The 55,353-nt window shown below is 62.1% G+C and carries 56 protein-coding genes (1 of these 56 cut by a window edge); 23 read left to right on the plus strand and 33 right to left on the minus strand.

Annotation, left to right across the window (positions count from 1 at the left end):
- The 3 genes from ACOZJV_RS16120 to ACOZJV_RS16130 all read right to left on the minus strand — a co-directional run.
- Nucleotides 1-915 carry the 5' portion of an NADH:flavin oxidoreductase gene (locus tag ACOZJV_RS16120; RefSeq protein ID WP_421548032.1) on the minus strand. 189 nt of this gene lie to the left of the window's left edge, so the window shows 915 of its 1,104 coding nt (coding positions 1-915); it begins with the start codon at nucleotides 913-915; the stop codon falls past the left edge of the window.
- Between the two features lie 218 nt (nucleotides 916-1,133).
- A complete protein-coding gene (locus tag ACOZJV_RS16125) occupies nucleotides 1,134-1,616 on the minus strand; it encodes a glutathione peroxidase (protein ID WP_078469853.1) in 483 nt (160 codons plus the stop codon).
- Nucleotides 1,617-1,751: 135 nt separating this feature from the next.
- The gene (locus ACOZJV_RS16130) at nucleotides 1,752-2,237 is read right to left on the minus strand and encodes an FKBP-type peptidyl-prolyl cis-trans isomerase (protein WP_020297166.1); all 486 of its coding nucleotides are present in this window, start codon (nucleotides 2,235-2,237) and stop codon (nucleotides 1,752-1,754) included.
- 53 nt (nucleotides 2,238-2,290) lie between these two features.
- On the opposite strand from ACOZJV_RS16130, the gene ACOZJV_RS16135 reads away from it, so the two are divergent.
- The 3 genes from ACOZJV_RS16135 (at nucleotide 2,291) to ACOZJV_RS16145 (ending at nucleotide 5,612) form a co-directional block, all read left to right on the plus strand.
- Nucleotides 2,291-2,545 carry a DUF3565 domain-containing protein gene (locus ACOZJV_RS16135; RefSeq protein ID WP_421548033.1) on the plus strand — a complete coding sequence of 85 codons (255 nt, stop codon included), beginning with the start codon at nucleotides 2,291-2,293 and terminating at the stop codon, nucleotides 2,543-2,545.
- Between the two features lie 61 nt (nucleotides 2,546-2,606).
- Entirely contained in the window at nucleotides 2,607-4,706 is a 2,100-nt protein-coding gene (gene pta, locus ACOZJV_RS16140) for a phosphate acetyltransferase (protein WP_078469851.1), read from the plus strand.
- On the plus strand, nucleotides 4,707-5,612 hold the full coding sequence (locus ACOZJV_RS16145; protein WP_078469850.1) for an acyltransferase: 906 nt from the start codon (nucleotides 4,707-4,709) through the stop codon (nucleotides 5,610-5,612).
- A 90-nt stretch (nucleotides 5,613-5,702) separates the two neighbouring features.
- Here ACOZJV_RS16145 and cysN read toward each other — a convergent pair whose 3' ends face one another.
- The 3 genes from cysN to ACOZJV_RS16160 all read right to left on the minus strand — a co-directional run bounded on the left by cysN (nucleotide 5,703) and on the right by ACOZJV_RS16160 (nucleotide 9,446).
- Nucleotides 5,703-7,601: a sulfate adenylyltransferase subunit CysN gene (gene cysN, locus ACOZJV_RS16150; RefSeq protein WP_020297162.1), complete on the minus strand. Its 1,899-nt coding sequence runs from the start codon at nucleotides 7,599-7,601 to the stop codon at nucleotides 5,703-5,705.
- Nucleotides 7,602-7,610: 9 nt separating this feature from the next.
- Nucleotides 7,611-8,528, minus strand: coding sequence for a sulfate adenylyltransferase subunit CysD (gene cysD, locus ACOZJV_RS16155; RefSeq protein WP_020297160.1), 918 nt, complete (start codon nucleotides 8,526-8,528; stop codon nucleotides 7,611-7,613).
- Nucleotides 8,529-8,687: 159 nt separating this feature from the next.
- Nucleotides 8,688-9,446 (minus strand): Nif3-like dinuclear metal center hexameric protein, encoded by a 759-nt coding sequence (locus tag ACOZJV_RS16160; RefSeq protein ID WP_078469849.1) that lies wholly within the window; start codon nucleotides 9,444-9,446, stop codon nucleotides 8,688-8,690.
- 102 nt (nucleotides 9,447-9,548) lie between these two features.
- Here ACOZJV_RS16160 and algW point away from each other — a divergent pair, with 102 nt between their 5' ends.
- From algW to ACOZJV_RS16175, 3 genes are all read left to right on the plus strand, one after another.
- The gene (gene algW, locus ACOZJV_RS16165) at nucleotides 9,549-10,703 is read left to right on the plus strand and encodes a Do family serine endopeptidase AlgW (protein ID WP_020297158.1); all 1,155 of its coding nucleotides are present in this window, start codon (nucleotides 9,549-9,551) and stop codon (nucleotides 10,701-10,703) included.
- Between the two features lie 86 nt (nucleotides 10,704-10,789).
- Nucleotides 10,790-12,895, plus strand: a complete 2,106-nt coding sequence (locus tag ACOZJV_RS16170) for a TonB-dependent siderophore receptor (protein ID WP_421548034.1) — start codon at nucleotides 10,790-10,792, stop codon at nucleotides 12,893-12,895.
- A gap of 12 nt (nucleotides 12,896-12,907) precedes the next feature.
- A complete protein-coding gene (locus ACOZJV_RS16175) occupies nucleotides 12,908-13,636 on the plus strand; it encodes a DUF4198 domain-containing protein (RefSeq protein WP_421548035.1) in 729 nt (242 codons plus the stop codon).
- 57 nt (nucleotides 13,637-13,693) lie between these two features.
- Here the strand turns inward: ACOZJV_RS16175 and hisC are convergent, their stop codons facing one another.
- The 10 genes from hisC to ACOZJV_RS16225 all read right to left on the minus strand — a co-directional run bounded on the left by hisC (nucleotide 13,694) and on the right by ACOZJV_RS16225 (nucleotide 21,745).
- Nucleotides 13,694-14,746, minus strand: a complete 1,053-nt coding sequence (gene hisC / locus ACOZJV_RS16180; protein WP_201129469.1) for a histidinol-phosphate transaminase — start codon at nucleotides 14,744-14,746, stop codon at nucleotides 13,694-13,696.
- A gap of 2 nt (nucleotides 14,747-14,748) precedes the next feature.
- Nucleotides 14,749-16,077: a histidinol dehydrogenase gene (hisD, locus tag ACOZJV_RS16185; RefSeq protein ID WP_020297154.1), complete on the minus strand. Its 1,329-nt coding sequence runs from the start codon at nucleotides 16,075-16,077 to the stop codon at nucleotides 14,749-14,751.
- 125 nt (nucleotides 16,078-16,202) lie between these two features.
- Nucleotides 16,203-16,838 (minus strand): ATP phosphoribosyltransferase, encoded by a 636-nt coding sequence (gene hisG / locus ACOZJV_RS16190; RefSeq protein ID WP_007901570.1) that lies wholly within the window; start codon nucleotides 16,836-16,838, stop codon nucleotides 16,203-16,205.
- A gap of 211 nt (nucleotides 16,839-17,049) precedes the next feature.
- On the minus strand, nucleotides 17,050-18,315 hold the full coding sequence (gene murA / locus ACOZJV_RS16195; protein WP_020297153.1) for a UDP-N-acetylglucosamine 1-carboxyvinyltransferase: 1,266 nt from the start codon (nucleotides 18,313-18,315) through the stop codon (nucleotides 17,050-17,052).
- Between the two features lie 22 nt (nucleotides 18,316-18,337).
- Nucleotides 18,338-18,589 (minus strand): BolA family protein, encoded by a 252-nt coding sequence (locus ACOZJV_RS16200; protein WP_020297152.1) that lies wholly within the window; start codon nucleotides 18,587-18,589, stop codon nucleotides 18,338-18,340.
- A gap of 115 nt (nucleotides 18,590-18,704) precedes the next feature.
- Nucleotides 18,705-19,010 carry an STAS domain-containing protein gene (locus tag ACOZJV_RS16205; protein ID WP_421548036.1) on the minus strand — a complete coding sequence of 102 codons (306 nt, stop codon included), beginning with the start codon at nucleotides 19,008-19,010 and terminating at the stop codon, nucleotides 18,705-18,707.
- Nucleotides 19,007-19,660 (minus strand): MlaC/ttg2D family ABC transporter substrate-binding protein, encoded by a 654-nt coding sequence (locus tag ACOZJV_RS16210; protein ID WP_020297150.1) that lies wholly within the window; start codon nucleotides 19,658-19,660, stop codon nucleotides 19,007-19,009. The genes ACOZJV_RS16205 and ACOZJV_RS16210 overlap by 4 nt, the downstream gene beginning before the upstream one ends.
- Nucleotides 19,661-19,671: 11 nt before the next feature.
- Nucleotides 19,672-20,139: an outer membrane lipid asymmetry maintenance protein MlaD gene (gene mlaD / locus ACOZJV_RS16215; protein WP_020297149.1), complete on the minus strand. Its 468-nt coding sequence runs from the start codon at nucleotides 20,137-20,139 to the stop codon at nucleotides 19,672-19,674.
- Nucleotides 20,139-20,936 carry a lipid asymmetry maintenance ABC transporter permease subunit MlaE gene (mlaE, locus tag ACOZJV_RS16220; protein ID WP_020297148.1) on the minus strand — a complete coding sequence of 266 codons (798 nt, stop codon included), beginning with the start codon at nucleotides 20,934-20,936 and terminating at the stop codon, nucleotides 20,139-20,141. The genes mlaD and mlaE overlap by 1 nt, the downstream gene beginning before the upstream one ends.
- On the minus strand, nucleotides 20,936-21,745 hold the full coding sequence (locus tag ACOZJV_RS16225) for an ATP-binding cassette domain-containing protein (protein WP_020297147.1): 810 nt from the start codon (nucleotides 21,743-21,745) through the stop codon (nucleotides 20,936-20,938). The genes mlaE and ACOZJV_RS16225 overlap by 1 nt, the downstream gene beginning before the upstream one ends.
- Before the next feature lie 267 nt (nucleotides 21,746-22,012).
- Between ACOZJV_RS16225 and ACOZJV_RS16230 the strand changes: the two genes are divergently transcribed.
- The 10 genes from ACOZJV_RS16230 to ACOZJV_RS16275 all read left to right on the plus strand — a co-directional run bounded on the left by ACOZJV_RS16230 (nucleotide 22,013) and on the right by ACOZJV_RS16275 (nucleotide 29,036).
- Nucleotides 22,013-22,987: a KpsF/GutQ family sugar-phosphate isomerase gene (locus tag ACOZJV_RS16230; protein WP_421548037.1), complete on the plus strand. Its 975-nt coding sequence runs from the start codon at nucleotides 22,013-22,015 to the stop codon at nucleotides 22,985-22,987.
- Nucleotides 22,987-23,511: a KdsC family phosphatase gene (locus ACOZJV_RS16235; RefSeq protein WP_020297145.1), complete on the plus strand. Its 525-nt coding sequence runs from the start codon at nucleotides 22,987-22,989 to the stop codon at nucleotides 23,509-23,511. The genes ACOZJV_RS16230 and ACOZJV_RS16235 overlap by 1 nt, the downstream gene beginning before the upstream one ends.
- Before the next feature lie 8 nt (nucleotides 23,512-23,519).
- Nucleotides 23,520-24,092: an LPS export ABC transporter periplasmic protein LptC gene (lptC, locus tag ACOZJV_RS16240; protein ID WP_078469844.1), complete on the plus strand. Its 573-nt coding sequence runs from the start codon at nucleotides 23,520-23,522 to the stop codon at nucleotides 24,090-24,092.
- Nucleotides 24,079-24,624 (plus strand): lipopolysaccharide transport periplasmic protein LptA, encoded by a 546-nt coding sequence (lptA, locus tag ACOZJV_RS16245; protein WP_043229373.1) that lies wholly within the window; start codon nucleotides 24,079-24,081, stop codon nucleotides 24,622-24,624. Before lptC ends, lptA begins: the two co-directional genes overlap by 14 nt.
- Nucleotides 24,624-25,349 carry an LPS export ABC transporter ATP-binding protein gene (gene lptB, locus ACOZJV_RS16250; RefSeq protein ID WP_078469843.1) on the plus strand — a complete coding sequence of 242 codons (726 nt, stop codon included), beginning with the start codon at nucleotides 24,624-24,626 and terminating at the stop codon, nucleotides 25,347-25,349. Before lptA ends, lptB begins: the two co-directional genes overlap by 1 nt.
- Nucleotides 25,350-25,531: 182 nt before the next feature.
- Entirely contained in the window at nucleotides 25,532-27,025 is a 1,494-nt protein-coding gene (locus ACOZJV_RS16255) for an RNA polymerase factor sigma-54 (RefSeq protein WP_421548038.1), read from the plus strand.
- 79 nt (nucleotides 27,026-27,104) lie between these two features.
- A complete protein-coding gene (gene hpf / locus ACOZJV_RS16260) occupies nucleotides 27,105-27,410 on the plus strand; it encodes a ribosome hibernation-promoting factor, HPF/YfiA family (RefSeq protein ID WP_016966642.1) in 306 nt (101 codons plus the stop codon).
- A 12-nt stretch (nucleotides 27,411-27,422) separates the two neighbouring features.
- Nucleotides 27,423-27,887: a PTS IIA-like nitrogen regulatory protein PtsN gene (gene ptsN, locus ACOZJV_RS16265; RefSeq protein WP_020297140.1), complete on the plus strand. Its 465-nt coding sequence runs from the start codon at nucleotides 27,423-27,425 to the stop codon at nucleotides 27,885-27,887.
- A gap of 2 nt (nucleotides 27,888-27,889) precedes the next feature.
- Nucleotides 27,890-28,747, plus strand: coding sequence for an RNase adapter RapZ (gene rapZ / locus ACOZJV_RS16270; RefSeq protein WP_020297139.1), 858 nt, complete (start codon nucleotides 27,890-27,892; stop codon nucleotides 28,745-28,747).
- Nucleotides 28,748-28,763: 16 nt separating this feature from the next.
- Nucleotides 28,764-29,036, plus strand: a complete 273-nt coding sequence (locus ACOZJV_RS16275) for an HPr family phosphocarrier protein (protein WP_201129467.1) — start codon at nucleotides 28,764-28,766, stop codon at nucleotides 29,034-29,036.
- A gap of 64 nt (nucleotides 29,037-29,100) precedes the next feature.
- On the opposite strand, the gene ACOZJV_RS16280 is transcribed toward ACOZJV_RS16275, so the two are convergent.
- The 6 genes from ACOZJV_RS16280 to pmbA form a co-directional block, all read right to left on the minus strand.
- Nucleotides 29,101-29,994, minus strand: coding sequence for a ZIP family metal transporter (locus ACOZJV_RS16280; RefSeq protein WP_201129465.1), 894 nt, complete (start codon nucleotides 29,992-29,994; stop codon nucleotides 29,101-29,103).
- 31 nt (nucleotides 29,995-30,025) lie between these two features.
- Nucleotides 30,026-30,637 carry a superoxide dismutase gene (locus ACOZJV_RS16285; protein ID WP_020297136.1) on the minus strand — a complete coding sequence of 204 codons (612 nt, stop codon included), beginning with the start codon at nucleotides 30,635-30,637 and terminating at the stop codon, nucleotides 30,026-30,028.
- Between the two features lies 1 nt (nucleotide 30,638).
- Complete coding sequence (locus ACOZJV_RS16290) at nucleotides 30,639-31,088, minus strand: hypothetical protein (RefSeq protein WP_020297135.1); 450 nt, start codon at nucleotides 31,086-31,088, stop codon at nucleotides 30,639-30,641.
- Between the two features lie 30 nt (nucleotides 31,089-31,118).
- A complete protein-coding gene (locus ACOZJV_RS16295) occupies nucleotides 31,119-32,495 on the minus strand; it encodes a class II fumarate hydratase (protein ID WP_078469840.1) in 1,377 nt (458 codons plus the stop codon).
- A complete protein-coding gene (locus ACOZJV_RS16300) occupies nucleotides 32,488-32,883 on the minus strand; it encodes a hypothetical protein (protein WP_020297133.1) in 396 nt (131 codons plus the stop codon). The genes ACOZJV_RS16295 and ACOZJV_RS16300 overlap by 8 nt, the downstream gene beginning before the upstream one ends.
- 204 nt (nucleotides 32,884-33,087) lie before the next feature.
- A complete protein-coding gene (gene pmbA, locus ACOZJV_RS16305) occupies nucleotides 33,088-34,434 on the minus strand; it encodes a metalloprotease PmbA (protein WP_421548039.1) in 1,347 nt (448 codons plus the stop codon).
- 108 nt (nucleotides 34,435-34,542) lie between these two features.
- Here pmbA and yjgA point away from each other — a divergent pair, with 108 nt between their 5' ends.
- A complete protein-coding gene (yjgA, locus tag ACOZJV_RS16310) occupies nucleotides 34,543-35,064 on the plus strand; it encodes a ribosome biogenesis factor YjgA (protein ID WP_020297131.1) in 522 nt (173 codons plus the stop codon).
- Between the two features lie 63 nt (nucleotides 35,065-35,127).
- Here yjgA and tldD read toward each other — a convergent pair whose 3' ends face one another.
- From tldD to mreB, 8 genes are all read right to left on the minus strand, one after another.
- A complete protein-coding gene (gene tldD / locus ACOZJV_RS16315; protein WP_020297130.1) occupies nucleotides 35,128-36,570 on the minus strand; it encodes a metalloprotease TldD in 1,443 nt (480 codons plus the stop codon).
- 26 nt (nucleotides 36,571-36,596) lie between these two features.
- On the minus strand, nucleotides 36,597-37,436 hold the full coding sequence (locus tag ACOZJV_RS16320; protein WP_078469838.1) for a carbon-nitrogen hydrolase family protein: 840 nt from the start codon (nucleotides 37,434-37,436) through the stop codon (nucleotides 36,597-36,599).
- Nucleotides 37,437-37,494: 58 nt separating this feature from the next.
- On the minus strand, nucleotides 37,495-41,298 hold the full coding sequence (locus ACOZJV_RS16325) for a YhdP family protein (protein WP_421548040.1): 3,804 nt from the start codon (nucleotides 41,296-41,298) through the stop codon (nucleotides 37,495-37,497).
- Nucleotides 41,299-41,373: 75 nt separating this feature from the next.
- Entirely contained in the window at nucleotides 41,374-42,831 is a 1,458-nt protein-coding gene (gene rng / locus ACOZJV_RS16330; protein WP_020297127.1) for a ribonuclease G, read from the minus strand.
- A 58-nt stretch (nucleotides 42,832-42,889) separates the two neighbouring features.
- Nucleotides 42,890-43,495, minus strand: coding sequence for a Maf family protein (locus ACOZJV_RS16335; RefSeq protein WP_421548041.1), 606 nt, complete (start codon nucleotides 43,493-43,495; stop codon nucleotides 42,890-42,892).
- A 43-nt stretch (nucleotides 43,496-43,538) separates the two neighbouring features.
- Nucleotides 43,539-44,021, minus strand: coding sequence for a rod shape-determining protein MreD (gene mreD / locus ACOZJV_RS16340; protein ID WP_020297125.1), 483 nt, complete (start codon nucleotides 44,019-44,021; stop codon nucleotides 43,539-43,541).
- Nucleotides 44,021-45,079, minus strand: coding sequence for a rod shape-determining protein MreC (gene mreC / locus ACOZJV_RS16345; protein WP_078469835.1), 1,059 nt, complete (start codon nucleotides 45,077-45,079; stop codon nucleotides 44,021-44,023). The genes mreD and mreC overlap by 1 nt, the downstream gene beginning before the upstream one ends.
- Nucleotides 45,080-45,222: 143 nt before the next feature.
- On the minus strand, nucleotides 45,223-46,260 hold the full coding sequence (gene mreB / locus ACOZJV_RS16350) for a rod shape-determining protein MreB (RefSeq protein WP_002555108.1): 1,038 nt from the start codon (nucleotides 46,258-46,260) through the stop codon (nucleotides 45,223-45,225).
- Nucleotides 46,261-46,470: 210 nt separating this feature from the next.
- Between mreB and gatC the strand changes: the two genes are divergently transcribed.
- From gatC to ACOZJV_RS16380, 6 genes are all read left to right on the plus strand, one after another.
- A complete protein-coding gene (gene gatC, locus ACOZJV_RS16355) occupies nucleotides 46,471-46,758 on the plus strand; it encodes an Asp-tRNA(Asn)/Glu-tRNA(Gln) amidotransferase subunit GatC (protein ID WP_020297123.1) in 288 nt (95 codons plus the stop codon).
- A 16-nt stretch (nucleotides 46,759-46,774) separates the two neighbouring features.
- On the plus strand, nucleotides 46,775-48,226 hold the full coding sequence (gene gatA, locus ACOZJV_RS16360; protein ID WP_421548042.1) for an Asp-tRNA(Asn)/Glu-tRNA(Gln) amidotransferase subunit GatA: 1,452 nt from the start codon (nucleotides 46,775-46,777) through the stop codon (nucleotides 48,224-48,226).
- Nucleotides 48,227-48,236: 10 nt separating this feature from the next.
- Complete coding sequence (gatB, locus tag ACOZJV_RS16365) at nucleotides 48,237-49,682, plus strand: Asp-tRNA(Asn)/Glu-tRNA(Gln) amidotransferase subunit GatB (RefSeq protein ID WP_078469833.1); 1,446 nt, start codon at nucleotides 48,237-48,239, stop codon at nucleotides 49,680-49,682.
- A gap of 99 nt (nucleotides 49,683-49,781) precedes the next feature.
- The gene (locus ACOZJV_RS16370) at nucleotides 49,782-50,156 is read left to right on the plus strand and encodes a septal ring lytic transglycosylase RlpA family protein (protein WP_078469832.1); all 375 of its coding nucleotides are present in this window, start codon (nucleotides 49,782-49,784) and stop codon (nucleotides 50,154-50,156) included.
- Between the two features lie 50 nt (nucleotides 50,157-50,206).
- Nucleotides 50,207-51,292, plus strand: coding sequence for a calcium/sodium antiporter (locus ACOZJV_RS16375; protein ID WP_078469831.1), 1,086 nt, complete (start codon nucleotides 50,207-50,209; stop codon nucleotides 51,290-51,292).
- Nucleotides 51,289-51,669: a carboxymuconolactone decarboxylase family protein gene (locus tag ACOZJV_RS16380; RefSeq protein WP_078469830.1), complete on the plus strand. Its 381-nt coding sequence runs from the start codon at nucleotides 51,289-51,291 to the stop codon at nucleotides 51,667-51,669. Before ACOZJV_RS16375 ends, ACOZJV_RS16380 begins: the two co-directional genes overlap by 4 nt.
- 48 nt (nucleotides 51,670-51,717) lie before the next feature.
- Here the strand turns inward: ACOZJV_RS16380 and ACOZJV_RS16385 are convergent, their stop codons facing one another.
- The 3 genes from ACOZJV_RS16385 to ACOZJV_RS16395 form a co-directional block, all read right to left on the minus strand.
- Nucleotides 51,718-52,659 carry an AEC family transporter gene (locus tag ACOZJV_RS16385; RefSeq protein WP_078469829.1) on the minus strand — a complete coding sequence of 314 codons (942 nt, stop codon included), beginning with the start codon at nucleotides 52,657-52,659 and terminating at the stop codon, nucleotides 51,718-51,720.
- Nucleotides 52,660-52,771: 112 nt separating this feature from the next.
- Nucleotides 52,772-54,049 carry an MFS transporter gene (locus ACOZJV_RS16390; RefSeq protein ID WP_020297116.1) on the minus strand — a complete coding sequence of 426 codons (1,278 nt, stop codon included), beginning with the start codon at nucleotides 54,047-54,049 and terminating at the stop codon, nucleotides 52,772-52,774.
- A gap of 21 nt (nucleotides 54,050-54,070) precedes the next feature.
- Nucleotides 54,071-55,216, minus strand: a complete 1,146-nt coding sequence (locus tag ACOZJV_RS16395) for a mandelate racemase/muconate lactonizing enzyme family protein (protein WP_421548043.1) — start codon at nucleotides 55,214-55,216, stop codon at nucleotides 54,071-54,073.
- Nucleotides 55,217-55,353 lie beyond the last annotated feature (137 nt).

Genomic DNA, 55,353 nt, shown 5'->3' on the forward strand with positions numbered 1-55,353 from the left:
GACCATGAATTGCAGGAACTCGCCATCCAGGCCCACGCTGCCCACGGTGATGGTCGGCTTGCCCGTGAGCTTGCGGGTCCAGCCGGCCAGGTTCAGTGGCGAGCCGTCGAACTCCGGCTCCCAGAAGCGCCGCGTCGAGCAGTGAAAGATATCCACACCCGCGTCCACCAACGGTTGCAGGAACTCACCCAGGGCCTCCGGGGTTTGTACCAGGCGAGCGCTGTAGTCCTGCTGCTTCCATTGCGAAAAACGCACAATGATCGGGAAGCCCGGCCCCACTGCGGCCCGCACGGCTTGAATCAACTCAATGGCAAACCGCGAGCGCTTGGCCAGGCTGCCACCGTATTCGTCGGTACGCTGGTTGCTGCCCTCCCAGAAAAACTGGTCCACCAGGTAACCGTGGGCGCCGTGGATCTCTACGCCGTCCATGCCGATGCTCTGGGCATCCTTGGCGGCCTGGGCGAAGGCTGCGATCACCTCCTGGATATCCTGGTGAGTCATGCCGTGGACCACGACCTGGCCGTCCTTGAGTTTTTCCGTCGGGCCATAACCCGGCACGCTGGCATCCGGCTCGGTGCCGATGCGCCGTACGCTGCCCACATGCCACAGCTGCGGGACGATTTTTCCGCCTTCGGCGTGCACCGCGTCCACGACTTTCTTCCAGCCGGCCAGCGCCGCTTCGCCGTAGAAGTGCGGCACGTTGGGGTAACCGTTGGAAGCCTTGTGGTCGACCGTGGTGCCTTCGGTGATGATCAGGCCCACACCGGCCGCCGCACGACGCCGGTAGTACTCGATGACTTTCGAGTTCGGCACGCCGCCCGGGGAGAACGAACGGGTCATGGGCGCCATCACCACGCGGGTCGGCAGCTCCAGGGAGCCGAGCTGAAACGGTTTGAACAGGGCTTGAGCAGACATGCGGCACTCCATGGATAAGCGGATTCAATTCGGCGGGCAGCCGTTGGCCAGAGCCAGGCAGCGGCGAGCTTATGATGGGGATAATATTCTTCGATCAAAGCGCCGCACAGCACTATTGATCAGGGTGATTAAGGTGCAAAAGTGCGAGAGGGGATCGACACACGACGTGTCGTTGCAAGGCAGGAAACCAGCCGGGCAGCGAGGCCCGGCAGTGTCTATCAACTCAAGGCTTTTTCAATCGCCTGAATCACGGTGGGGTCATCCGGTGCGGTGCGCGGCGAGAAACGCGCCAGGACGCGGCCGTCCTTGCCCAGCAGGAACTTCTCGAAATTCCAGGTGATATCTCCCGGAAACTCAGCCCCCTCACCCGCCAGCAGACGGTACAGCTGATGACGTTCCGGACCGTTCACCTCCAGCTTGCTGCTCAGTGGAAAGGTCACGCCATAGTTGAGGCTGCAGAACTCCTGGATTTCCTGCTCGGTGCCTGGTTCCTGGCCGGCAAACTGATTGCACGGCAGGCCCAGCACGCTGAAACCCTGGTCTTTGTATTGCTGGTAGAGGTTTTCCAACGCCGCATACTGTGGTGTCAGACCACACTTGGAGGCGACGTTGACCACCAGCACGACGTGCCCCTTGAAGGGCGCGAGCGGTAGCTCCTGACCATCCAGGGCTTTCAATTTAAGGTCGTGAAAAGCACTCATGACGAACTCCAGATTCCCGTGTTCTTGCAGAAAAACAGCACCCGACAGTCACACTCACTCGCCGGCAACAACCGTCGCGGACTAAAAAGGCGCCCTCGGGCGCCTCTCCAGTCAACTTGAGCTTAGCGCAGAAAATCAGTGGTGATGACCACCTTCGCCATGGACGTGACCATGGGCGATTTCTTCCTGGCTGGCGTCACGGATGTCGACGATTTTCACCTGGAAGTTCAAACGCTGGCCGGCCAACGGGTGGTTGCCGTCAACGGTCACATCGTCGCCGTCCAGATCACGGATGGTCACGATCTGCATCTGGCCGTCCGGAGCGGAAGCGTGGAACTGCATGCCCACTTCCAGCTCGTCTACGCCTTCGAACATGCTGCGGCTCAGGGTGCTGACCAGTTCGGCAGCGTATTCGCCGTAGGCATCTTCAGGTTCTACGGCAACGGTCAGTTCATCACCGACTTTCTTGCCTTCCAGGGCTTTTTCCAGGCCTGGAATGATGTTGCCTGCACCTTGCAGGTAGACCAGCGGCGCGCCGCCGGCTGAGCTGTCGATGACCTCACCAGCGTCGTTGGTCAGGGTATAGTCGATGGAGACAGCCTTGTTGGCGGCGATCAGCATGGGGGCGAGACCTTTTGCATAAGAATGAAGAACGGACAAGTCTAAACAAGGATTTGCCCGAAAGCGAACAGAACCCGGACGGACGGGCTCGAACGAAGCCGCCGACGGTCACTGGTTTTCATCAGGACGAAGAGCAGCACTGGGTCGCCGAGCTTTCCTGCGGCCACACCCAGCATCTGCGCCACCAGCCACCCTGGCAATCACGGGCCTGGGTCACCGACGCCGCGCAACGGCAGAAAAAAATAGGCCAACCCTTTGCCTGCGGCTGGTGTGCTCAGGGCCTGGATAACGATAACCTTAGCGTCTGACTATCAGGTAGGCGGCCAGACATAGACCGCCACCTTTGCCATGCACCCTTCGAGAACCCGCATGCAAACTTTTTTTATCGCACCCACCGATTTTGGTGTGGGTCTGACCTCCATCAGCCTCGGGCTGGTGCGTACGCTGGAACGGGCCGGGCTCAAAGTCGGCTTTTTCAAACCCATTGCCCAGCCCCATCCGGGCGACACCGGCCCTGAGCGCTCCACCGAACTGATAGCCCGCACCCACGGCCTCAAGCCCCCGCAACCCCTGGGCCTGGCCCATGTCGAGCGCATGCTGGGCGACGGCCAGCTGGATGAGCTGCTCGAAGAAATCATCACCCTCTACCAGGAAGCGGCCGTCGGCAAAGACGTGCTGATCGTCGAAGGCATGGTGCCGACCCGCAGCGCCAGCTATGCGGCTCGGGTCAACCTGCACCTGGCGAAAAGCCTGGATGCCGAGGTGATCCTGGTCTCCGCCCCGGAAAACGAAGTGCTCACCGAGCTCTCCGGGCGTGTCGAGTTGCAGGCCCAACTGTTTGGCGGCCCGCGCGACCCGAAAGTGCTGGGGGTGATCCTCAACAAGGTGCGTACCGACGAAAGCATGGAGGCCTTTGCCGCCCGCCTGAAGGAACACTCGCCGCTCTTGCGCAGCGGTGATTTCCGCCTGCTGGGCTGCATTCCGTTCCAACCGGAGCTGAACGCCCCGCGCACCCGTGACGTGGCCGACCTGATGGGCGCCCAGGTACTCAACGCCGGCGACTATGAAACCCGGCGCATGACCAAAATCATCATTTGCGCGCGCACCATGCGCAACACCGTGGAACTGCTCAAGCCCGGCGTGCTGGTGGTGACTCCCGGCGATCGCGACGACATCATCCTCGCGGTGAGCCTGGCCGCCATCAACGGCGTCCCCCTGGCCGGCCTGCTGCTGACCAGCGATACCCTGCCCGACCCACGGATCATGGAGCTGTGCCGCGGCGCCCTCAACGCTGGCCTGCCGGTGCTGTCGGTGAGTTCCGGCTCCTACGACACCGCCAATCAGCTCAACGGGCTGAACAAGGAAATCCCCATCGACGACCGCGAGCGCGCGGAAATCATCACCGACTTCGTCGCCAGCCACCTCGACGCCCGCTGGCTGCACCAACGCTGCGGCACCCCACGGGAAATGCGCCTGTCCCCGGCGGTGTTCCGCTATCAGTTGATCCAGCGTGCCCAGGAAGCCAACAAGCGCATCGTCCTGCCTGAAGGCAGCGAACCCCTAACCGTGCAGGCGGCGGCCATCTGCCAGGCCCGTGGCATTGCGCGTTGCGTGTTGCTGGCCAAGCCGGAAGATGTCCAAGCCGTGGCCCGTGCCCACGGCATCGAACTGCCCGAAGGCCTGGAGATTCTCGACCCGGACCTGATTCGCGAACGCTACGTCGAGCCGATGGTGGCCCTGCGCAAGAGCAAAAGCCTCAACGCACCGATGGCCGAACAGCAACTGGAAGACCCGGTGGTCATCGGCACCATGATGCTGGCCCTGGATGAAGTCGATGGCCTGGTGTCCGGGGTCATTCACTCCACTGCCAACACCATTCGCCCGGCGCTGCAACTGATCAAGACCGCCCCGGGCTGCACCCTGGTGTCCTCGGTGTTCTTCATGCTGTTCCCCGAGCAGGTGCTGGTCTACGGCGACTGCGTGATGAATCCGCACCCAAGCGCCAGCGAACTGGCCGAGATCGCCCTGCAAAGCGCCGACTCGGCGGCGGCCTTCGGGATCACCCCACGGGTGGCGATGATCAGCTACTCCAGCGGCGACTCGGCCAGCGGTGAGGAAGTGGAAAAAGTCCGCGAAGCCACCCTGCTCGCCCACGAAGCCCAAAGCACCCTGCTGATCGACGGTCCGCTGCAATACGATGCCGCGGCCAACGAAGCGGTTGCCCATCAACTGGCGCCCAACAGCCAGGTGGCGGGCAAGGCCACGGTGTTTGTGTTCCCCGACCTGAACACCGGCAACACCACCCACAAGGCGGTGCAGCGCAGTGCCGACTGCGTCAGCCTGGGGCCGATGCTGCAAGGCCTGCGCAAACCGGTAAACGACCTGCCCCGTGGGGCGCAGGTGGACGACATCGTCTACACCATCGCCCTGACCGCGATTCAAGCCGCCAACCGACCTGTGGATATCTAAATGCTGGAATTCCTGCCTGCCGCCGTGCGCGGGGTGATCGCGTCGTTGTTACTGGCGTTGAACACCATCCTGCTGTGCTCGTTCCTGTTCTGCGTGGCGATCTTCAAGCTGCTGCCGTTCGCCCTCACCCAGCGCTTCACCGATTGGCTGATGAGCCATACCCACGAAGCCTGGATCAGCAACAACAATGCCTGGATGAAACTCATCTGCCGCACCCGCTGGCACCTCAGCGGGCTTGAGGGCCTGGACTACCAGCACTCCTACCTGGTCACCAGCAACCACCAGAGCTGGGTCGACATCATGGTCCTGCAATACGTACTCAACCGGCGCATCCGTCCGCTGAAGTTCTTTCTCAAGCAGGAACTGATCTGGGTCCCGGTCATTGGCCTGGCCTGGTGGGCCCTGGGTTTCCCGTTCATGAAGCGCTACACCAAGGCCTACCTGGAAAAGCACCCGGAGAAAAAAGGCCAGGATCTGGAAACCACGCGCAAGACCTGTGCGAAGTTTCGCAACAATCCGGTGGGAATGTTCAATTTTGCCGAGGGCACGCGCTTTACCGAGGGCAAACACGCACAGCAGCAATCGCCCTTCCGCTACTTGCTCAAGCCCAAGGCCGGCGGCATCGCCTTTGTGCTGGATGCCATGGGCGAACAACTGAAGTCGATCGTCAACGTCACCATCCACTATCCCGGCGGTCGTCCGGGTTACTGGGACCTGCTGTGCGGCAGGGTGAAAGAGGTGGTCGTGCATTTCGAAGAACTGCCGATCCCGCCCCAGTTCATTGGCAAGAACTACGAACAGGACGCCGAGTACCGCCAGCAATTCCAGAGCTGGATCAACCAGCTGTGGCTGGACAAGGATGCGTTGCTGGAAAAAATGCACCGCCAATACCCGGCCAGTCACTAATCACCTGCCCACAAAAAAGCCCGCAGTCGAGTGATCGGCTGCGGGCTTTTTCTTGCCGCTTCAAGCGTGAAGCTCGTAGCGGCTACTGCTTCAAATCGCGCCGCGCTGGCGCAACAGATCCAGCACCTGCTTGACGCTTTCTTCCAGCGACAGTGCCTGGGTGTCGATCACCAGGTCGGCATTCAACGGCACATCGTACGGGAAGGACTCACCCGGGATGTTGTCGCCACCGGCAGCGTACAGACCTTGTGGATCACGCTCGGCACACACCGCTGGCGACGCCTGCACGTAGATGGTCAGCAAACGCTCCTTGCCGATCAGCGCCTTGGCCTGCTCACGCCCTTCGGCGTCCGGAGCGACAAAGGCGGCCAGGGTCAGCAGGCCGGCTTCGTTGAACTGACGGGCAACGTGCGCCGCACGACGCCAGTTCTCGGTACGCCCGGCACGGTCCTGCGGCAAGCCCTTGTTCAGGTCATGACGCAGGTTCTGGCCATCCAGGACAAACACCGCACGGCCCATGTCGAACAGCTTGCGTTCAACCGCATAGGCCAGGGTGCTCTTGCCGGCGCCCGACAGGCCGCTGAACAGCACGGTGGCCGGCTGCTGGCCAAAGCGCTGGGCACGTTCTTCGGTCGCTACATGGGCCAGCTTGCCATGGTGCGTGGCGCTGCCATGGGCCAGCGGCTGGGCGACAATCATGCCGGCGCCCACAGTGCCGTTGGTCAAGCGGTCGATGATGATAAAGGCGCCAGTGGTGCGGTTGCTTTCGTAGCCGTCGAGGGCGATCGGCGCGTCGAGGCTGATCTTGACCTTGCCGATCTCGTTCAGCTGCAAGGCACTGGCCGGGCCTTCTTCCAGGGTGTTGACGTCGACCTTGTTGACGATGCTGGCAATCGAGCCCGGCACGTAACTGGTGGCGCGCTTGATGTCGTACTTCTTGCCCGGCAGCATCGGCTCTTCAGCCATCCACACCAGCATGGCTTCAAAGCTGTCGGTCACCGGCGGCACGTTGTCGGCGTGTACCAGCAGGTCGCCACGGGAGATATCGATTTCGTCTTCCATGGTCAGCGTCACCGCCTGACCCGGACCTGCATGCTCCAGCTCACCTTCGAAGGTGACGATGGACTTGACCCGGCTGCTCTTGCCCGACGGCAGCACGACGATCTCGTCGCCCTTGTGCACAATGCCGCTGGCCAGGGTGCCGGCAAAACCACGGAAGTTCAGGTTCGGACGATTCACGTACTGCACCGGGAAGCGCAGGTCGGTGAAGTTGCGATCGCCGGCCACTTCCACGGTTTCGAGGATTTCCATCAGCGACTGGCCGGTGTACCACGGCGAACGCTCGGACTTGTTCACCACGTTGTCGCCCTTGAGGGCCGACATCGGCACGAAATGCATGCTGGTGGGCTGCATCTTCAGGCCTTCGGCGAACTTCAGGTAGTCGGCCTTGATCGACTCGAACACACCTTGGTCAAAGCCCTTGAGGTCCATCTTGTTGATGGCCACAACGATGTGCTTGATGCCCAGCAACGAGGCGATGAAGCTGTGGCGGCGGGTCTGGGTCTGCACGCCGTAGCGAGCATCCACCAGGATGATCGCCAGGTCGCAGGTGGACGCGCCGGTCGCCATGTTGCGGGTGTACTGCTCATGGCCGGGGGTGTCGGCGATGATGAATTTGCGCTTGGCGGTGGAGAAATAACGGTAAGCGACATCAATGGTGATGCCCTGCTCACGCTCGGCCTGCAGGCCGTCGACCAGCAACGCCAGGTCGATGTCGTCACCGGTGGTACCGACTTTCTTCGAGTCGCGGGTAATGGCTTCCAGGTGATCTTCGTAGATCATCTTGGAGTCGTGCAGCAAGCGCCCGATCAACGTGCTCTTGCCGTCGTCGACGTTACCGCAGGTCAGAAAGCGCAGCAGCTCTTTACGTTCGTGCTGGCCCAGGTAAGCGAGGATGTCCTCGCTGATCAAATCAGATTGATGCGACATGACAGCCCCTTAGAAATAACCTTGACGTTTTTTGTCTTCCATCGAGCCTGCGCCATCGTGGTCGATGACCCGGCCCTGGCGCTCGGAAGTTCGCGTCAGGAGCATTTCCTGGATGATGTCCGTCAGGCTTTCCGCCTCGGACTCTACCGCGCCCGTCAACGGGTAGCAGCCAAGGGTACGGAAACGCACTTTCTTTTTGACGATACGGGCTTTGTCTTCATCGGACAGATGTTCGAGGATCCGCTCGTCGTCAATCATGATCAGGGTGCCGTTCTTCTCGATCACTTCGCGTTCGGCGGCGAAGTACAGCGGCACGATCGGAATGCCTTCGAGGTAGATGTACTGCCAGATATCCAGCTCGGTCCAGTTCGACAACGGGAACACGCGGATCGATTCGCCCTTGTTGACCTTGCCGTTGTAGACGTTCCACAACTCGGGGCGCTGGTTCTTCGGGTCCCAGCGGTGCTTGCTGTCGCGGAACGAGTACACGCGCTCTTTGGCACGGGATTTCTCTTCATCGCGACGGGCACCACCGAAGGCGGCATCGAAGCCGTACTTGTCGAGGGCCTGTTTCAGGCCTTCGGTCTTCATGATGTCGGTGTGCTTGGCACTGCCGTGGGTGAAAGGGTTGATGCCCTGCGCCACACCGTCCGGGTTGACGTGGGTGATCAGGTCCAGGCCCAGTTCCTCGACCATCTTGTCGCGGAACCTGTACATCTCCTGGAATTTCCACTGGGTGTCGACGTGCATCACCGGGAACGGCAGTTTGCCGGGGAAGAACGCCTTGCGGGCCAGATGCAACATCACGGCGGAGTCTTTACCGATGGAGTACAGCATCACCGGGTTATCGAACTCGGCGGCCACCTCGCGGATGATGTGGATGCTTTCCGCCTCCAGCTGTTTCAGATGCGTCAGTTTGTCGACCATGGCTACTCACGAAAGCTTTCTTATGGACGGCCATCGGGCCGTGTTCGAGCGGGGCATGCTAGCACAGCGTCATCTTCTAATCAGGCCGCCAGATAGAACGAAACGATATATGAATATATCGCCTCGTTAGGGCTCGACCGAGCCTTTCACCGCCGAGGATCAGATCGGATTCGGGCAGTCGATAAACAGATGCTCCAGGGCAAAACGCCGCGCCAGGTAGTCGCCCAGTGCCTGTACCCCGTAGCGTTCAGTGGCATGGTGGCCGGCGGCGATAAAGCTGATGTCGTTTTCCCGGGCGCTGTGGAAGGTCTGCTCCGAGGCTTCGCCGCTCAGGTACAGGTCGACCCCGGCCAGCACCGCCTGGTCGATGTAACCCTGGCCACCGCCGGTGCACCAGCCCACGCGGCGGATCATCTCGCTGCCTTCGATCAGCAACGGCTCGCGGCCCATGGCTTCCTGCACGCGGCGGGCAAAGTCGCGGGCGGTCATCGGCTCGTTCAAGGAGCCCACCAGACCGACGACTTTCGGGTTTTCCGGGTCCAGCGGGCCTTCGACGGTGATGTCCAGCTGCCGCGCCAGTTGCACGTTGTTGCCGACCTCCGGGTGCAGGTCCAGCGGCAGGTGGTAGGCCAGCAAGCTGATGTCGTGCTTGAGCAGGGTTTTCAACCTACGCTGCTTCATACCGGTGATGCAGGGGTTCTCGCCTTTCCAGAAATAACCGTGGTGCACCAGCACCAGGTCAGCCTTGGCCTCGACCGCGGCGTCGAGCAGCGCCTGGCTTGCAGTGACCCCGCTGACAATGCGCATCACCTGCGGCCGGCCTTCGACCTGCAGGCCGTTGGGGCAATAATCGGCGATCCGCGAACTGCCCAGATATCGGTCCGCTTCTTCTACCAGGGTGCTCAGGGCAACGGCCATAAAAGACTCCTAAATATCCCGTTCAGAGGCGCGCGTGGCCTCGTATAATGCGCGACATTATGGGCCGTGTGCGGTCCTTCGTAACCACCCAGGACTTGCTCAATGCTCAAGGCTCTGCGTTTTTTTGGCTGGCCGCTGCTGGCCGGCGTGCTTATCGCGCTGCTGATTATCCAGCGTTACCCGCAATGGGTCGGGCTGCCCAGCCTGGACGTCAACCTGCAGCAGGCGCCGCAGACCACCAGCACCCAGCAAGGCCCGGTGTCCTATGCCGATGCAGTGGTCATCGCCGCACCGGCGGTGGTCAACCTCTACACCACCAAGGTGATCAACAAAACCGCCCATCCACTATTTGAAGACCCGCAGTTCCGGCGCTTCTTCGGCGACAACCTGCCCAAGCAGCAGCGCATGGAGTCGAGCCTGGGTTCGGGGGTGATCATGAGCCCGGAAGGCTATCTGCTGACCAACAACCATGTAACCACCGGCGCCGAGCAGATTGTGGTGGCACTCAAGGATGGTCGCGAAACCCTGGCCCACGTCATCGGCAGCGATCCGGAAACCGACCTCGCGGTGCTCAAGATCGACCTGAAGAACCTGCCATCGATCACCATCGGCCGCTCGGAAAATATCCGCGTCGGCGACGTCGCGCTGGCCATCGGCAACCCGTTCGGAGTCGGCCAGACGGTGACCATGGGCATCATCAGCGCCACCGGACGCAACCAGTTGGGCCTGAATAACTATGAAGACTTCATCCAGACCGACGCCGCCATCAACCCGGGCAACTCCGGCGGCGCCCTGGTGGACGCCAACGGCAACCTGACCGGCATCAACACCGCAATCTTCTCCAAGTCCGGCGGCTCCCAGGGCATCGGCTTTGCTATCCCGATCAAACTGGCCATGGAGGTGATGAAGTCGATCATCGAGCACGGCCAGGTAATTCGTGGCTGGCTGGGGATCGAGGTGCAGCCATTGACTCAGGAGCTGGCGGAATCCTTTGGCCTGTCCGGACGCCCGGGGATCGTGGTCGCGGGGATCTTCCGCGATGGCCCGGCGCAGAAGGCCGGCATGCAGCTGGGTGACGTCATCCTGAGCATCGATGGCGAGCCGGCAGGCGACGGTCGACGCTCGATGAACCAGGTGGCGCGGATCAAACCCAGCGACAAGGTCAGCATCCTGGTGATGCGCAATGGCAAGGAGCTCAAACTCACCGCCGAAATCGGCCTGCGCCCACCGCCAGCACCGGTTAAAGAACAAGAGTAAGTGCCGACCGGGGGCGACCCCGGTTAAAAGCATGCATCCTCATTGGTCATGTTATATTGTTTCAATATCGCTATTGGAACGATGCCATGACGTCTCGCAAAATCGTCTCCCTGGCAGGCCTGACCCTGGGCCTGCTGGGGGATCCTGTCTTCGCCGAAGAACCGCAAACCGTTGAACTGGACGCCATCAGCGTCACCTCTGAATTTCCCTCGGCCAGCGAACCGCACAAAGGTTATCGCGCCACCTATTCCAGCGGCGCGACCAAGACCGACACCGCGCTCCGCGACATCCCGCAATCCATCAGCGTCATCCCCGCCAGCGTGCTCACGGACCTGGGCAGCAACCATGTCGAGCGCGCCCTGGAATTCGCCGGCGGGGTTTCCAAGCAGAACAACTTCGGCGGCCTGACCCTCTACGAATACAGCGTGCGCGGCTTCACCACTTCAGAGTTCTACAAGGACGGTTTCAGCGCCAACCGCGGTTATCCCAGCACCCCGGACGCGGCCAATATCGAGCGCATTGAAGTGCTCAAGGGCCCTGCCGCCAGCCTTTACGGGCGTGGCGACCCAGGGGGCACGGTGAATATCGTGACCAAGAAACCCCAGCCCGAGGCCTTCGCCACCCTGCAGACCAGCGCCGGCAGTTGGGATCGCTATCGCACCGCCCTCGACCTCAATACCCCGCTCGACGAGCAAGGCAAACTGCTGTCGCGGGTCAATCTGGCGGTGGAGGACAATCACAGCTTTCGCGATCACGTCGACAGCAAGCGGGTTTTCGTCGCGCCCTCCCTCAGCTGGCAACTGGACCCGGACACCCGCCTGACCCTGGAAAGCGAGTTGGTTCGCCACAGCTCCACCTTCGATCGGGGCATCGTCGCCCCCAATAATCGCTGGAGTGGCGTTTCGCGCTCGACCTTTCTTGGCGAACCCAACGACGGCGACATCGACAACCACAACAACCTGCTGCAAGCGGCCCTTGAGCATCAGCTCAATGACGCCTGGTCATTGCGCCTGGCCAGCCACTACAAGCAAGGCCAGCTCTGGGGCTTTGCCTCGGAAAGCCGCCCGTTGAACCCCAACGGCCACAGCGTCAATCGCCGCTATCGCGAGCGCGACACCTCGTGGCACGACAGCATCAGCCAGCTGGAACTGCGCGGCCGTTTCGACCTTGGCAGTTGGCAGCATGAGCTGCTGATCGGCAGCGAGTACGAGGACTACCGCAAGAACGAGCGCGTCACCACCCTCGCCGGCGGCGACTACGCCATCGATATCTACCACCCGGTCTACGGCCAGACGAAACCGGCGGGCCTGCCCTCCGGCACCGATTTCTTCGAGCATGTGCGCAGCCAGGCGCTGAACCTGCAGGATCAGATCATCTTCAGCGAACGCCTGCGTGGCCTGATCGGCGTACGTTTCGAGCATTTCGAGCAGGCCATCGATAACCATGTCAGCGGCAAGACCAGCCGCCAGACCCACGACGCCTTGACCCAACGAGTCGGCCTGCTCTACCAGCTGACCCCGCAACTGGGCCTGTTTGCCAACGCCTCGACCTCCTTCAAGCCGAACAATGGCCTGGACGCGGCCGGCAAGTCATTCACCCCCGAAGAAGGTGTCGGCTATGAGGCCGGACTCAAGAGCGAGCTGTTCGACGAGCGCCTGAGCGCCACCCTCGCCGCGTTCCACATCGAAAAGAAAAACGTCCTGGCGCTGGACCCAGGCACCGACTCCAGCCGCGCCATGGGCCGGGCCCGCAGCCAGGGTGTCGACCTGCAACTGAGCGGGCAACTGACGGACGCGGTACGGGTGATCGGCGCCCTGGCCTACATCGATGCCGAGGTCACCAAGGGCGACCAGGCGATTCCCGCCGGCAGCCGGATCCTGGGCGTGGCCAAGCGCAGCGGCAGCCTGCTGGGGGTGTATGAATTCCAGGATGGCTGGCTGCGCGGCTCCGACGCAGGCGCGGCCTTCACCTACGTCGGTGACCGCTCGGGTGAAGCCGGAGGCCGCTTCGAGTTGCCGGCGTACCACACGGTCGACCTGCTGGCGCACTACAAGGCCAGCGACGAACTGACCCTGGGCCTGAACCTGAACAACCTGTTCGACGAAAAATACTACGAGCGCTCCTACAGCAACTACTGGGTCAACCCCGGCGAGCCGCGCAATTTCACCGTCAGCCTGACACTCAACCTGTAAAAGGAATTCGCCATGCACCCCCTCCCCTCACGCGCCCTCTGCGGACTGCTCGGCTTGCTGTTCGTTGCCCAGGCCTCGGCCCACGGTCTGTGGACCGAACAACGACGCGGCAATATCGAGGTCGTCTACGGCCACGGCGCCGAAGACAACGCCTTCAACGCGCAAAAAATCAGTGGCGCCTGGGCCTTTGATGGCAGCGGCAAAATGATTCCGGTGACGGTCCAGCGCCTGCCCGACCACGGACGCCTGTCGCCACTGAAGCCGCCGGCAATCATGGCAGTGGCGCTGGATAACGGCATGTGGTCGCAGACCGCGGACCAGAAGTGGGTCAACCAGGGACGCCGCACAGTGCCCGGCGCGGTGGCATCGACCCAGACCTTCAAGTACAGCCTGGCGATTTACCAGCCCGGGGCCAAGTTGCCCCAGTTGCAGCAAATCAAGCTATTGATCCGCCCGGAAGTCGACCCTCTGACTGTCGGCCCGGGCAACGCTCTGTCGGTTCGGGTGCTGCTCGACGGCAAGCCCGTGGCCGGGGTCAAGCTGATAGGTGACTATCGCAACGCGCCCAACACCTTGAGCAGCGAAACCGATGCCGAAGGCCGGGCCCGGGTGATTGTGCGCAATGAGGGGTTGAACGTGATTGCGGCGCAGGTGGAAGTCCCGGTGAAAGACAACCCGGATGTGGCGTCACGCGGGTTGTTCAGTTCCCTGACCTTCCTCGGCGAACCCCATCACGAATAAGCCTGCAGCCCGCATCAGCCGCCATTGCGGCGGCTGATGCCTCAGGCCGGCAGCGCTCTACAGCTCGCCCAGGCCGTCGATCAGCGCCTGGTTCTGCTCCGGGGTGCCGATGGTGATACGCAGGAACTGCGCAATGCGTTCCTGTTTGAAGTGACGCACGATCACCCCCTGCTCACGCAGCTTGGCCGCAAGGCCGGCGGCGTCGTGCTGCGGGTGACGGGCAAAGATGAAGTTGGCCGCCGACGGCAGGACTTCAAAGCCCTTGGCCTGCAACTGCGCCACCACGTGCCCGCGACTGTCGATCACCTGCTTGCAGGTCTGCTCGAAGTACTCACGATCCTCGAATGCCGCGGCGGCGCCGACAATCGCCAGGCGATCCAGCGGGTAGGAGTTGAAGCTGTTCTTGATCCGTTCCAGGGCCTCGATCAGGTCCGGATGGCCCACCGCCAGACCGACCCGCAGGCCTGCCAGGGAACGAGACTTGGACAGGGTCTGGGTCACCAGCAGGTTCGGGTAACGGTCCACCAGGCTGATCGCGGTCTGGCCGCCAAAGTCGATATAGGCCTCATCCACCACCACCACTGAGTCCGGGCTGGCCTTGAGGATCTGCTCGATCGCCTCCAGCGCCAACAGGCAACCGGTGGGCGCGTTGGGGTTGGGGAAGATGATCCCGCCATTGGCCCGGGCGTAGTCTGCCGCGCGGATCTGGAATTGCTCATCCAGCGCCACCGCTTCGAACGGGATGCCATACAGCCCGCAATACACCGGGTAGAAGCTGTAGCTGATATCGGGAAACAGCAGCGGCTGCTCGTGTTGGAACAGACCGTGGAAGATATGCGCCAGCACTTCATCGGAACCATTGCCAAGGAACACCTGGCTGGCCTGCACCCCGTAATACTCGGCGACGGCGTGCTTGAGCAGGTCGCTGTTGGGGTCCGGGTACAGGCGCAGGTTGTCGTTCAGCTCGGCGCGCATCGCCGCCAGCGCCTTGGGCGATGGGCCGTAGGGGTTTTCGTTGGTGTTGAGTTTGACCAGCTTGGCCAGTTTCGGCTGTTCGCCCGGCACATAAGGCACCAGATCCTTGACGAACGGACTCCAGAATTTGCTCATGCTCATTGCCCCTGCTCTTGATCGTCGACGATGCGGTACTCGGCGCTGCGGGCGTGGGCGGTCAGCGACTCGCCACGGGCCAGCACGGAAGCGGTCTTGCCCAGTTCGGAAGCGCCCTGCTCGGAGCAGAAGATGATCGACGAACGTTTCTGGAAGTCATAAACCCCCAGCGGCGACGAGAAACGCGCGGTGCCGGAGGTCGGCAACACGTGGTTCGGGCCCGCGCAATAGTCGCCCAGGGCCTCCGAGGTGTGGCGTCCCATGAAGATCGCGCCAGCGTGGCGAATCTGCGGCAGCCAGGCTTGCGGGTCAGCCACCGACAGCTCCAGGTGTTCCGGGGCAATGCGGTTGGCGACGTCGATCGCCTGCTGCATGTCGCGCACCTTGATCAGGGCGCCACGGCCGTTGATCGAGGTGTTGATGATTTCGGCGCGCTCCATGGTCGGCAGCAGCTTGGCGATGCTCGCCGCCACGCGGTCGAGGAACTCGGCATCCGGGCTGACCAGGATCGCCTGGGCGTCCTCATCGTGCTCGGCCTGGGAGAACAGGTCCATGGCGATCCAGTCCGGATCGGTCTGGCCATCGCACACCACCAGGATCTCCGACGGGCCGGCGATCATGTCGATCCCCACCTGGCCAAAGACGTGGCGCTTGGCGGTGGCGACATAGATGTTGCCCGGCCCCACCACCTTGTCCACCCGAGGCACGCTTTCAGTGCCGTAGGCCAGGGCGGCTACCGCCTGGGCGCCACCGATGGTGAAGACCCGGTCGACCCCGGCGATGCAGGCCGCGGCCAGCACCAGCTCATTGAGCTCGCCACGCGGGGTGGGCACCACCATCACCACTTCGGCGACACCGGCGACCTTGGCCGGAATCGCGTTCATCAGCACCGAAGACGGATAGGACGCCTTGCCGCCCGGCACATAGAGCCCGGCACGGTCCAGCGGGGTGACTTTCTGGCCCAGCACCGTGCCGTCGGCCTCGGTGTAGGTCCAGGAATCCTGTTTCTGTTTTTCGTGGTAGCTGCGAACCCGAGCCGCAGCCTTTTCCAGGGCTTCGCGCTGGGCCACGGTGATGCGGGTCAAGGCCAGTTCCAGGCGCTCGCGCGGCAGGATCAGGTCGGCCATGGACGCCACTTGCAGGCCATCGAACTTTTCGGTGAACTCCACCAGCGCCGCATCGCCACGCTCGCGCACGGCCTTGATGATATCCAGCACCCGCTGATTGACCGAGTCGTCAGACACACTTTCCCAGCTCAGCAGATGATCCAGATGATGCGCGAAATCCGGGTCAGCAGCGTTGAGTCGGCGAATTGCAGTCGGTGCGGTCATAGCGAGAGCCTCATAGGAATGGCAAAAACTCAGGCGCCCGAAGCTACCATTCGATCCGCTTGGGCACCTGAGAATTCTGGCTATGAGGCGGATAGACGGGCGCAACTCAAGGTTGCGCGGGTAAATCAGCCGCGGTGTCGCGACTCCACTGCTTTGCGCAGGGTGTCGATCAACGCCTGGATACGGGCGTGTTGCATTTTCATCGATGCCTTGTTGACGATCAGCCGGGAGCTGATGTCAGCAATGAAATCCTGGGGTTCCAGGCCATTGGCGCGCAAGGTGTTGCCGGTGTCGACCACGTCGATGATCTTGTCGGCCAAGCCAATCAGCGGCGCCAGCTCCATGGAGCCGTAGAGCTTGATGATGTCGACCTGGCGGCCCTGCTCGGCGTAGTAACGCTTGGCAACGTTGACGAACTTGGTCGCCACCCGCAGCCGGCCCTTGGGCTCGACATCGCCGACCCGGCCCGCGGTCATCAGCTTGCACAGGGCGATACGCAGGTCCAGGGGCTCATACAGGCCCTGGCCGCCGTATTCCATCAACACATCTTTACCGGCCACGCCCAGGTCTGCGGCACCATGCTCGACGTAAGTCGGCACGTCGGTGGCACGCACGATCAGCAGACGCACATCGGCCTGGGTCGTGGGGATGATCAGCTTGCGGCTCTTGTCCGGATTCTCGGTCGGCACGATACCCGCTTCAGCCAGAAGCGGCAGGGTGTCGTCCAGAATGCGGCCCTTGGACAGTGCGATGGTCAACATGGGAAACGTCAGTCCTTATCAGGCTACTGATGCCCGGTCGCAAACGGCGCCGGACACGCATCGAGGCCATTACAGCCTCGATGAAGCAAATCAGTTAACAGCAAACTGTGGCGAGGGAGCTTGCTCCCGCTGGGTCGCAAAGCGGCCCCAACAGCGGGACTGCTGCGCAGTCCAACGGGAGCAAGCTCCCTCGCCACAATTGCAGCAGAAACTAGCCCGGTACGCGGCGGATCTTGGCGCCGAGCATCTGCAGTTTCTCTTCGATGCACTCGTAACCACGGTCGATGTGGTAGATGCGGTCGATCAGGGTGTCGCCTTCGGCGATCAGGGCCGAAATCACCAGGCTGGCCGAAGCACGCAGGTCGGTGGCCATGACAGGCGCGCCCTTGAGCTTCTCGGTGCCGGTGACGATGGCCGTGTTGCCTTCGACCTGGATCTTGGCGCCCATGCGGTGCAGTTCGTAAACGTGCATGAAGCGGTTTTCGAAGATAGTCTCGATCACCGCGCCAGTGCCTTCGGCAATCGCGTTGAGGGAGATGAACTGCGCCTGCATGTCGGTCGGGAACGCCGGGTACGGAGCGGTGCGCACGTTCACGGCTTTCGGCCGCTTGCCGTGCATGTTCAGTTCGATCCAGTCTTCGCCGCAGGTGATTTCAGCACCGGCTTCGCGCAGTTTTTCCAGCACGGCTTCGAGGATGGTCGGATCGGTGTCCTTGACCTTGACGCGGCCGCCGGTAACGGCTGCAGCCACCAGGTAGGTGCCGGTCTCGATACGGTCCGGCATCACCTTGTAGGTGGCCGGGTGCAGACGCTCGACGCCATCGATGGTGATGGTGTCGGTGCCGGCGCCGCTGATCTTGGCGCCCATGGCGATCAGGAAGTTCGCCAGGTCGATGACTTCAGGTTCGCGAGCGGCGTTTTGCAGCACACTGCGGCCTTTGGCCAGAGCGGCCGCCATCATGATGTTTTCGGTACCGGTCACGCTGACGGTGTCGAAGAAGAAGTGTGCACCGCGCAGGCCGCCCTCAGGGGCCTTGGCCTTGATGTAGCCACCTTCGACGTCAATCACCGCGCCCATGGCTTCCAGGCCACGGATGTGCAGGTCGACCGGACGCGAACCGATGGCGCAACCGCCAGGCAGGGCCACTTCGGCTTCGCCGAAACGGGCAACCATCGGGCCCAGTACCAGGATCGAGGCACGCATGGTTTTCACCAGCTCGTACGGTGCGATCAGGGTCTTGATGGTGCGCGGGTCGATTTCGACGCTGAGCTTCTCGTCGATCACCGGTTCGATGCCCATGCGACCGAACAGCTCGATCATGGTGGTGATGTCGTGCAAGTGCGGCAGGTTGGCCACAGTCACCGGGCCATCGCACAGCAGGGTAGCAGCCAGAATCGGCAGGGCGGAGTTCTTCGCCCCGGAGATGCGGATTTCGCCATCAAGACGAACACCGCCGGTAATAATCAATTTATCCATAAGAATCTCGACGCCCTTGGGCTCAGGTGCGCTCGGCCCAGGCCGCGCTGCTGAAAAATTTCATAGTGACCGCGTGGATGCTGCCATCGGCGATCCATGGGTTCAAATGGGCATAGATGCTCTGCTGACGCTTGACCGGGCTCAAAGCCACCAGTTCGTCACTAATCACGTTCAGCTGAAAGTTGCAGCCTTCGCCCTCAACTTCTACCTGTACTGATAAAAGAGTCTCGGACAGCTTTCCCTCAAGAAAGCTCTTCACTTCGGTGGCCTGCATGCTCAACCTCAATCGGCGCCCTGTGCGCGCGGGTCGCACATCATACAAAAAAGCCCCGCGCCTGCGAACCCCGCATAGCAGGACTCTGACGGGGGGCTTCTATAAAGGTGGGTTATTACGGATGGGTCAGGATTTCGGTGAGGCCGGAGACCTGGGCAATTTCACGCATGTCTTCGGGCAATCCACGAACGCTGACGGCCTTGCCAGCCGCCAGCCCATCACGCATGAACGCCAGCAGCAGCGCCAGACCGACGCTGCTGGACTTGGTCACCGCCGAGCAATCGAGCACCAATGTGGCTTCCTGGCTGGCCTTGATCAGCGACTGGCCCTGCTTGCGCAGGCCCGGGCCGCTGCGGTAATCCAGCACTCCGCTAAGCAGCAATTCGCCAGCATTCCCCTGGCGGACGGCCGACTCGCTCATTGCGCGGCCTTCTGCGCGGCGTCTTCGGTCACTTCCTTGGCCTTGGCCACTTCACCGGCCCAACCGTTGATGGTTTTGTCCAGGTCGTTGCCATTGCGCTGCATGGCATCAGCGAACTGATCACGGAACAGCTTGCCGATATTGATGCCGTTGATGATCACGTTGCGCACTTTCCACTCACCGTTGATTTTCTCAAGGGTGTAGGACACAGGGTAGATCGAGCCGTTGTTGCCCTTGACCTGCATGTCGACGCTGGTGCGGGTACCGCTTTCATCCTTGGCCGGAGAAACGGTAATGCCCTGGTTGTTGTACTCGAGCAACGCATTGCCATAGAACTGCATCAGGCTGCGCTTGAAGTTTTCCTGGAAGCGCGCCATCTGCTCCGGGGTGGCCTTGCGCGAGTACTTCACGGTCATGATGCTGCGCGAAATGCCATCGGCATCCACCACCGGGCCAACGATGCCGTTGAGCGCCTGGTAGAACTCGCTTGGGCTCTGCTTGTACTTCTCTTTGTTGGCCGCCAGATCGGCGAGCAACCGGGTAGTGGTGTCCTGAACCAGTTCGTGCGCGGAAGGCGCAGCCACGGCGTTAGCCATCAACGGCAGTGCCGCGAGTAATACCAACAGGCCACGTCGCAAGGTAGAGATCATGGAAAAACTCCTCATTTGGCGTCTTTGCTAACGGTATTGAGCAGGAATTTACCGATCAGGTCCTCAAGTACCAGCGACGACTGGGTGTCATGGATGGTCCCGCCATCCTTGAGCAAGGCTTCTTCCCCACCGACGCTGATACCGATGTATTTCTCACCCAACAGGCCAGCCGTGAGAATAGATGCAGTGGAGTCAGTCGGCAGGTTATCTACGCGCTTTTCCACTTGCAGCGTCACACGACCGGTGAAACTGTCGCGATCCAGATCGATAGCCGTGACCTTGCCGATGGTCACACCGGCCATGGTCACTTTGGCTCTGACAGTCAAACCGGCGATATTGTCGAAATAGGCATAAAGTTTATAAGTATCGGTGGCTGCGCTCGGGGACAGGCCACTGACCCGCAGCGCCAGCAACAGCAAAGCCAGGATGCCAGCCAGCAAGAAAAGGCCGACACCGATTTCCAGGGTGCGGTTTTGCATCAGAAATCTCCAAACATCAAGGCGGTCAGAATAAAGTCCAGGCCGAGTACAGCCAATGAGGCATACACCACGGTCTTGGTAGTGGCACGACTGATCCCTTCTGAAGTGGGCTCACAGTCATAACCTTGGAATACGGCGATCCATGTCACGACGAACGCAAAGACAATGCTTTTAATAACACCATTGAGCACGTCACCGCTGAACGTCACGCTATTTTGCATGTTCGACCAGTAGGAACCCTCATAGACTCCCAACCAATCGACGGCCACCCACGAACCACCCCAGATCCCGACCACGCTGAAAATGATCGCCAGCAACGGCAGGGAAATGAAGCCGGCCCACAAACGCGGGGCGACGATGTATTTGAGCGGGTCCACGCCAATCATTTCCAGGCTGGACAGCTGCTCGGTGGATTTCATGTTGCCGATTTCCGCCGTCAGCGCCGATCCGGCACGCCCGGCGAACAGCAGCGCAGTCACCACCGGCCCCAGTTCGCGCAACAGCGTCAGGGCGACCATCTGCCCTACTGCCTGCTCCGACCCGTAGCTGGACAGGATATTGAAGCCTTGCAGCGCCAACACCATGCCGATGAATACCCCGGAGACCACAATGATCACCAGCGACATCACGCCCACGGCATGCAGTTGCTTGATCAACAGGCCAAAACTGCCGCCGATGCCGCCGCGCCCCAGCAGGGCGTGAAACAGAAACAGCGTGGAACGCCCTAGAACCGAAACCACATCGATGCCCGAACGACCGAAGAGGCGAACCCTCTCCACTAAAGATATCTTGCGCATCAGCGCTTCCCCAGAAGATCTGCGCGGTAGTCCGGCGCTGGAAAGTGAAAGGGTACCGGACCGTCGGGGTCGCCTTTCATGAACTGGCGGATGCGCGGATTATCGGACCCCATCAGCTCATCGGGCGTGCCCTGCCCCAATACCTGGCCATCGCCGACCACGTAGATGTAATCGGCAATGCTCGCGGTTTCTGCAAGATCGTGTGACACAACGATGCTGGTAATGCCCAGCGCGTCGTTGAGCAGGCGAATCAGGCGCACCAGAACCCCCATGGCGATCGGGTCCTGGCCCACGAACGGCTCGTCATACATGAGGATCTGCGGGTCCAGGGCGATCGCCCGGGCCAATGCCACGCGACGCTTCATGCCGCCGGACAGCTCATCGGGCATCAATTCGATGGCGCCACGCAGCCCGACCGCCTGCAGCTTGAGCAGGACGATGTCGCGGATCATTTCATCCGGCAGCTGGGTATGGACCCGCAGCGGGAAGGCAACGTTCTCGAACACGTCCAGATCGGTAAAAAGCGCGCCACTCTGGAACAGCACGCCCATTTGCTTGCGTGCGTCGAACAGGTCGCTGCGTGAGAGCTCCGGCAGATTCTGGCCGTTGACCCACACTTCACCGGCGCTGGGGCGTAATTGCGCGCCCATCAGGCGCAGCAGGGTGGTCTTTCCGCAACCGGAAGGCCCCATGATCCCGGTGACCTTGCCCCGCGGAATACGAATATCCACGTTATTGAAGATGCTGCGCGTACCGCGCTTGAAGGACAGCCCCTTCAGCTCGACCGCGTAGGCGTTATCGGCACTCATCTAAACTCCTTGCGATGCAGCCTATCACTCGGGCGCTAGGCTCCCTGCCGGGAGTTGATTCACCCGGGGCAGGCCGAACTGGCGGCGAACTATATCATTGCTGATACGGAGCCCCCAAGGCCGAAGCCTCGGCTATTCAGCCACACGACAGGCAAAAAACCAGGCCTTTCCTTAGTTACCCCCAAGAAAGGCTGACGAACTTGCGTGAGGGAATTGATCATTACCGCTATAATCGCCGCCTTTTCATCAGGCTATACGATTTCTGACATGAGCCAATCCAGCGACCTGATTCAATCGGCACAACGCACCATCCGCCTCGAAGTTGAAGCAGTAGAAGCCCTGCTGCCCCTTATCGACGCTGATTTCGTACGCGCTTGCGAGATGATTCTGGCCAGCAAAGGCCGCGTGGTCGTGGTCGGCATGGGCAAATCCGGGCATATCGGCAACAAGATTGCCGCGACCCTGGCCAGCACCGGCACCACGGCGTTTTTTGTCCACCCGGCCGAAGCCAGCCACGGCGACATGGGCATGATTACCCGGGACGACGTGATCCTGGCCCTGTCCAATTCGGGCTCGACCAATGAAATCGTGACCCTGTTGCCGCTGATCAAGCGCCTGGGCATCCAGCTCATCAGCCTCACCGGCAACCCGGACTCACCGCTGGCCAAGGCCGCCGAGGTCAATCTCAACGTCCACGTCGAACACGAAGCCTGCCCGCTGAACCTGGCGCCGACCTCGTCCACCACGGCCGCCCTGGTCATGGGCGACGCCCTGGCCGTGGCACTGCTGGAAGCCCGCGGCTTTACCGCTGAAGACTTCGCGTTTTCCCATCCGGGCGGTGCCCTGGGTCGTCGCCTGCTGCTGAAAGTCGAGAACGTGATGCACGCCGGCAGCGAACTGCCCCTGGTGCAACGCGGCACCCTGCTCAAGGACGCGCTCATGGAAATGACCCGCAAGGGCCTGGGCATGACCGCGATCATCGAGACCGATGGGCGCCTGGCCGGGATCTTCACGGACGGTGACCTGCGCCGCACCCTGGATCGCACCATTGATATCCACCATGCGACCATCGATGAAGTCATGACCCTTCATGGCAAGACCGCTCGTGCCGATATGCTGGCAGCCGAAGCGCTGAAAATCATGGAAGACCATCGAGTCAACGCACTGGTAGTGGTGGACAAGGAGGACCGACCTGTCGGCGCCTTCAACCTGTCCGACCTGCTGCGTGCCGGAGTAATGTGATGAGTGCCGACCTGCTGCAACGTGGCAAAAACATCAAGCTGGCGATTTTTGACGTCGACGGCGTACTGACCGACGGTCGCCTGTACTTCCTCGAAGACGGCAGCGAGTTCAAGACCTTCAACACCCTCGACGGCCAGGGCATCAAGATGCTGATGGCCGCTGGCGTGCAGACCGCAATCATCAGCGGACGCAAGACCCCGGTGGTCGAGCGCCGGGCCAAGAACCTGGGAATTCCCCATCTGTACCAAGGCCGCGAAGATAAGCTGGTGGTACTCGACGAGCTACTTGGCCAACTCGGCCTAAGCTATGACCAGGTCGCCTACCTCGGTGACGATCTGCCGGACTTGCCGGTAATCCGCCGCGTCGGCCTGGGCATGGCCGTGGCCAATGCTGCAAGTTTCGTCCGCGAACACGCCCACGGCATCACCCAGGCCCGTGGCGGCGAAGGTGCCGCGCGCGAATTCTGCGAGCTGATCCTGCGCGCCCAAGGCAGCCTTGAAGCGGCCAACGCCGCCTACTTATAGAGCCTTTTATGCTGAGCAAAAAGATTCGCAACATTCTGCTGTTCGGGGTCCTTGCCGCGTTGTTCGCGGCAGTCGGCTACTGGAATATCAGTCCGGAACGCTTCCTCGACAAGCCAGTGGCACAGGTCGACGAGAGCGCCATCGACTATTACGCGGTCAACGCCCGCAGCGTGCAGTACCTGCCCGACGGCAAAATGCAGTACGAGATGACGTCCGACAAGGTCGAGCACCTGAAGGCCACCGAAGTCACCCTGCTGACCAAGCCGGACCTGCAGATGTACCGCGGCACCACCTTTCCCTGGCATGTCCAGAGCGAACGCGGCGAGGTCAACCCGGACGGCACTGAAGTCGAGCTGATCGATTCGGTACGGGTCGCACGCACCGATGAGAAAAATCGCACGGTACTGATTACCACTACCCGCATGACAGTATTCCCGCAGAAGCAATATGCGCAGACCGAGCAAGCCGTTAGAATCGACGGCGCCGGGGGCGTGACTACGGCCAAGGGAATGAAAGCGTATTTGAAAGACGGCAGGATGAACCTGCTATCGAACGTAAGAGGACAGTATGAGGCTCGTTAAAACCCTCCCTATTTTGCTCAGTCTGGGCGCAGCACTGGGAAGCGTGAGCGCCTGGGCTCTGCCGAACGATAGCCAACAACCTATCCGTATTCAGGCCGATGACGCGCAACTCGATGACCGCCAGGGCATCGCCACCTACAAGGGCGATGTGATCATCACCCAGGGCTCGATGAAGATCACCGGCAATACCGTGACCATCACCCGCACCGCGTCCGGTGAAATCGACGTGGTGACCTCGGTGGGCAACCTGGCGTATTTCGAGCAATTGCAGAAAGCCACCGACCCCAAACCGGTACAGGCCTACGCCGTGACCATTCAGTACCACGCTGCGCAAAACCGCATCGTACTGATCGACAAGGCCAAGGTGATCAACGACGGCAACACCACCGAAGGCGAGAAAATCGTCTACGACACCGTCAAGCAGGTCGCCAACGCCGGTCGCGCCAATGGCAGCTCGGTCACCGCGCCACGTCCGCGGATCGATATGGTCATCCAGCCGAAAAAGAAAACTGACGAGCAAAAGGCCCAGTAATGGCAACTCTGAAAGCTCAGCATCTGGCCAAGAGCTACAAGAGCCGTCAGGTCGTGCGTGACGTCAGCCTGTCCATCGACAGCGGTCAGATCGTCGGCCTGCTCGGCCCCAACGGCGCCGGCAAGACCACCTGCTTCTACATGATCGTCGGCCTGGTCCAGGCCGATCAGGGCCGTGTGCTGATCGACGACCTCGACGTCAGCCACCAGCCCATGCACGGCCGCGCCCGTGCCGGCATCGGCTACCTGCCCCAGGAAGCGTCGATCTTTCGCAAGCTGTCGGTCGCCGACAACATCATGGCCATCCTCGAGACCCGCAAGGAGCTCGACAAGGCCGGCCGCCGCAAGGAACTGGAAAGCCTGCTCCAGGAGTTCCACATCCACCACATTCGCGACAACCTCGGCATGAGCCTGTCCGGTGGTGAACGCCGCCGGGTGGAAATCGCCCGCGCCCTGGCCACATCGCCGAAATTCATCCTGCTCGACGAACCTTTCGCCGGCGTGGACCCGATCTCGGTCGGCGACATCAAGCAGATCATCCATCACCTCAAGGCCAAGGGCATTGGTGTACTGATCACCGACCACAATGTCCGGGAAACCCTCGATATCTGCGAAACCGCCTACATCGTCAGCGACGGTCAACTGATCGCCGAGGGCACGCCCGAAACCATCCTGGCCAACGAATTGGTCAAGGAAGTGTATCTGGGCCATGAGTTCCGCCTGTAAGCACTGAGGTGTTTGGCTAGTCGCCAGAGCGCCACCTTCAATAAATCCCTACAAATTTTATTGTTACCGCGCTCTAGGCAAACACTTCAGTTTCAGGCATATAATTTGCTTATGTTTGGCGCTCACGCGCCCTGTAGTGGATGGCGCATGTGCGCCGGCGAATAAGGTGTTAAGCCCCTGCCATGAAACCATCGCTAGTCCTGAGAATGGGCCAGCAGCTGACGATGACACCGCAGCTGCAACAGGCCATCCGCCTGCTCCAATTGTCGACCCTGGACCTGCAACAGGAAATCCAGGAGGCCTTGGAGTCCAATCCGATGCTCGAACGCCAGGAAGAAGGCGACGACTTCGACAACACCGACCCTCTGGCCGACAACGCCGAGCAAAAACCCAACACCGACATCCAGGAACCCTCCTACCAGGAAACCGCCCCCACGGTGGACAACCTCGAGGACGGCGAGTGGAACGAGCGCATTCCCAACGAATTGCCGGTGGATACCGCCTGGGAAGACGTTTACCAGACCAGCGCCAGCAGCCTGCCCAGCAACGATGACGACGAGTGGGACTTCACTACCCGCACCTCGGCCGGCGAAAGCCTGCAGAGCCACCTGCTGTGGCAACTGAACCTGGCGCCGATGTCCGACACCGACCGCCTGATTGCCGTAACCCTGATCGACTGCATCAATAACCAGGGCTACCTGGACGAAACCCTCGAGGAAATCCTCGAAGCCTTCGATCCGGAGCTGGACATCGAACTGGACGAGATCGAAGCCGTCCTGCACCGCATCCAGCAATTCGAGCCGGCCGGCATCGGCGCACGCACCCTGGGTGAGTGCCTGTTGCTGCAACTGCGCCAGCTGCCAGCCAAGACGCCTTGGCTGAGCGAGGCACAACGCCTGGTCAGCGACTACATTGACCTGCTGGGCAGCCGCGACTACAGCCAACTGATGCGCCGCATGAAGCTCAAGGAAGACGAGCTGCGCCAGGTCATCGAACTGGTACAGAGTCTGAACCCGCGTCCCGGCTCGCAGATCGAGTCTGCCGAGGCCGAGTACGTGGTCCCTGACGTGATCGTACGCAAGGACAACGAGCGCTGGCTGGTCGAGCTGAACCAGGAATCAGTACCGCGCCTGCGGGTCAACCCGCAGTACGCAGGCTTCGTGCGCCGTGCCGACAGCAGCGCCGACAACATTTTCATGCGCAATCAGCTGCAAGAGGCCCGCTGGTTCATCAAGAGCCTGCAAAGCCGCAACGAAACCCTGATGAAAGTCGCGACCCAGATCGTCGAGCATCAGCGCGGCTTCCTCGAGTACGGCGACGAAGCGATGAAGCCTTTGGTCCTGCACGACATCGCCGAAGCGGTGGGCATGCACGAATCGACGATTTCCCGGGTGACCACGCAAAAATTCATGCATACCCCACGGGGTATTTATGAACTGAAATACTTTTTCTCCAGCCACGTAAGTACCTCCGAAGGCGGTGAATGCTCGTCCACGGCGATTCGCGCGATCATCAAAAAACTGGTGGCCGCGGAAAATCAGAAAAAGCCGTTGAGTGACAGCAAGATCGCTGGTTTACTGGAGGCACAAGGCATTCAGGTAGCCCGTCGTACCGTCGCCAAGTACCGCGAATCCCTTGGGATCGCGCCTTCCAGCGAACGGAAGCGGTTGATGTAACCGCCGGGCTCGCCACAGCGTTCCAGTGGCAGGCAACCCAGCCTGCCGCTTTATGCACTGGCAACGAAGGAGAAGCTGTATGCAAGTCAACATCAGTGGACACCAACTGGAAGTGACCGAGCCCCTGCGCGCTTACATCGGCGAAAAACTCGACCGACTGGAGCGGCACTTTGACAAGATTACCAATGTGCAGGTAACGATGGCTGTCGAGAAACTGAAGCAGAAAATCGAAGCCACCCTGCACATCCACGGTGGGGAGGTTGTCGCCAATGCAGAACATGACGATATGTATGCCGCGATCGACCTGCTCACGGATAAGCTGGACCGCCAACTGAAAAAGCATAAGGAAAAGCAACTCCACCTTCTCCAAGGCACGGGTCGCTAACACTCCCCTCCCATGATCCGACTTGAAAGTATCCTGACCCCCGGCCGTTCCCTCGTGAACGTGCCGGGCGGCAGTAAAAAACGCGCCCTCGAACAAATTGCCAACCTGATCAGCCGTGAAGTGCCGGATCTGGAGATGCAGGATGTCTTCGAGAGCCTGATTGCCCGTGAAAAACTCGGTTCCACCGGTTTTGGCAACGGCATCGCCATTCCACATTGTCGCCTCAAAGGCTGCGAGTCGCCCATCAGTGCGTTGATGCACCTGGACGCTCCCATCGATTTCGACGCCATCGACGGCGCTCCGGTCGACCTGCTATTCGTACTGCTGGTCCCCGAAGCTGCCACCGATGCGCACCTGGAACTGCTGCGGCAGATCGCCAGCATGCTTGATCGCAAGGAAGTGCGTGACAGGCTGCGCAGCGCCGACAGCAACCAAGCCCTGTATCAGGTAGTCCTGGACGAGCAGAACGGTCAGTAACCATGCGCTTGATCATTGTCAGCGGCCGCTCCGGCTCCGGTAAAAGTACCGCCCTCGCTGTCCTGGAGGATAACGGCTACTACTGCATCGACAACTTGCCGGCAGGCCTGCTGCCGGAGTTGGCCGAGCGTGCGTTGATCCACACCGAGCTGGCGCAACCGCTGGTGGCGGTATCGATCGATGCGCGCAACCTGCCAAGCCACCTGTCACGCTTCCCCGAGCTGCTGGAAGAAGTGCGCAGCCGGCACATCCAGTGCGATGTGCTGTACCTGGACGCCGACGAGGAGACCCTGCTCAAGCGGTTCTCGGAAACCCGCCGCCGCCACCCGCTGAGCAGCGCCAATCGCTCCCTGGCCGAGGCGATTCAGGACGAAACCCAACTCCTGGGCCCGATCGTCGACCTGGCCGACCTGACCATCAACACCACTAATCTGAACCTGTATCAGCTGCGCGACACCATCAAGTTGCGCCTGCTGAACCAGCCGGAGCCGGGCACCGCGTTTCTGGTGGAGTCCTTTGGCTTCAAGCGGGGCATGCCGGTGGATGCCGACCTGGTGTTCGACGTGCGCTGCCTGCCCAACCCCTACTGGAAGCCCGAATTGCGCGACCAGTCAGGACTGGACCAGCCTGTAGCCGATTATCTGGCCGCACAGCCCGATGTCGAAGACATGTTCCAGGATATCTCCAGCTACCTGCTCAAATGGTTGCCACGCTTTGCCGCCAGCAACCGCGCTTACGTCACTATTGCCATTGGCTGCACGGGCGGGCATCACCGCTCGGTCTACCTGACCGAACGCCTGGGCCAGGTCCTGCAACAATCCCTGAAGAACGTCCAGGTTCGCCACCGCGACCTTAGCTGAAAGGACCACCACCGCGATGCCTGCTCTGGAAATTGAAATCATCAACAAACTGGGCTTGCATGCCCGGGCCTCTGCAAAATTTGTCGGTGTGGCCGGCCAGTTTCCGTGCCAGATCAGGGCGGGCAGGACTCCCGAGTCCATGGTCGACGGTAAAAGCATCATGGCAATGATGATGTTGGCGGCAGGCAAAGGCACCCGCATTCATCTGAAAACCGAAGGCGAGCAAGAGCAGGAAGCGCTGGATGCGCTGGTGGCATTGATCAACAATTATTTCGACGAAGGCGAGTAAGCAACGCCCTCGGCGCGTCGACTGTCCAGCCGACGCGCACCAGGCCAGGCCTCTATTTAGCTCGTCAGGCCAGCGCCGTATCCATCACCATCATCAGACAGAAACCGATGCACAGCCCCAGGCTCGCAAGCTTCTCGTGACCGTTGCGCCGCGACTCGGGAATCACTTCGTGGGTCACCACCAGCAACATGGCGCCTGCGGCCAGCGCCAGGCCCAGGGGCAACAGGATCTCGGCCAGGCTCACCAGCCAGGCGCAGAGCAAGGCAAACACCGGTTCGACCAGGCCTGAGGCCGCGCCAATCAGGAATGCCTTGACCCGCGACATCCCGGCCCCCGCCAACACCAGCGCGATGACCAGACCTTCCGGCACATCCTGCAATGCGATGCCCATGGCCAGGCTGTCGGCGTCGGGCATGCCGCCACCGGCAGACACCCCCACCGCCATGCCTTCCGGGATGTTGTGGGCGATGATCGCGAACACAAACAGCCAGATACGCGGAGGAATCACCGGATGCCCCGGTGTGCCAACCAGCATTTCCGGGCTGGCCCCCGAGACCTTGCGGTCCACCAGAAACAGGCCGAAGGCACCGAGCATGATGCCCAGGCTGATCAGTCCGCTGGAGCCCCAGGGCGACAGGCCAAGGCTCGTGGCGGCGGCAATTCCCGGCACAATCAGGGAAAACGCCGTCGCCGCAAGCATCACCCCGGCACCGAAACCCAGCAGCGTGTCGTTGAGCGCCTGGGGCATCTTGCGAATGACCAGAACCGGGACCGCCCCCAATGCCGTGCCCAGAGCACAGAGCGCCCCACCTTCCAGGGCCCGCAACAGTTTCGGCTCCAGATCCAGCCAGCTCAGGCCCTTGGCCACCAGCAATGCGGTACCCGCCAACAGCAACAACGAACCAAACGCATAACGAAACATTCGTACGCTGCTGATCGCCAGTGTTTCAGTGCCCATAGTCGGCCTTAGATCTTTTTATGGTGAGGGTTCAAACCAGCGCGGCCTGGTAGCGCTGAGCGACTTCCGGCCAATGGACGACGTTGTAGAACGCGTTGATGTATTCCGGGCGACGGTTCTGGTAGCGCAGGTAGTAGGCGTGCTCCCACACGTCCAGGCCGAGGATCGGCGTATTGCCGTTCATCAGCGGGCTGTCCTGGTTACCGCTGCTTTCCACCACCAGGGTCTTTTGCGGCGTCACGCTGAGCCAGGCCCAGCCGCTGCCAAAGCGGGTCAGTGCGGCTTTGGTGAAGGCTTCCTTGAAACTCTCGAAGCCCCCCAACTGCTCGTCGATTGCACGCCCCAGGTCGCCCTCCGGCTTGCCACCGCCATTGGGCGCCATGACTGCCCAGAACAACGAGTGGTTGGCATGTCCGCCGCCCTGGTTGATCACCGCGGCACGCAGTTTTTCCGGCAACTGCTGAACGCTGGCCACCAGCTTTTCTACCGACCAGTCGGCCCACTCGGTGCCTTCGACAGCCGCGTTGAGGTTGTTGATGTAGGTCTGGTGGTGCTTGGTGTAGTGGATTTCCATGGTCTGCGCATCGATATGCGGTTCCAGGGCGTCATAGGCGTAGGGCAAGGCAGGCAAGGTAAAAGACATATCAATGTACTCCGTAATAAGGGCCGTTCGAGGTCGCGGGGCCGGAGGCCAGTTGCGCGACATTGCTCTCCAGCAAGCGGTGGGTACGCGGGTATTCGCCGTGCTCGCTGATGAAATTGAGCAGCTCGACATAGGTCTTGCTGCTCTGGCGCAATGCCGCCTCGCGCAAGGCCGGGGCCAGGCGCGCATCCTGCATGGTCTGCAACAGCCGCTGATGGATGGCGCACAGGTACTCCGCGCTCTCCTCCGGCTGGTTCAGGCGCAGATGCAGATCCGCCAGGTTGTGATGGGAAATGACGCAGGCCGCCACCGCTTCGTCGGCATTCGACCAACGCTCGAACAACACCTGGGCCAGGGCCAGCGCCTGCAGGTAATACTCGCGAGCGTCCACCAGATCGCCTTGGGTGAAGAAGCGATTGGCCCTTTCGATCGTGCGTTTCCAGTGCTCCATGGTGAGCCTCCAAAGCAGTGACGGGGGGGGTTAAACGCCGCCCGCGGTGAGCTTTTCCGGATCCAGCAGAACTTCCAGTTGGCTGCGCGACAGGTCGGTGTATTCAAGCGCCACGTCGATGACCGGGCGCCCTTGCTTGTAAGCGGTCTTGGCGATCTCGGCGGCCTTCTGGTAACCGATGATCGGGTTCAGCGCGGTGACCAGGATCGGGTTGCGCGCCAACGCTTCTTTGATTTTGGCCTCGTTGACCTTGAAGCTGGCGATGGCCTTGTCCGCCAGCAGGCGGCTGGCATTGGCCATCAACTCGATGCTGCTCAGCAGGTTTTGCGCAATGATCGGCAGCATCACGTTCAATTCGAAGTTGCCCGACTGGCCGGCGACGGTAATCACCGAATCGTTGCCGATCACCTGCGCCGCAACCATGGCCGTGGCTTCAGGAATCACCGGATTGACCTTGCCCGGCATGATCGAACTGCCCGGCTGCAAGGCTTCCAGCTCGATTTCACCGAGGCCGGCCAGGGGCCCCGAGTTCATCCAGCGCAGGTCGTTGGCAATTTTCATCAGGGACACGGCAACCGCCTTGAGCTGACCGGAAACCGCAACGGCGGTGTCCTGGGAGCCGATCAGGGCGAACAGGTTTTTACCCGGAGTGAATTGCACCTGGGTCAGCTTGCTCAGTTGCTGGCTGAAGCGCGCGGCAAATTGCGGGTGAGCGTTGATCCCGGTGCCCACCGCAGTGCCGCCCTGGGCCAGGGCTTGCAGGCTTGGCAGCAAGTCCTGCAGGTGGCCGATATTGGCCTTGAGTTGCTGCGCCCAACCTTCCAGGACCTGGCTCATGCGCACCGGCATGGCGTCCATCAGGTGGGTGCGACCAGTCTTGATGAACGGGTGCACCTCCACGGCCTTGCGTTCGATGACCTGCACCAGGTGCAGCAGCGCCGGCAGCAACTGCTCATGCAGGGTCAGTGCCGCGCTGACATGGATGGTGGTGGGGATGATGTCGTTGCTGCTCTGCCCGCAGTTCACGTGGTCATTGGGGTTGACCGGCTTACCCAGCAGGCGGCTGGCCAGCGTCGCGATCACTTCGTTGGCGTTCATGTTGGAGCTGGTGCCGGAGCCGGTCTGGAAGATATCCACCGGGAAATGCTGCATGTAGTCGCCTTCCAGCAAGCCCTGGGCGGCGTCGACGATAGCCTTGCCCTGGGCTGGGCTGATTTGCTCGAGCTCGACGTTGGCCCGGGCCGCTGCGGCCTTGGCCAGGATCAAGGCGCGAATGAACTGCGCCGGCATGCGTTGGTGGCTGATCGGAAAGTTATCCACCGCGCGCTGGGTCTGGGCGCCATACAGCGCCTGCTCCGGGACCTGCAACTCGCCCATGCTGTCGCGTTCGATACGGGTATTACTCATCGGGAAATCCTTGCACCAGTTCATTCAGAGGGATGGAAGGCTGCAGCGAGCAGGTCGCCAACTGCCAGGCATAGCTTTGCCAGCGTTTGAGCCGGCATTTGCACAGGGACAGGCGCTCCAGGTCGCGCAACGGCCGCCAGGCCTGGTCCATGCACTGGCTGCGCCAATGCCAGGGCAGGGCCGTATCGGCGGCGGTGTCGAGCAGGAGCCGCAAAGAAGTTTCGGCCACAGTCCAGGGCGAGGTGGCCGTGCAACAGGCCAGATAGCGCCCTTCGGCCAGGTAATGCTCGATCAGACGCGGCTCGTCCGGATCGAGGGCGCAACGGATCTGGCGACTCATCCAGCGCCAGCTTTCGAGGTAAGGCTGCTCGTGCAAGGCAGAACTCATGACCTGGGCTCATTCAATAATGAGATTTATTATTAAATGATATTGAGAATCAAAACAAGCGCGACCGTCTCGGCCATTGCAGAATCCGCCGCGACGGGTTGCAGCCACATGCCGGAATTCACAGCGCAGATCACCGGTAAATCCCGAGCAAAAAAAACGCGCCATCCCGCAAAGGAAGGCGCGTTTAGGTGACAGCAGGAGCGTTTAGCTGCCGGCGACGGTCATGCGTTCGATCAGTACCGAGCCGGTGCGGATGTTGCTACGCAGCTCCAGATCGTTACCTACGGCGACGATCTGCTTGAACATGTCACGCATATTGCCGGCAATGGTCACTTCCTGGACTGCGAACTGGATCTCGCCGTTCTCGATCCAGAACCCGGCCGCGCCACGGGAGTAATCGCCAGTGACCATATTCAGGCCGTGTCCCATCAGCTCGGTCACCAACAGTCCGCGCCCCATGCGCCGCAGCAGTGCCGCCTGGTCTTCATCGCCATGGGTGATGAACAGGTTGTGCACGCCGCCGGCGTTGGCGGTGCTGGGCAGGCCGAGTTTGCGACCGGAATAGGTGCCGAGGATGTAGGACACCAGCTCGCCGTCCTGAACGAACGGCTTGGCATAGGTGGCCAGGCCGTCGCCGTCGAACGCCGAGCTGCCCATGGCGCGCATCAGGTGCGGCCGCTCATCGATGGTCAGCCACTGCGGGAACAACTGCTGGCCCAGGGCGCCTTCGAGGAACGACGATTTGCGGTACAGATTGCCCCCTGAAATCGCCCCCAGGAAACTGCCGAACAGGCCGCCGGCCAGCTCCGCGGAGAACAGCACCGGCACTTCACAGGTCGGGACCGGGCGCGCGCCCAGGCGGCTCGCGGCCCGTTGTGCAGCGCGCTGACCGATGCTGACCGGGTCAGCCAGCAATTCGCCCTGGCGGCTCACGTCGTACCAATAGTCGCGCTGCATCTGGCCATCGGCTTCAGCGATCATCACGCAGCTCAGGCTATGACGAGTCGAGGCGTAACCGCCGACAAACCCATGGCTGTTGCCATACACGCGGCAGCCTTGATGGGTGCTCAAGGTGGTGCCATCGGCATTCTTGATCCGGCTATCGGCAGCAAAGGCCGCCGCTTCGCAGGTCAGGGCCTGTTCAATGGCTTGTTCGGGAGTGATGTCCCAGGCGTGAAACAGGTCAAAATCCTGCAGGTTGGTGGCCATCAAGGACGCATCGGCCAGGCCCGAGGCCTCGTCTTCCGAGGTGTGCTTGGCGATGGCCAACGCGGCGGCCACGGTTTCGCGGATCGCATCCGGGCCACTGGCCGAGGTGCTGGCCGAGCCTTTGCGCTGCCCCACATAGAGGGTGATGCCAAAGCCCTGGTCGCGGTTGAACTCCACGGTCTCGACTTCGCGCTGGCGCACCGAGGTCGACAGGCCCTGCTCCAGGGACACCGCCACTTCACAGGCACTGGCGCCCTGGCGTTTGGCTTCGGCAATGATCTGCTCGACTTGTTCCTGCAGTGCCGGCAAAGCTTGTGGGCCGACGCTTTCTGCTGCACTCATGGTGTTCTCCACTCAAATTCTGCTTTCGGTTAAGGCCTTCGAGCGACCGGGCCGGACAAGCGGCCCCCGACTGGTTATCATGGCGGCGTTTCTTTGCGGACTGCCACCATGGTTGATTCTTACGACGACTCCCTCGATGGGGAGAAAAGCAAATCCCAGGTCAAACGCGAGCTGCATGCTCTGGTTGACCTCGGCGAGCGCCTTACAACACTCAAGCCTGACTTGCTGGCAAAACTGCCTTTGACCGACGCCATGCGCCGGGCCCTGGCCGATGCGCCCAAGCACACCGCGAATATCGCGCGTAAACGGCACCTCATGTTCATCGGCAAGCTGATGCGCGATCAGGACACTGCCGCCATTCTGGTCTTGCTCGATCAACTCGATGCCTCCACCCGGCAGTACAACGAACGCTTCCACGGCCTGGAACGCTGGCGCGATCGCTTGATCGCAGGCGATGACGGCGTGCTGGAGAAGTTTGTCATCGACTACCCCGAGGCTGATCGCCAGCAATTGCGCTCCCTGATCCGTCAGGCCCAGCACGAACTGGCGCATAACAAGCCACCGGCGTCGAGCCGTAAAATCTTCAAGTACATCCGCGAGCTGGACGAGACTCAACGCGGTCTGCGCTGAAGCCTTGACCAGGTGGGTTGCCTTGCAGCCCACCCGCAGCTCGCAGGTTTTCAAGCGGCGCTATCAGGACCCCGTGCCACCCACGGTGATCGCGTCGATTTTCAAGGTTGGCTGACCGACACCTACCGGTACCGACTGCCCATCCTTGCCACAGGTCCCTACCCCGCTGTCCAGTGACAGGTCATTACCGACCATCGACACCTTGCTCATGGCTTCCGGGCCATTGCCGATCAGGGTCGCGCCTTTGACCGGTGCGGTGATCTTGCCGTCTTCGATCAGGTACGCCTCGCTGGTGGAGAACACAAACTTGCCGCTGGTGATATCCACCTGGCCGCCCCCCAAATTGGCGCAGTAGATGCCGCGTTTGACCGAGGCGATGATTTCTTCTGGGTCGCTTTCGCCAGCCAGCATGTAGGTGTTGGTCATGCGTGGCATCGGCAGGTGCGCGTAAGACTCACGGCGACCGTTGCCGGTGCGGGCCACGCCCATCAACCGGGCATTGAGTTTGTCTTGCATGTAGCCCTTGAGGACGCCGTTTTCGATCAGGGTCGTGCACTCGGTCGGCGTGCCTTCGTCATCCACGGTCAGCGAGCCGCGACGCCCAGCCAGGGTGCCGTCGTCGACGATGGTGCAAAGCTTGGAGGCAACCATTTCACCCATGCGCCCGCTGTAGGCCGAACTGCCCTTGCGGTTGAAGTCGCCTTCCAGGCCGTGGCCGACCGCTTCGTGCAGCAGCACCCCCGACCAGCCTGAACCCAGAACCACCGGCAAGGTGCCGGCCGGAGCCGGGATGGCTTCCAGGTTGACCAGGGCCTGACGCAGTGCTTCACGGGCGTAGCCCATGGCACGGTCTTCGGCGAGGAAGTAACGGTAATCGGTACGCCCACCACCGCCGTGGCCGCCGCGCTCGCGACGGCCGTTCTGCTCGACGATCACGCTGACATTGAAGCGCACCAGCGGGCGCACATCCGCCGCCAGGCTGCCATCGGTGGACGCAACGAGAATGCGTTCCCAGACCCCGGCCATGCTCACGCTGACCTGTTGGATCCGTGGGTCCAGGGCCCGGGTCGCCACATCGATGCGCTTGAGCAGCTCGACCTTTTCGGCGCGGCTGATGACTTCCAGGGGGTTGTCCGGCGCGTACAACTGGGCCACGTCCTGGGTGCTGAACGCCTGCACGCTGCCGTTTTGTCCGGCCCGGGAAATCGAACGCGCGGCGCGGGCGGCCAGGCCCAGGGCTTCCAGGGTGATGGCATTGCTGTAGGCAAAGCCGGTTTTTTCACCGGACTGCGCCCGCACGCCAACGCCCTGGTCGAGATTGAAGCTGCCTTCCTTGACGATGCCGTCTTCCAGGGACCAGGACTCGGAGATCTGACCCTGGAAATACAGGTCTGCCGCATCGATGCCCGGGCCGGCCAGATCGCCAAGCACGCCTTGCAGGCTTTCGATGGTCACGCCGCCGGGGGCTAAAAGGTGTTCACTGACTGAGGACAACAACCCGCTCATATGCTTTGGCCTTAAATTCGTCGTTCTTATGCAAGTCGCTGCGCGCCTTGCGAGAAAAAGCGCCGGTGACTGGCCACCGGCATCCGCGCCCGTATGGACGCCTGTTCGCTGCTATCGCGTTCGGCCAGCAGCACGGCCTCGCCTTGATCCTGCTGTGCCAGCACCCGCCCCCAAGGGTCGACGATGGCGGCATGGCCATGGGTCTCCCGAGGCCCCGGATGAGTACCACCCTGGGCGGCCGCCAGCAGGTAGCACTGAGTTTCGATGGCCCGGGCCCGTATCAGCACCTCCCAATGCGCGGCCCCGGTGACTGCGGTAAAGGCCGACGGCGCGGTGATCAGCTCGGCCCCGGCCGCGCGCAGTTCGCTGTACAGCTCGGGGAAACGCAGGTCGTAACACACCGACAGGCCTACACGACCGACCGGGGTATCGGCCACCACCACTCGCTCTCCATGAGCATAGTCATCCGATTCGCGGTAACGCCCACGATTGTCGGCCACGTCGACATCAAACAAGTGCAGCTTGTCGTAGCGCGCCACCGTCTCACCGTGCTCATTCACCAGCAGCGAGCAGGCATTGGCCTTGCCCTGCGGCTGATCCACCGGCGGCAGGGGCAAGGTGCCAGCGACTATCCATAACTTGAGGTCGCAAGCGGTCTGTTTCAACCAGGGCAGGATCGGGCCTTCGCCCAAGGCTTCGGCGCGCCCAATGGCTGCGGCGTCGCGGCGGCCCATGGCGGCGAAGTTTTCCGGCAGCACCGCCAGCTTTGCGCCACCGGCGGCGGCTTGTTCGAGCAGGCGGCGAGCCGCCTGCAGATTGGCCAGCACATCGCTCTGGCTGACCATTTGAATCACCGCAAGAGACATGGCGCACTCCGAATGGGGGATGCGGCCATGCTACTCCATGGGCCTGGGCCGTGGTTTCTCAAAAGGGCTTGTCGAAGGTGATTTTCGGCTCTTTCCATGGCCCCTTGACGTTGTATTTGACACTGGCAAAGCGCGCCACACGGTCACCGATCAGCTTGTCGATCAGAAACAGCGCACCACCGATCGCCGGCGCCCCGACGATCAGCGCCGCAATCGGCAGGTTGTTGGTCACCGGCAAGGTCACCAGCAGCTTGGCATCCACCTGGTCAGCCACCATGTCCAGGGTGCCATTGAGCTCCAGGTTGCTCGAAGGTCCGGCCAGGGTGATGGGTTCGCGGGTCACGTAGACACCATTGCTCGCCACCAGCAAACCCTTCACCCGGTCGTAGCTCAAGCCCTTGCCGAACAGGTCGGAGAAGTCCAGGCGCAAGCGCCGGCCGATGGAGTTGAAGTTGAGCAGGCCAAATACCCGCAGCGCCTGCGCGCCCCCTTCGACTTCCACGAACTGGCCCTTGCGCAAGGTCGCGTCGAGGGTGCCGGAGAAGCGCTTGAGGCCGACCCAGGCCGGCGAACCCGGCCAGCGACCGTCGACATCCAGATGGAAATCCTCACTGGTCACCGTCGGTGCAAAGCCCCAGCCCTTGAGCACGTCTGCCAGGTTCTTGCCCCCCAGGCGCCCCTTGAACCAGCTGTTGCTGGCACCGGCCTGGCCTTCCCAGCCGCCGTCACCCTGCAACACCATGCCCTTGAGGCCCAGGTCCAGGCTGTTGAAGGCCATGCCCTTGGGCGTTGGCCGAACCTTGAGCGCCCAGGCGCCGATCAGGTCGGGCCCCTGGAACAACTGAGCGATGGAAATATCCAGCGCCGGGACTTGCTTGGGGTCGACCGAGGCCAGCGGGTCCGGGGCGTTTTCGTCGGCCTGCGCCGTCGGGTCCGCCGCCGGCAGCCGCACATACTGCATGTTGATCGCCATCGGTGCGGACTTGGCATCGGGAATCCCGACATTGCCCTTGGCCTGCTGGCTGTCGATCTGCAAGGCCCAGGCCGCCGGTTTGCGCTGCAACTGCAGGCTGACCTGATCCAGGGTGGTACCGAATGCACTGAGTTTGCCGACCTTGAACTCTGCTCCGCTCAGCAGTTGCTTGGCGCTGCCGCCAGGGTCCTGTCCGGCGTAACGATCGACCAGGGCCTTCCACGGTTCCACGTCCAGCTCGGACAACACCCCGCGAATCCGCAGGCCTTTGGCGACCGGCAGGATCGCCTCGCCACTGCCCAGGAACAGCTCGCCACGACCGGCGGCGAAACTGCTGCCAGGCGCGGCAAAGGTAAAGTCGGCCAGCTCGCCGTATTTGAACCAGTAACGCCGTTCGGCGCCTTGCAAGGTCATGCGGAACACGCTGTCGCGACCCATGCTGGCAGGCATGCCGAAGGGTGCCGGCAGATCCACCGCCAGCCCTTTGAGGCTGGAACTGACCATCATCTGGCTGTCGGCGCCATCCAGGGTCAATTGCAGTTGATAGGGCACTTCACCGGACACCGGCAACGGCTGGCCGACCTTCAGCCAGTCGGTGAGTTTTTTGACCGCGACCTGACCTTTGGCGACCACCCGTGTACTGAGCTTGCCGCCCTTGCCGTCCGCGAAGATCTGCGCCGTCACCGGACGCTCGAACGCCTGGGCACTGATGTCCTGGCCGCTCAGGCCCTTGCTGCTGTCAAAGCGGAAGTCGCCCTTGAGTTGGGTCAGCTCCAGCTCCGGCTCACTGAGTTTCAAGCGGGATTTATCGGTCTTGAAGTCCACCAGGATCTTCGGCTCGTCACCCTTGGCCAGGGGAATATCCAGCTTCAGCTTGCCCTTGAGGTCGCCCTCGCCTTGCCAGCCAGCAAAGGTCGAGCCGGTGCCAATCGGTGCGTCCTGGAGAATTTTCAGGCCGTCGCCCAGCCCACCGGCAAACTCGCCATCGAGGTACATATGGCTGATCTGCCCGCTGGGCACATGGGGGATGTTGACGTAGACATCACGTACCTGGGTGTCGAGCAACTGCCCCTTGCTGGCCAGGATGCGCACACCGCTGTCTTCGATAAACACATCGCCACTGACTTTGCCGACATGGGGCCAGCCCGGCTGGAACGCCAGTTCGGCGTCATGCACCTTGAAGAACAGGCTGATACTGCGGGCGGTATCCAGGGCGCCGTGATTCAGCGAGCCCTGGTACTGGAAGAAGCCTTCGTCGACCGCGCCCTTGAGGATCGCGGTCCGCAACCACTCGTCCAGCGCCGGGCTCAACACCTGCGGCAGGTACTTGGCGGTGTAGCGCCCATCCCCCTCAAGCAGGCCGACCCGCAGGTCCATGTAGTCTTCCTGGGTGTGGTCGAAATGCAGGCGGATCAGGAAGTCGCCGGCGATCTTACCCTCCTCGCCCAGCACCTTGAGGTACGGCGCAACCAGGGTGAAACCTTGTTTGTCGAGCGTCCAGGTCAGCCGGGCATTGGCCTGAATGTACTGCCAGGGCTTGGCGAAGATGGGATAGAGGTGCAGGGAAAAATCCTTGCTGTCCATGCGCAGCTCGCCCTGGCCCAGGTCGCCGCTGATGCTGCCGCTCACGTTACGCGCCGCCGGTGCCCCGTAGTAGGCATCGAACCCGACCCGTTCCAGGTTGGCGGCAAAGCTCAGGCGTTGATCGCCGGTTTCTTGCGGACGGTAGTCGAGCAGCACATTGCGCATGACACCCGTGACCTTCAGCGCATCGACCGCCTTGGCCACCCCTTCCGGCAACGGCGCCAGGGCATCGATGAGCGGGGTCAGTGGGGTCAGGTCCAGGCGATCGGCCTGCAGGTGCCACAGCTCCTGCACCTGCTCCGCCGCATGGGTCTGTTGCAACTGGATGCGCGACTGCCAGCGCGTCTCGCCCAGGTTCAGGGCCAGGGAATCGAGCAGTACGCCGAAACCTTTATCACTGCGCTGGAAGTAGGCATTGAGCGCCAGGTTTTTCAGGGTCACCGGCTTGCGTTCGGCGTAGGCGCCGCTGACCTGAGGAGCATTGAGGCGCACCACGGCACTTTGCACGGTTCCCTCGCCCCAGCTCAGCCAGAACTCGCCGCCCGCCTTGAGCTCGGACAGCTTCCACTGTTGGCTCAAGCGGGCCGGCAACCAGCGCGCCCAGTCACTTTGCGGCAGGCTCAAGTAGGCATCGGCCTGCCCATCGCGCCACTGGCTAGCCCGGATCCGGGTTTGCAGGTTGAGCGCCACCGGCTGGCCGTCAGGCAGGGTCAGGCGCGCCTCCAGGCTTTGACGGCTGGCGCCGGTCCTCAGCTCAAGGCCGACATAGGTCAGGCTGATCGGCCCATGATCGAGCGGCTGCAGGGTCACCTGGCTGTCGAGCACCGACAGCCGGGCGACCATTTGCATGCGATTGAGCAGTTGCTCGGGGTCCAGCGGCTGGTCCTGCTGCATCGGCAAGCCTTCCAGCTGCCAACGGCCGTCGGAGTTTTCCTTGAGATTCAGGTTCAGGCCGTTGAGCTCGAGGCGGCCGATGCGCACCTCCCACGCCAGCAGGCTGGCCAGCACGTCCGGCGCGACCCGCACCTGGTCCAGGCGCAAGGCATTGGCACTTTCACCAACCATCACGTCACGGGCCACCAGCACCGGTGACAAACCGTTCCAGCTGCCTTCCAGGGCGCCGATGTGCACGGGCAGGCCCAACGCCTGCTGCGCCTTGTCCTCGACTTCGGCACGGTATTCGGCGACCAGCGGGGTCAGCTCGCGGCCGAGACTGACGTACAGCGCAGTCAGCACCAGCAGCACCGCGCAAAGCCCAAGCCCCCAGCGAATCAGTGCGGCGAACAGGCGGATCAACCGCTCCATGTCAGTGGGCTCCCAAGGCAATAGTCATGCAAAAAGCTGAAGCCAGCCGTTGCCAATAAGTTGAAACACGCGGACTCAGAGCAGCACCACGTCGTATTGTTCCTGGGAATACATGGTTTCGACCTGAAAACGAATGGTCCGACCGATAAACCCCTCGAGCTCGGCCACGTTGCCCGACTCCTCGTCGAGCAAGCGATCCACCACTTTCTGGTTGGCCAGTACTCGATAACCTTCAGCCTGATAGGCCCGCGCCTCGCGCAGGATCTCGCGGAAAATCTCGTAACAGACGGTTTCCGGAGTCTTCAACTTGCCCCGGCCCTGGCAACTGCTGCAGGGCTCGCACAGGACCTGCTCCAGGCTTTCGCGGGTGCGCTTGCGCGTCATCTGCACCAGACCCAACTCGGTGATGCCGATGATGTTGGTCTTGGCGTGGTCCCGCTCCAGCTGTTTCTCCAGGGTCCGCAATACTTGACGCTGGTGTTCTTCATCTTCCATGTCGATGAAGTCGATGATGATGATCCCGCCCAGGTTGCGCAGGCGCAGCTGGCGCGCAATGGCGGTCGCGGCTTCAAGGTTAGTCTTGAAGATGGTTTCTTCAAGGTTGCGATGGCCGACGAAAGCCCCGGTGTTGACGTCGATGGTGGTCATGGCCTCGGCCGGATCGACCACCAGGTAGCCGCCGGACTTGAGCGGCACCTTGCGTTCCAGGGCTTTCTGGATTTCGTCTTCGACCCCGTACAGATCGAAGATCGGCCGCTCCCCCGGGTAGTGCTCCAGGCGGTCGGCGATTTCCGGCATCAGCTCGGCCACGAACTGCGTGGTCTTCTGGAAGGTTTCCCGGGAGTCGATGCGGATCTTCTCGATCTTCGGGCTGACCAGGTCGCGCAAGGTACGCAGCGCCAGGCCCAGGTCTTCATAGATCACGCTCGGCGCGCCGATGGTCTTGATCTGGGTTGCGATCTGATCCCACAACCGGCGCAGGTAGCGGATGTCCATCATGATTTCGTCAGCACCCGCGCCTTCGGCAGCGGTGCGCAGGATAAACCCGCCGGCTTCCTTGATGCCTTCCTGGGCCACGCAGTCGCTGACCACCTTTTTCAGGCGCTCGCGTTCGGCTTCGTCTTCGATCTTCAGGGAGATACCGACATGGGCCGTGCGCGGCATATACACCAGGTAGCGTGACGGGATCGAGAGCTGGGTGGTCAGGCGTGCGCCCTTGGACCCGATGGGGTCCTTGGTGACTTGCACCACCAGGCTCTGCCCTTCGTGCACCAGGGCGCTGATGCTTTCGACCGTCGAGCCTTCGCGCAGGGAGATTTCCGAGGCGTGGATAAACGCCGCGCGATCCAGGCCGATGTCGACAAAGGCGGCCTGCATGCCCGGCAATACCCGGACTACCTTGCCTTTGTAGATGTTGCCGACGATGCCGCGGCGCTGGGTGCGCTCGACATGCACTTCTTGCAGGACACCGTTTTCGACCACCGCCACGCGCGACTCCATCGGCGTGATGTTGATCAGAATCTCTTCGCTCATGGCAGGGTCTCGTTCAGGCATGTTCACTATAGATGGCCGCATCAGTCAGGTACGGCGCTTAGCGCACTGTAAGGTTTTGCCAACAGGGTATGCCGAAATGGCCCAGCAGTTCTGCGGTTTCGCAAACAGGCAGGCCCACCACGGCGGAATAACTGCCATTGAGCCCGGCGACAAACACCGCCGCAAGCCCCTGGATCGCATAGCCGCCGGCTTTGTCCTGGGGCTCGCCACTGTGCCAGTAGGCCGTGGCTTCATCGCGGCCAATCTCCCGGAAACGCACCAGGCTGCGCACTACCCGTGACTCGCAGCGCTGGCCATCGAGCACGGCAATGGCGGTCAGTACTTCATGTTCACGCCCCGACAGGGCCAGGAGCATGGATTGCGCATCGGCCTGATCCAGGGGCTTGCCAAGAATCCGCCCATCGAGCACCACCGCCGTGTCGGCCCCCAGCACGCAGGCCGGCGCCTGGGATTCGCTGCTGGTGATCAGGCCGCGCCCGGCCTCGGCCTTGCCCCGCGCCAGGCGCTCGACATAGGCCGCAGGGGCTTCATTGGGCAGAGGGGTTTCGTCGATATCCGCGCTGATGGCGGTAAAGGGCACGCCGATCTGCGTGAGCAATTCACGGCGACGCGGCGAGCCAGAGGCGAGGTAAAGCGGATTCATCAAGACATCTCCCTGTCGAGGTGCGGGTCAATGCCTGACCGAATTAATTGATTTTGAAGCGTCGGCGCAACCCGCGAAGACCAAAGCTGACCCACGGCCAGAGCAAGGCGCTGATCAAGGCCGGCAGCAGCACGGCAAGGGTTTCCCGATTGCCGGTCAGGGCGCTGAGCCACAGCTGGAGCAACTGCGCGAGCCCGAAGATCACCAGCACCACCAGGCTTTGCTGCCACATCGGGAACATCCGCACCCGTTGCTGCAACGACAGCACCAGGAAGGTGATCAGGGTCAGGATCAGCGCGTTGTGCCCGAGGAAGGTTCCGTCGAGCACGTCCTGGGCAATCCCCAGGCACCAGGCAGTGACCATCCCCACCCGCTGCGGCAGCTCCAGGGCCCAGAAGGCCAGCAGCAACGCCATAAACAACGGACGCAGGATTTCAAAATGCGGAAACGGCACGATGCCAAGCAGCAACGCGATAAAGAAGGTCAGCCAGATGATCCAGCCATTCTGGGATTGCGCACTGGCCATTATTCTCGCGCCCGGGTGGTGGTTGCAGGTGGTTTGGCGGCAGCCGGCCTGGCCGGCGCTGCATGGGCAGGCGGTTTGGCAGGTGTCGCGGCAGCCGGGGTTGCTGCGGCAGGCGCAACCGCTGGGGCTGTCGCCGGTGCCGGCGTTACGGCGGGTTTGACCGGGGCGTCACCGACGCCGCCAGGCTGATGCAAGGCCTCTTCGGCCTTGGCCGCGTCATTGGCACGCTCTTCAGGGGTACGGCTGTCACTGAACACCAGCAGCAGGTAGCGACTGCGGTTGAGGGCGGCGGTCGGGACCGCACGGACAATGGCAAACGGCTGGCCGGAGTCATGAATGACTTCCTTGACCGTGGCCACCGGGTAGCCCGCCGGGAAACGCTGGCCCAGGCCGGAGCTGACCAGCAGGTCGCCCTCCTTGATGTCGGCGGTATCGGCCACGTGGCGCAGTTCCAGGCGCTCCGGGTTGCCGGTGCCGCTGGCGATGGCACGCAGGCCGTTGCGATTGACCTGCACCGGAATACTGTGGGTGGTGTCGGTCAGCAACAGCACGCGAGAGGTGTAGGGCATCAACTCGACCACCTGGCCCATCAGGCCACGGGCATCGAGCACCGGCTGGCCGAGGACCACACCGTCGCGCTCACCTTTATTGATGATGATGCGATGGGTGAACGGGTTGGGATCGATGCCGATCAATTCGGCCACTTCGACCTTCTCATTGACCAGCGCCGAGGAGTTGAGCAACTCGCGCAGCCGAACGTTCTGCTCGGTCAGGGCGGCAAGCTTCTGCATGCGCCCCTGCAACAGCAGGTTTTCGGTCTTGAGTTTTTCGTTGTCAGCAGCAAGTTCGGTACGGCTGCCCAGCTGGCTGGACACGAACTGCCAGAACCGATCAGGCAGATCGGTGACCGTATACGCTTCCATCAGCACATACATCTGGCTGCGCACAGGCTTGAGCAGGGTAAAGCGGGCATCGACCACCATCAGCGCGACCGATAACACGACCAGCACCAACAAGCGTACGCCCAGTGAGGGGCCCTTGGCGAAAAGCGGTTTAATAAGCCGCTCCTCCCAGGCAAATGTTCTCGTTATTCATACGGCATCAAACCGGCCTGGATGCAGATTGACAGAAGATAAACGCCAACAGGCAGCACTGCAAAGTGCTACCTGCGAGCGGAACAGCATAGATGCATCCGGCGAAGTTATTCGCTGGAGAGCAGGTCCATGGTGTGTTTGTCCATCATTTCCAATGCACGGCCACCGCCGCGAGCAACACAGGTCAGCGGGTCTTCGGCAACAATCACCGGCAGGCCGGTTTCCTGGGCCAGCAGCTTGTCGAGGTCACGCAACAGAGCGCCACCACCGGTCAGCACCAGGCCACGCTCGGCGATATCCGAAGCCAGTTCCGGAGGCGATTGCTCCAGGGCGCTCTTCACTGCCTGAACGATGGTGGCCAGGGACTCTTGCAGAGCTTCCAGCACTTCATTGGAGTTCAGGGTGAACGCACGTGGTACGCCTTCGGCCAGGTTGCGGCCGCGAACGTCGACTTCACGGACTTCGCCGCCCGGGTAGGCTGTACCGATTTCCTGCTTGATGCGCTCGGCGGTGGATTCGCCGATCAGGCTGCCGTAGTTGCGACGCACGTAAGTGATGATGGCTTCGTCGAAACGGTCGCCGCCCACACGTACGGATTCGGCGTAAACCACACCGTTCAGGGAGATCAGCGCGATTTCAGTGGTACCGCCACCGATATCCACGACCATCGAACCGCGGGCTTCTTCAACCGGCAAGCCGGCACCGATCGCAGCAGCCATCGGCTCTTCGATCAGGAACACTTCACGGGCACCGGCGCCAAGGGCCGACTCACGGATGGCACGACGCTCAACCTGGGTGGACTTGCATGGAACGCAGATCAGCACACGAGGGCTAGGCTGCAGAAAGCTGTTTTCGTGAACCTTGTTGATAAAGTATTGCAGCATCTTTTCGCAGACACTGAAGTCGGCGATAACGCCATCTTTCATCGGACGAATGGCAGCAATGTTGCCCGGTGTACGGCCCAGCATGCGCTTGGCCTCGGTGCCGACGGCAACGACACTTTTCTGATTACCGTGGGTCCGAATGGCCACAACCGATGGTTCATTCAGGACGATACCGCGCTCGCGCACGTAAATAAGGGTGTTGGCAGTGCCCAGGTCAATGGAAAGATCGCTGGAAAACATGCCACGCAGTTTCTTGAACATGGGAAAGGGACCCTAGGCAACGCGTGGGTAAAAAAGTGCGGCAAACTCTAACAACGACAGGGATTTTGGGCAAGGCGCCAATATGTTAAATTGGCCGCTTTTCTGTGCACCAACCCCCACAATCGCGGCCTTATGACCGTAGAAATGCGGTAGTGTTCCGACAATCTAACACACGGACGACCTCCGTTCTGTTTTCCACTGGAGAATCCCATGGCGCTTGAACGCTCCGACGTGGAAAAAATCGCTCATCTGGCCTGTCTGGGCCTCAATGAAGCCGATCTTCCACACATCACCTCCGCCCTGAACAGCATTCTCGGGCTGGTGGATGAAATGCAGGCAGTCGATACCGACGGTATCGAACCCCTGGCCCACCCACTGGAAGCCAGCCAGCGCCTGCGCGCAGACGTTGTGACCGAGTCCAATCACCGCGAGGCTTATCAGTCCATCGCGCCAGCGGTCGAAAACGGCCTGTATCTGGTTCCGAAAGTCATCGACTAAAGGGAAAGAGCCTGCAATGCATCACATGACTCTGGCCGAGATCGCCCGCGGACTCGCCGATAAAAAGTTTTCTTCCGTAGAGCTGACCACGACCCTGCTGGCGCGCATCGCCCAGCTCGATCCGCAGCTCAACAGCTTCATCAGCCTCACCCAGGACCTGGCTCTGAGCCAGGCCAAGGCCGCCGACGCACGTCGCGCCAACGGTGAGAACGGCGCCCTGCTTGGCGCGCCGATCGCCCACAAAGACCTGTTCTGCACCCAGGGCATCCGCACCAGCTGCGGCTCGAAGATGCTCGACAACTTCAAGGCCCCCTACGACGCCACCGTGGTCGCCAAACTGGCCGCCGCCGGCACCGTGACCCTGGGCAAAACCAACATGGACGAATTCGCCATGGGTTCGGGCAACGAGTCGAGCTTCTACGGCCCAGCCAAAAACCCGTGGAACCTGGAATGCGTGCCGGGCGGCTCGTCCGGCGGTTCGGCCGCAGCAGTTGCCGCGCGCCTGCTGCCTGCCGCCACCGGCACCGATACCGGCGGCTCGATCCGCCAGCCCGCTGCGCTGACCAACCTCACCGGGCTGAAACCGACCTACGGTCGCGTTTCGCGCTGGGGCATGATTGCCTACGCCTCCAGCCTCGACCAGGGCGGCCCGTTGGCGCGCACCGCCGAAGACTGTGCGATCCTGCTGCAAGGCATGGCCGGCTTCGACCCTAACGACTCCACCAGCATCGACGAACCGGTCCCGGACTACAGCGCCAGCCTCAACGGCTCGCTGCAGGGCCTGCGCATCGGCGTGCCCAAGGAATATTTCAGCGCCGGCCTCGACCCGCGCATCGCCGAGCTGATCCACACCAGCGTCAAGGAGCTGGAAAAGCTCGGCGCGGTGATCAAGGAAATCAGCCTGCCGAACATGCAGCACGCGATTCCCGCCTACTACGTGATCGCCCCGGCCGAGGCCTCCTCCAACCTCTCGCGTTTCGACGGCGTGCGCTTCGGCTACCGCTGCGAAAACCCGACCAAGCTTGAAGATCTGTACAAACGCTCCCGCGGCGAAGGCTTCGGCACTGAAGTTCAACGCCGGATCATGGTCGGCGCCTACGCCCTGTCTGCCGGTTACTACGACGCCTACTACTTGAAGGCGCAGAAAATCCGCCGCCTGATCAAGAACGACTTCATGGCTGCCTTTAATGAAGTCGACATCATCCTCGGCCCGACCACGCCCAACCCGGCCTGGAAAATCGGCGCCAAGAGCAGCGACCCGGTCGCTGCGTACCTGGAAGACGTCTACACCATCACCGCCAACCTTGCCGGCCTGCCGGGCTTGTCCATGCCCGCCGGTTTCGTCGACGGCCTGCCGGTCGGCGTGCAGTTGCTCGCTCCTTATTTCCAGGAAGGTCGCCTGTTGAACGTTGCCCACCAGTATCAGCTCAACACTGACTGGCACACCCGCACCCCAACCGGCTTCTGAGGAGACACACATGCAATGGGAAGTCGTGATCGGGCTGGAGATTCATACCCAGCTCACCACTCAATCGAAGATTTTCTCCGGTAGCTCCACCGCCTTCGGTGCCGAGCCCAACACCCAGGCCAGCCTGGTCGACCTGGGCATGCCCGGCGTGCTGCCAGTGCTGAACCAGGAAGCGGTACGCATGGCGGTGATGTTCGGTCTGGCGGTCGACGCCGAGATCGGCCAGCACAACGTGTTCGCGCGTAAAAACTACTTCTACCCGGACCTGCCCAAGGGCTACCAGATCAGCCAGATGGAATTGCCGATCGTGGGCAAGGGCTTCCTGGATATTCCGCTGGAAGACGGCACGGTCAAACGCGTGGGCATCACCCGCGCGCACCTGGAAGAAGACGCCGGCAAAAGTCTGCACGAAGAGTTCAATGGTGCCACCGGCATCGACCTGAACCGTGCCGGCACGCCGTTGCTGGAAATCGTTTCCGAGCCGGACATGCGCAACGCCAAGGAAGCCGTGGCCTACGTCAAGTCGATCCACGCCCTGGTGCGCTACCTGGGCATCTGCGACGGCAACATGGCCGAAGGCTCCCTGCGTTGCGACTGCAACGTGTCGATCCGGCCCAAGGGCCAGGTCGAATTCGGCACCCGCTGCGAGATCAAGAACGTCAACTCGTTCCGCTTCATCGAGAAGGCGATCAACAGCGAAGTCCGCCGCCAGATCGAACTGATCGAAGACGGTGGCAAGGTCATCCAGCAAACCCGCCTGTATGACCCGAACAAGGACGAAACCCGTCCGATGCGCAGCAAGGAAGAAGCCAACGACTACCGTTACTTCCCCGATCCGGACCTGCTGCCGGTGGTGATCGAAGACTCGTTCCTCGATGCCGTGCGCGCCACCCTGCCGGAACTGCCACCGCAAAAACGCGAGCGCTTCCAGGAGCAGTTCGGCCTGTCGGTCTACGATGCCAGCGTGCTGGCGTCGAGCCGTGAGCAGGCGGACTACTTCGAGAAGGTGGTGAAGATTGCCGGTGACGCCAAACTGGCCGCCAACTGGGTCATGGTCGAGTTGGGCAGCCTGTTGAACAAGCAGGGCCTGGAAATCGACGAGGCTCCGGTCTCGGCCGAGCAACTGGGCGGCATGCTGTTGCGGATCAAGGACAACACCATCTCCGGCAAGATTGCCAAGACCGTGTTCGAAGCCATGGCCAACGGCGAAGGCAGCGCTGACGAAATCATCGACAAGCGTGGCCTCAAGCAAGTCACCGACAGCGGCGCCATCTCTGCCGTGCTCGACGAAATGCTCGCGGCCAACGCCGAGCAGGTCGAGCAGTACCGCGCCGCCGATGAAGCCAAGCGCGGCAAGATGTTCGGCTTCTTCGTCGGCCAGGCCATGAAAGCCTCCAAAGGCAAGGCCAACCCGCAACAGGTCAACGAGCTGCTGAAAAGTAAGCTTGAAGGCTGATAGCGGTTTATCGAGCGTGTGCCTGACCCCGGTCATGGCACACGCCCCTGTGGCGACGGAGCCTGCTCCCTCGCCACATTTATTATGCGAGCCCGGTTTATGAAGCGTCTGCTTGGTGCCTGTGCCCTGCTCTCCCTGCTTGCCGGCTGCGCCACCAGCCATGTCATCGACCCACGCGGTTATGACGAAACCGGCACCGCCTCCTATTACGGTGCCCGCCACCATGGCAAGCGTACCGCCAGCGGCGAACCCTTCGACCAGCACGGCCTGAGCGCCGCCCATCGCGAGCTGCCCTTCGGCACTCGGGTGCAAGTCACCAATCTGAGCAACGACAAGACCGTGGTGGTGCGCATCAACGACCGCGGGCCCCACACCCGTGGCCGCCTGATCGACCTGTCCCGCGCCGCGGCCGAGCAACTGGGCATGCTGCGCAGCGGCACCGCGCGGGTGCGCGTGCAAGCCCTCAGCGACTGACCGACGGAGCCCTGACCATTTTCGGATTAGCCGATTTACCCCTGCTCAGCCTGGTGCAGCTTGTCAGCGGCCTGATCCTGCTGGTGGCCGGCGCCGAGCTGCTGGTGCGTGCCGCCGTGCGCCTTGCGGCGCGCCTGCATGTGCGGCCACTGATCATCGGCCTGACCATCGTCGCCCTGGGCAGCAGCGCGCCGCAGATGGCGGTCAGCCTGCAGGCGACCCTGGCTGAAAACACCGATATCGCTGTGGGCAGCGTGATCGGCAGCAGCATCTTCAACATCCTGGTCACCCTAGGTCTGTCGGCCCTGATCATCCCGCTGCGGGTCTCGCGGCAACTGGTGCGCCTGGATATCCCGCTGATGATCGGCGCCAGCCTGCTGGTGTTCGTCCTGGCCTACAACGAAGAACTGACCCCGGTCGATGGCCTGATCCTGCTGGCCGCCCTGCTGCTGTACCTGGGCCTGCTGCTGCGCCAGTCGCGCCACAGCGCCCGCCCCCAGGCCGGCGCCGACCACACCGGGCAAGGGCTGCACCCTGCCAGCAGCAACCCACCCTGGGTCAGCAGCCTGCTGTCGATGCTGCTGGGCCTGGGCCTGCTGGCCTTCGCCGGGCACCTGCTGTTGCAGGCGGCGGTGGAAGTGGCCTCCGACCTGGGCTTGTCCGAGCGCATCATCGGCCTGACCGTGATTGCGGTCGGCACCTCGCTGCCGGCGCTGGCCACCTCGCTGATCGCCGCCTTGCGCGGGCAGCGGGATATCGCCGTAGGCAACGTCATCGGCAGCAACCTGTTCAACCTGCTGGGGGTCTTGGGGTTCACCGCCCTGGTGGCACCGATGCCACTGTCGGTCTCGCCCAACGCCCTGGATTTCGACTTGCCGGTGATGCTGGGAGTCGCCGTGCTGTGCCTGCCGGTGTTCTATTCCGGTTACCGGGTGACCCGGGCCGAGGGCTTGCTGTTTCTGGGTTTGTACCTGGCCTATGGGCTGCACGTGGTGTCCTTCACCACCGGCATGCCCCTGGCCGGCAAGCTGGAAAACCTGATGCTGTTTTTCGTCCTGCCGGCGCTGGTGGCCTTTTTGCTATTCAGCTCGCTGCGTGCCTGGCGCCGCCAACACAAGAAAGGAGAAGCACAATGACCGACCCAAAGAAGCCCGGTGTTGAAGTGCGGCGCCAAGTCATGGGCGATGAGTTCGTCGACCGCGCCCTGGGCAACGCCACCGACTTCACCCAACCGCTGCAGGACTTCGTCAATGAACACGCCTGGGGCAGCGTCTGGAACCGCGAGGGCTTGCCGCTCAAGACCCGCAGCCTGATCACCCTGGCCGCGTTGACCGCGCTCAAGTGCCCGCAGGAGCTCAAGGGCCATGTGCGTGGCGCATTGAACAACGGTTGCAGCGTCGAAGAGATTCGCGAGGCACTGCTGCATTGCGCGGTGTATGCCGGAGTGCCGGCGGCCATCGATGCCTTCCGTGCAGCACAGGAAGTGATCGACACCTATCAGAAGCCCGACTGAGACCTCGCCGGAATCGGCAACGGGCTGGCGATCAGTCCGTTGCCGGCGTCAGATCCAGCCGCCCCACTGCAACAGGAAGATCCCGATATTGGTGGTCACGGCCGCCATCAGCGTGGTGATGACAATGATCGCCGCCGCCAATTCATGGTTGCCATTGGCAGCGCGCGCCATGACAAAACTGGCGGCCGCCGTGGGGCTGCCGAAGTACAGAAACAGAATCCCCAGCTCCGCCCCGCGAAAGCCGCACAACCAGGCGCCCAATGTCGCCAGCACCGGCAACCCGACCATTTTCACCAGGCTCGAGCTCAGTGCCAGGTCGCCACTTTTGCGTAAGGCTTCCAGCGACAAGGTGCCGCCGATGCAGATCAGGGCCAGGGGCAGCGTCATCTGCGCCAGGTTCTGGCCGGAGCTTTCGAGCCAGCCCGGCAAGCTGATCTGCCAATAAGCAAAGGGCGCTGCCAGCAGCACGCTGATGATCAGCGGGTTGCTGACCACGCTTTTGCAGATGCTCCACGGATCGGACTTGATCACCGGGCTGTAGACCGCCAGGACAATGGTCGACAGCGTGTTGTAGAACAGAATCACCAGCGCCGCGAGCACCGCCCCCAGGGAGATCCCGTACGCGCCATACATGCTCGCCGCCAGGGCCAGGCCGATCACGCCGTTGTTGCCGCGAAACGCGCCCTGGGTATAGATGCCCCGGTCTTCCCGCGGGCAGCGCCAGATCGCCCAGCCCCAGGCACCGATAAAACTGAGCAGGGTGGCCACGGCGAAGTAGATCAGCAGCCCGGGCTTGAGCGCCGAATGCAGGTCGGCATGGAGGATGCCCAGAAACAACAACGCCGGCATGGTGACGTTGAACACCAGGGCCGACGCGGTATGAATGAAATTGTCGTTGATCCAGCCCACGCGCTTGAGCAGTACGCCAAGAAACAACATCGCAAACACGGGGGCGGTGATGCTCAGTGTTTGAAGAAAAATAGCCAGCATGCGGGGTGAACCTTGAGCCCGTGGTCAGGGCGCCAATGATAAGCCAGTTTCCCGGCCCGGTCTCAGGCCCGGCGCCACCACCGGACCAAAACCCTTCACCCCGGCAGGTGGATCAGGCCATTTGCGCAACACCCGCCTCGGGTTGCCGGGAACGCACCGCCAACACGACCACCACCATGCCCACCGCCGAGACCGCTGCGGCCAGGAAGAACGCCGAGTTGTAGCCGCCACCGTACTGGATCAGCAGGCCGGTCAGGGACGGTGCGGCGATACCCGCCAGGTTCGCCAGCAAATGCACGAAGCCACCGGTGCCGCCCACGCGGTTCTTCGGCACGATGTCCTGGATCAGCGCCCAGCAGATCTGCGGGGTCATGAACAGAAACACGCTGGACACGGTGATGCAGGCCACCGCCATCCCCAGGGAAGCGACCTGGGTGGTCAGCAGCACACAGACCGCCGCCACGCCCAGGCCCAGGGTCAGCACGATCTTGCGCGCCAGGATCACATTCCCCAGGCGCCGGCCCAGGCCATCGGCGAAAAAGCCGCCGCCAAGAAAGCCCACCGCCGCGCCCAGCCACGGGATCACGCCGATGATGCTCATGCTCTTGATGTCCAGGTGCTGGTAATCCATCAGGTAGCTGGGCAGCCAGGTGAGGAAGAAATACAGCACGTAGTTGAAGCAGAAAAACGCCATGGCCACGGCCAGTACCGGCACCGAAAAGATGTAATGGGTCAGGCTGCGACCCTCTTCGACGCTCTCGACAATGATGTTGGCGCGGCTCTGGCGAATCAGCTCGCGCTCGGCCTCGGACACTCGCGGATGCTGCTCGGGGGTGTCCTTGAAGAACTTCAGCCACGCCAGCAGCCACAGGCCGCCCAGCACCGCGATCACCACGAAGGAAATCCGCCAGCCGAAATTCAACGCCACCAGGCCGACAATCGGCCCCGCCAGTGCCGCGCCCAGGGGCTGGCCGCAGTTGGTGAAACCGATCGCGCGGCCAGCCTCCTCACGGGGGAACCAGTTGGTGATCGCCTTGTTGGTGGTGGTGCCCATCGGGCCTTCGCCCATGCCGAAAAAGATCCGACAGATCAGCAACTGCACATACCCGGTGATCAGCGCCGTAAGGCCGCAAAACACCGACCAGCCGCCCGCGGCCCAGGCGAACACGCGCTTGGGCCCGAATTTATCCGCCGCATAGCCGCCGATAAAACAGAAGGCGCAGTAGCCGATAAAGAAGCTGCTGAAGATAAAGCCCATTTGCGCGTCATTGATGTTCAGCTCGCCCTTGAGCAGCGGCGCCACCACCGACAACGCAGCGCGGTCGAGGTAGTTGAGCATCCCGGCGAAGAACAGCAGGCCGGCGATTTTCCAGCGGTATTTACCTAACATTTTTGTCGACCCTTATTGTTGTCAGGACAGCACTACAGATTCCACGGTGTAAGCGCCGAGCACCTCGGCGTCAGGCGCGAAGCCCAGCCCCGGCTGCTGCGGCAGGCTCATCTGCGGGGTGAACGCGAGCTGCGGGTACAGCAGGCGCTCGAACTCGATAAAGGGCACCTCAAGGCTGATATCCGCCGGCAGCAGGCTGCACAGATGCGCCACCGCCAACAGCCCGGGACCGAAGTAGAAGCAATGGGGAACGACCTTGACCTGGTAGCGCCGGGCCAGCTCGAAGACCTGGACCATGGCGCTGATACCGCCGATCTTGGCCACGCTCGGTTGGGCGATATCCAGCGCACCCTGCTCGAACATCGCCCGCAGGCCCTGGACCCCGGCGGCGTTTTCCCCGGCAGCGATGGGCACGCCGTGGCTGCGCACCTGGGCCAGGCCATGGGCGTCATCCGGCGGCCAGACCGGCTCTTCGAGCCAGGCCAATTGCAGCGGGCGCAGTTGTCCGGCCATCTCGCTGGCCTGGCTCACGCTCCAGGGGCAATTGACGTCGACCATCAGCTCGCCCTCCTCCACCGGCAACGCCTCACGGGCAGCAGCGATGGCGGCGTAGGTGGTTTCGTGGAGCTTGATCTTGCGAAATCCCTGACCGCGCGCACGGCGTACCTGGCGCGCCACTTCCTCGGGGTCATTGCCGTAGCTGACCAGGCTCGCGTACAGCTCCAGGGGCCGGTCTCGGCCGCCGAGCAGCTTGTATAGCGGCTGGCCAGCGCGCTGTGCAGCCAGGTCCCAGAGCGCGATGTCCATTGCCGACAAGGCGTAGGTCACCGGTCCGCTGCTGCCAAAGCCATGCAGGGCGCGCCTGGCGGCTTCCAGGGTGTCCTGGAAATTCGCCACGTCGCTGCCGAGAAACTGCGGCGCCACCAGGTCGGTCAGGGCCTTGTAGGTCACCGGGTTGCTGCCGTGGCCGAAGGCTTCACCCCAGCCCACCAGGCCGCTGTCGGTGCTGACCTTGAGCATCAGGCTTTCCATGCGCCGATGGCGGGTCGAGGCGGCGTTGAAGGCGTCGTCGTCCTGGACCGGCCCGCTGTTACTGCGCTGGGTCGCGCCGGTGCTGAAGGGAATACTCAGCCGAATGACTTCGATGCTGGCGATTTTCACTGCCATGCACTCCTGCTTTTATTGTTGTGGGTGACAAGAACCGGGGTGGGGGGGGGGGGGGGGGGGGGGGGGGCGCCCCCCCCCCCCCCCCCCCCCCCCCGGGGGGGGTGGGGGGGGGGGGGGGGTTTTTTATGTTTGTTTTT

Origin of the sequence: Pseudomonas sp. QD4 (genome assembly GCF_049199125.1) — a bacterium.
Taxonomy (GTDB): Bacteria; Pseudomonadota; Gammaproteobacteria; order Pseudomonadales; family Pseudomonadaceae; genus Aquipseudomonas.

Bases quoted from the DNA above. Each gene is read 5' to 3' on its own strand.
- ACOZJV_RS16125 (WP_078469853.1), bottom strand. From the start codon at position 1,616: ATGAGTGCTTTTCACGACCTTAAATTGAAAGCCCTGGATGGTCAGGAG.
- ACOZJV_RS16130 (WP_020297166.1), bottom strand. From the start codon at position 2,237: ATGCTGATCGCCGCCAACAAGGCTGTCTCCATCGACTATACCCTGACC.
- pta (WP_078469851.1), top strand. From the start codon at position 2,607: ATGCAAACTTTTTTTATCGCACCCACCGATTTTGGTGTGGGTCTGACC.
- ACOZJV_RS16145 (WP_078469850.1), top strand. From the start codon at position 4,707: ATGCTGGAATTCCTGCCTGCCGCCGTGCGCGGGGTGATCGCGTCGTTG.
- cysN (WP_020297162.1), bottom strand. From the start codon at position 7,601: ATGTCGCATCAATCTGATTTGATCAGCGAGGACATCCTCGCTTACCTG.
- cysD (WP_020297160.1), bottom strand. From the start codon at position 8,528: ATGGTCGACAAACTGACGCATCTGAAACAGCTGGAGGCGGAAAGCATC.
- ACOZJV_RS16160 (WP_078469849.1), bottom strand. From the start codon at position 9,446: ATGGCCGTTGCCCTGAGCACCCTGGTAGAAGAAGCGGACCGATATCTG.
- algW (WP_020297158.1), top strand. From the start codon at position 9,549: ATGCTCAAGGCTCTGCGTTTTTTTGGCTGGCCGCTGCTGGCCGGCGTG.
- ACOZJV_RS16170 (WP_421548034.1), top strand. From the start codon at position 10,790: ATGACGTCTCGCAAAATCGTCTCCCTGGCAGGCCTGACCCTGGGCCTG.
- ACOZJV_RS16175 (WP_421548035.1), top strand. From the start codon at position 12,908: ATGCACCCCCTCCCCTCACGCGCCCTCTGCGGACTGCTCGGCTTGCTG.
- hisC (WP_201129469.1), bottom strand. From the start codon at position 14,746: ATGAGCAAATTCTGGAGTCCGTTCGTCAAGGATCTGGTGCCTTATGTG.
- hisD (WP_020297154.1), bottom strand. From the start codon at position 16,077: ATGACCGCACCGACTGCAATTCGCCGACTCAACGCTGCTGACCCGGAT.
- hisG (WP_007901570.1), bottom strand. From the start codon at position 16,838: ATGTTGACCATCGCACTGTCCAAGGGCCGCATTCTGGACGACACCCTG.
- murA (WP_020297153.1), bottom strand. From the start codon at position 18,315: ATGGATAAATTGATTATTACCGGCGGTGTTCGTCTTGATGGCGAAATC.
- ACOZJV_RS16200 (WP_020297152.1), bottom strand. From the start codon at position 18,589: ATGCAGGCCACCGAAGTGAAGAGCTTTCTTGAGGGAAAGCTGTCCGAG.
- ACOZJV_RS16205 (WP_421548036.1), bottom strand. From the start codon at position 19,010: ATGAGCGAGTCGGCCGTCCGCCAGGGGAATGCTGGCGAATTGCTGCTT.
- ACOZJV_RS16210 (WP_020297150.1), bottom strand. From the start codon at position 19,660: ATGATCTCTACCTTGCGACGTGGCCTGTTGGTATTACTCGCGGCACTG.
- mlaD (WP_020297149.1), bottom strand. From the start codon at position 20,139: ATGCAAAACCGCACCCTGGAAATCGGTGTCGGCCTTTTCTTGCTGGCT.
- mlaE (WP_020297148.1), bottom strand. From the start codon at position 20,936: ATGCGCAAGATATCTTTAGTGGAGAGGGTTCGCCTCTTCGGTCGTTCG.
- ACOZJV_RS16225 (WP_020297147.1), bottom strand. From the start codon at position 21,745: ATGAGTGCCGATAACGCCTACGCGGTCGAGCTGAAGGGGCTGTCCTTC.
- ACOZJV_RS16230 (WP_421548037.1), top strand. From the start codon at position 22,013: ATGAGCCAATCCAGCGACCTGATTCAATCGGCACAACGCACCATCCGC.
- ACOZJV_RS16235 (WP_020297145.1), top strand. From the start codon at position 22,987: ATGAGTGCCGACCTGCTGCAACGTGGCAAAAACATCAAGCTGGCGATT.
- lptC (WP_078469844.1), top strand. From the start codon at position 23,520: ATGCTGAGCAAAAAGATTCGCAACATTCTGCTGTTCGGGGTCCTTGCC.
- lptA (WP_043229373.1), top strand. From the start codon at position 24,079: ATGAGGCTCGTTAAAACCCTCCCTATTTTGCTCAGTCTGGGCGCAGCA.
- lptB (WP_078469843.1), top strand. From the start codon at position 24,624: ATGGCAACTCTGAAAGCTCAGCATCTGGCCAAGAGCTACAAGAGCCGT.
- ACOZJV_RS16255 (WP_421548038.1), top strand. From the start codon at position 25,532: ATGAAACCATCGCTAGTCCTGAGAATGGGCCAGCAGCTGACGATGACA.
- hpf (WP_016966642.1), top strand. From the start codon at position 27,105: ATGCAAGTCAACATCAGTGGACACCAACTGGAAGTGACCGAGCCCCTG.
- ptsN (WP_020297140.1), top strand. From the start codon at position 27,423: ATGATCCGACTTGAAAGTATCCTGACCCCCGGCCGTTCCCTCGTGAAC.
- rapZ (WP_020297139.1), top strand. From the start codon at position 27,890: ATGCGCTTGATCATTGTCAGCGGCCGCTCCGGCTCCGGTAAAAGTACC.
- ACOZJV_RS16275 (WP_201129467.1), top strand. From the start codon at position 28,764: ATGCCTGCTCTGGAAATTGAAATCATCAACAAACTGGGCTTGCATGCC.
- ACOZJV_RS16280 (WP_201129465.1), bottom strand. From the start codon at position 29,994: ATGGGCACTGAAACACTGGCGATCAGCAGCGTACGAATGTTTCGTTAT.
- ACOZJV_RS16285 (WP_020297136.1), bottom strand. From the start codon at position 30,637: ATGTCTTTTACCTTGCCTGCCTTGCCCTACGCCTATGACGCCCTGGAA.
- ACOZJV_RS16290 (WP_020297135.1), bottom strand. From the start codon at position 31,088: ATGGAGCACTGGAAACGCACGATCGAAAGGGCCAATCGCTTCTTCACC.
- ACOZJV_RS16295 (WP_078469840.1), bottom strand. From the start codon at position 32,495: ATGAGTAATACCCGTATCGAACGCGACAGCATGGGCGAGTTGCAGGTC.
- ACOZJV_RS16300 (WP_020297133.1), bottom strand. From the start codon at position 32,883: ATGAGTTCTGCCTTGCACGAGCAGCCTTACCTCGAAAGCTGGCGCTGG.
- pmbA (WP_421548039.1), bottom strand. From the start codon at position 34,434: ATGAGTGCAGCAGAAAGCGTCGGCCCACAAGCTTTGCCGGCACTGCAG.
- yjgA (WP_020297131.1), top strand. From the start codon at position 34,543: ATGGTTGATTCTTACGACGACTCCCTCGATGGGGAGAAAAGCAAATCC.
- tldD (WP_020297130.1), bottom strand. From the start codon at position 36,570: ATGAGCGGGTTGTTGTCCTCAGTCAGTGAACACCTTTTAGCCCCCGGC.
- ACOZJV_RS16320 (WP_078469838.1), bottom strand. From the start codon at position 37,436: ATGTCTCTTGCGGTGATTCAAATGGTCAGCCAGAGCGATGTGCTGGCC.
- ACOZJV_RS16325 (WP_421548040.1), bottom strand. From the start codon at position 41,298: ATGGAGCGGTTGATCCGCCTGTTCGCCGCACTGATTCGCTGGGGGCTT.
- rng (WP_020297127.1), bottom strand. From the start codon at position 42,831: ATGAGCGAAGAGATTCTGATCAACATCACGCCGATGGAGTCGCGCGTG.
- ACOZJV_RS16335 (WP_421548041.1), bottom strand. From the start codon at position 43,495: ATGAATCCGCTTTACCTCGCCTCTGGCTCGCCGCGTCGCCGTGAATTG.
- mreD (WP_020297125.1), bottom strand. From the start codon at position 44,021: ATGGCCAGTGCGCAATCCCAGAATGGCTGGATCATCTGGCTGACCTTC.
- mreB (WP_002555108.1), bottom strand. From the start codon at position 46,260: ATGTTCAAGAAACTGCGTGGCATGTTTTCCAGCGATCTTTCCATTGAC.
- gatC (WP_020297123.1), top strand. From the start codon at position 46,471: ATGGCGCTTGAACGCTCCGACGTGGAAAAAATCGCTCATCTGGCCTGT.
- gatA (WP_421548042.1), top strand. From the start codon at position 46,775: ATGCATCACATGACTCTGGCCGAGATCGCCCGCGGACTCGCCGATAAA.
- gatB (WP_078469833.1), top strand. From the start codon at position 48,237: ATGCAATGGGAAGTCGTGATCGGGCTGGAGATTCATACCCAGCTCACC.
- ACOZJV_RS16370 (WP_078469832.1), top strand. From the start codon at position 49,782: ATGAAGCGTCTGCTTGGTGCCTGTGCCCTGCTCTCCCTGCTTGCCGGC.
- ACOZJV_RS16380 (WP_078469830.1), top strand. From the start codon at position 51,289: ATGACCGACCCAAAGAAGCCCGGTGTTGAAGTGCGGCGCCAAGTCATG.
- ACOZJV_RS16385 (WP_078469829.1), bottom strand. From the start codon at position 52,659: ATGCTGGCTATTTTTCTTCAAACACTGAGCATCACCGCCCCCGTGTTT.
- ACOZJV_RS16390 (WP_020297116.1), bottom strand. From the start codon at position 54,049: ATGTTAGGTAAATACCGCTGGAAAATCGCCGGCCTGCTGTTCTTCGCC.
- ACOZJV_RS16395 (WP_421548043.1), bottom strand. From the start codon at position 55,216: ATGGCAGTGAAAATCGCCAGCATCGAAGTCATTCGGCTGAGTATTCCC.